The sequence below is a fragment of the Mycoplana sp. 10N416 genome (assembly GCF_056394765.1).
Window position 1 is genome coordinate 842,158 of record NZ_JBFTIM010000001.1, and the last position, 53,901, is coordinate 896,058.

Annotated in this window: 51 protein-coding genes and 5 pseudogenes (1 of these 56 only partly in view); 11 read left to right on the forward strand and 45 right to left on the reverse strand. The window is 62.2% G+C overall.

The window, feature by feature from the left end; all coding sequences use genetic code 11:
- Window positions 1-1,415, reverse strand: partial view of a right-handed parallel beta-helix repeat-containing protein gene (locus tag AC1DDS_RS04005; RefSeq protein ID WP_477477683.1) — the 5' portion only. The gene continues 235 nt to the left of window position 1, outside the view; the window shows 1,415 of its 1,650 coding nt (coding positions 1-1,415); the start codon lies at window positions 1,413-1,415; the stop codon falls past the left edge of the window.
- A 342-nt stretch (window positions 1,416-1,757) separates the two neighbouring features.
- Window positions 1,758-1,982, reverse strand: coding sequence for a hypothetical protein (locus AC1DDS_RS04010; protein WP_477477684.1), 225 nt, complete (start codon window positions 1,980-1,982; stop codon window positions 1,758-1,760).
- 322 nt (window positions 1,983-2,304) lie between these two features.
- Between AC1DDS_RS04010 and AC1DDS_RS04015 the strand changes: the two genes are divergently transcribed.
- A complete protein-coding gene (locus AC1DDS_RS04015) occupies window positions 2,305-2,646 on the forward strand; it encodes an amidohydrolase family protein (protein WP_477477685.1) in 342 nt (113 codons plus the stop codon).
- A gap of 247 nt (window positions 2,647-2,893) precedes the next feature.
- On the opposite strand, the pseudogene AC1DDS_RS04020 reads toward AC1DDS_RS04015, so the two are convergent.
- The 9 genes and pseudogenes from AC1DDS_RS04020 to AC1DDS_RS04060 form a co-directional block, all read right to left on the reverse strand.
- Window positions 2,894-3,286: pseudogene (locus AC1DDS_RS04020) on the reverse strand (FGGY family carbohydrate kinase); the annotation flags it as partial.
- A 12-nt stretch (window positions 3,287-3,298) separates the two neighbouring features.
- A complete protein-coding gene (locus AC1DDS_RS04025; protein ID WP_477477686.1) occupies window positions 3,299-4,570 on the reverse strand; it encodes an NAD(P)/FAD-dependent oxidoreductase in 1,272 nt (423 codons plus the stop codon).
- A gap of 14 nt (window positions 4,571-4,584) precedes the next feature.
- On the reverse strand, window positions 4,585-4,773 hold the full coding sequence (locus AC1DDS_RS04030) for a hypothetical protein (protein WP_477477687.1): 189 nt from the start codon (window positions 4,771-4,773) through the stop codon (window positions 4,585-4,587).
- An 83-nt stretch (window positions 4,774-4,856) separates the two neighbouring features.
- On the reverse strand, window positions 4,857-6,260 hold the full coding sequence (locus AC1DDS_RS04035; protein ID WP_477477688.1) for an amidase: 1,404 nt from the start codon (window positions 6,258-6,260) through the stop codon (window positions 4,857-4,859).
- The gene (locus AC1DDS_RS04040) at window positions 6,253-6,420 is read right to left on the reverse strand and encodes a hypothetical protein (protein WP_477477689.1); all 168 of its coding nucleotides are present in this window, start codon (window positions 6,418-6,420) and stop codon (window positions 6,253-6,255) included. The genes AC1DDS_RS04035 and AC1DDS_RS04040 overlap by 8 nt, the downstream gene beginning before the upstream one ends.
- A 65-nt stretch (window positions 6,421-6,485) precedes the next feature.
- Window positions 6,486-7,325 (reverse strand): transporter substrate-binding domain-containing protein, encoded by an 840-nt coding sequence (locus tag AC1DDS_RS04045; RefSeq protein ID WP_477477690.1) that lies wholly within the window; start codon window positions 7,323-7,325, stop codon window positions 6,486-6,488.
- 114 nt (window positions 7,326-7,439) lie between these two features.
- The gene (locus tag AC1DDS_RS04050) at window positions 7,440-8,213 is read right to left on the reverse strand and encodes an amino acid ABC transporter ATP-binding protein (protein ID WP_477477691.1); all 774 of its coding nucleotides are present in this window, start codon (window positions 8,211-8,213) and stop codon (window positions 7,440-7,442) included.
- 3 nt (window positions 8,214-8,216) lie between these two features.
- Complete coding sequence (locus AC1DDS_RS04055) at window positions 8,217-8,879, reverse strand: amino acid ABC transporter permease (RefSeq protein WP_477477692.1); 663 nt, start codon at window positions 8,877-8,879, stop codon at window positions 8,217-8,219.
- A 25-nt stretch (window positions 8,880-8,904) separates the two neighbouring features.
- Complete coding sequence (locus AC1DDS_RS04060) at window positions 8,905-10,650, reverse strand: thiamine pyrophosphate-binding protein (protein WP_477477693.1); 1,746 nt, start codon at window positions 10,648-10,650, stop codon at window positions 8,905-8,907.
- A 217-nt stretch (window positions 10,651-10,867) separates the two neighbouring features.
- Here AC1DDS_RS04060 and AC1DDS_RS04065 point away from each other — a divergent pair, with 217 nt between their 5' ends.
- On the forward strand, window positions 10,868-11,779 hold the full coding sequence (locus AC1DDS_RS04065) for a LysR family transcriptional regulator (RefSeq protein WP_477477694.1): 912 nt from the start codon (window positions 10,868-10,870) through the stop codon (window positions 11,777-11,779).
- Between the two features lie 621 nt (window positions 11,780-12,400).
- On the opposite strand, the gene AC1DDS_RS04070 is transcribed toward AC1DDS_RS04065, so the two are convergent.
- The 10 genes and pseudogenes from AC1DDS_RS04070 to AC1DDS_RS04115 form a co-directional block, all read right to left on the reverse strand.
- A complete protein-coding gene (locus AC1DDS_RS04070) occupies window positions 12,401-12,538 on the reverse strand; it encodes a winged helix-turn-helix domain-containing protein (protein WP_477477695.1) in 138 nt (45 codons plus the stop codon).
- 32 nt (window positions 12,539-12,570) lie between these two features.
- Window positions 12,571-13,206 (reverse strand): DUF4910 domain-containing protein, encoded by a 636-nt coding sequence (locus AC1DDS_RS04075; protein WP_477477696.1) that lies wholly within the window; start codon window positions 13,204-13,206, stop codon window positions 12,571-12,573.
- Between the two features lie 408 nt (window positions 13,207-13,614).
- Window positions 13,615-14,052, reverse strand: a pseudogene (locus AC1DDS_RS04080) (PIN domain-containing protein).
- Window positions 14,052-14,255 (reverse strand): type II toxin-antitoxin system prevent-host-death family antitoxin, encoded by a 204-nt coding sequence (locus AC1DDS_RS04085; RefSeq protein WP_477477761.1) that lies wholly within the window; start codon window positions 14,253-14,255, stop codon window positions 14,052-14,054. Before AC1DDS_RS04085 ends, AC1DDS_RS04080 begins: the two are co-directional and overlap by 1 nt.
- 76 nt (window positions 14,256-14,331) lie before the next feature.
- Window positions 14,332-15,345, reverse strand: a complete 1,014-nt coding sequence (locus tag AC1DDS_RS04090; protein ID WP_477477697.1) for a ScyD/ScyE family protein — start codon at window positions 15,343-15,345, stop codon at window positions 14,332-14,334.
- Entirely contained in the window at window positions 15,324-16,064 is a 741-nt protein-coding gene (locus tag AC1DDS_RS04095) for a formylglycine-generating enzyme family protein (protein ID WP_477477762.1), read from the reverse strand. Before AC1DDS_RS04095 ends, AC1DDS_RS04090 begins: the two co-directional genes overlap by 22 nt.
- Before the next feature lie 16 nt (window positions 16,065-16,080).
- The gene (locus AC1DDS_RS04100; protein ID WP_477477698.1) at window positions 16,081-17,142 is read right to left on the reverse strand and encodes an ABC transporter ATP-binding protein; all 1,062 of its coding nucleotides are present in this window, start codon (window positions 17,140-17,142) and stop codon (window positions 16,081-16,083) included.
- Window positions 17,143-17,146: 4 nt separating this feature from the next.
- The gene (locus tag AC1DDS_RS04105) at window positions 17,147-18,004 is read right to left on the reverse strand and encodes a carbohydrate ABC transporter permease (RefSeq protein WP_477477699.1); all 858 of its coding nucleotides are present in this window, start codon (window positions 18,002-18,004) and stop codon (window positions 17,147-17,149) included.
- Window positions 18,005-18,015: 11 nt separating this feature from the next.
- Entirely contained in the window at window positions 18,016-18,915 is a 900-nt protein-coding gene (locus AC1DDS_RS04110; RefSeq protein WP_477477700.1) for a carbohydrate ABC transporter permease, read from the reverse strand.
- A gap of 131 nt (window positions 18,916-19,046) precedes the next feature.
- The gene (locus tag AC1DDS_RS04115) at window positions 19,047-20,312 is read right to left on the reverse strand and encodes an ABC transporter substrate-binding protein (protein ID WP_477477701.1); all 1,266 of its coding nucleotides are present in this window, start codon (window positions 20,310-20,312) and stop codon (window positions 19,047-19,049) included.
- Window positions 20,313-20,787: 475 nt separating this feature from the next.
- Here AC1DDS_RS04115 and AC1DDS_RS04120 point away from each other — a divergent pair, with 475 nt between their 5' ends.
- From AC1DDS_RS04120 to AC1DDS_RS04140, 5 genes are all read left to right on the forward strand, one after another.
- Window positions 20,788-21,966, forward strand: a complete 1,179-nt coding sequence (locus tag AC1DDS_RS04120; RefSeq protein ID WP_477477702.1) for a Gfo/Idh/MocA family protein — start codon at window positions 20,788-20,790, stop codon at window positions 21,964-21,966.
- A gap of 25 nt (window positions 21,967-21,991) precedes the next feature.
- Window positions 21,992-22,936, forward strand: coding sequence for a sugar phosphate isomerase/epimerase family protein (locus tag AC1DDS_RS04125; RefSeq protein ID WP_477477703.1), 945 nt, complete (start codon window positions 21,992-21,994; stop codon window positions 22,934-22,936).
- A gap of 147 nt (window positions 22,937-23,083) precedes the next feature.
- A complete protein-coding gene (gene nuoH, locus AC1DDS_RS04130; RefSeq protein ID WP_477477704.1) occupies window positions 23,084-24,070 on the forward strand; it encodes an NADH-quinone oxidoreductase subunit NuoH in 987 nt (328 codons plus the stop codon).
- A gap of 30 nt (window positions 24,071-24,100) precedes the next feature.
- Entirely contained in the window at window positions 24,101-24,667 is a 567-nt protein-coding gene (locus AC1DDS_RS04135) for an NADH-quinone oxidoreductase subunit I (protein ID WP_477477705.1), read from the forward strand.
- Between the two features lie 43 nt (window positions 24,668-24,710).
- Complete coding sequence (locus tag AC1DDS_RS04140) at window positions 24,711-25,151, forward strand: CBS domain-containing protein (protein WP_477477706.1); 441 nt, start codon at window positions 24,711-24,713, stop codon at window positions 25,149-25,151.
- Window positions 25,152-25,166: 15 nt separating this feature from the next.
- On the opposite strand, the gene nuoG is transcribed toward AC1DDS_RS04140, so the two are convergent.
- The 14 genes from nuoG to AC1DDS_RS04210 all read right to left on the reverse strand — a co-directional run bounded on the left by nuoG (window position 25,167) and on the right by AC1DDS_RS04210 (window position 39,635).
- A complete protein-coding gene (nuoG, locus tag AC1DDS_RS04145) occupies window positions 25,167-27,782 on the reverse strand; it encodes an NADH-quinone oxidoreductase subunit NuoG (RefSeq protein ID WP_477477707.1) in 2,616 nt (871 codons plus the stop codon).
- Window positions 27,783-27,877: 95 nt separating this feature from the next.
- Window positions 27,878-29,143, reverse strand: coding sequence for an NADH-quinone oxidoreductase subunit NuoF (gene nuoF, locus AC1DDS_RS04150; RefSeq protein ID WP_477477708.1), 1,266 nt, complete (start codon window positions 29,141-29,143; stop codon window positions 27,878-27,880).
- Window positions 29,144-29,147: 4 nt separating this feature from the next.
- On the reverse strand, window positions 29,148-29,660 hold the full coding sequence (gene nuoE, locus AC1DDS_RS04155; protein WP_477477709.1) for an NADH-quinone oxidoreductase subunit NuoE: 513 nt from the start codon (window positions 29,658-29,660) through the stop codon (window positions 29,148-29,150).
- 16 nt (window positions 29,661-29,676) lie between these two features.
- Window positions 29,677-30,891, reverse strand: coding sequence for an NADH dehydrogenase (quinone) subunit D (gene nuoD / locus AC1DDS_RS04160; protein ID WP_477477710.1), 1,215 nt, complete (start codon window positions 30,889-30,891; stop codon window positions 29,677-29,679).
- A 1-nt stretch (window position 30,892) separates the two neighbouring features.
- Entirely contained in the window at window positions 30,893-31,456 is a 564-nt protein-coding gene (locus AC1DDS_RS04165; protein WP_477477711.1) for an NADH-quinone oxidoreductase subunit C, read from the reverse strand.
- Entirely contained in the window at window positions 31,453-31,956 is a 504-nt protein-coding gene (locus AC1DDS_RS04170; RefSeq protein WP_477477712.1) for a NuoB/complex I 20 kDa subunit family protein, read from the reverse strand. The genes AC1DDS_RS04165 and AC1DDS_RS04170 overlap by 4 nt, the downstream gene beginning before the upstream one ends.
- Window positions 31,944-32,309: an NADH-quinone oxidoreductase subunit A gene (locus AC1DDS_RS04175; RefSeq protein ID WP_477477763.1), complete on the reverse strand. Its 366-nt coding sequence runs from the start codon at window positions 32,307-32,309 to the stop codon at window positions 31,944-31,946. The genes AC1DDS_RS04170 and AC1DDS_RS04175 overlap by 13 nt, the downstream gene beginning before the upstream one ends.
- 131 nt (window positions 32,310-32,440) lie before the next feature.
- A complete protein-coding gene (locus AC1DDS_RS04180; protein WP_477477713.1) occupies window positions 32,441-33,880 on the reverse strand; it encodes an NADH-quinone oxidoreductase subunit N in 1,440 nt (479 codons plus the stop codon).
- Window positions 33,877-35,352, reverse strand: coding sequence for an NADH-quinone oxidoreductase subunit M (locus tag AC1DDS_RS04185; protein ID WP_477477714.1), 1,476 nt, complete (start codon window positions 35,350-35,352; stop codon window positions 33,877-33,879). Before AC1DDS_RS04185 ends, AC1DDS_RS04180 begins: the two co-directional genes overlap by 4 nt.
- A gap of 8 nt (window positions 35,353-35,360) precedes the next feature.
- Window positions 35,361-37,121, reverse strand: a complete 1,761-nt coding sequence (locus tag AC1DDS_RS04190) for a Na(+)/H(+) antiporter subunit D (RefSeq protein WP_477477715.1) — start codon at window positions 37,119-37,121, stop codon at window positions 35,361-35,363.
- On the reverse strand, window positions 37,114-37,368 hold the full coding sequence (locus AC1DDS_RS04195; protein WP_477477716.1) for a hypothetical protein: 255 nt from the start codon (window positions 37,366-37,368) through the stop codon (window positions 37,114-37,116). The genes AC1DDS_RS04190 and AC1DDS_RS04195 overlap by 8 nt, the downstream gene beginning before the upstream one ends.
- A complete protein-coding gene (locus tag AC1DDS_RS04200; RefSeq protein ID WP_477477717.1) occupies window positions 37,365-38,828 on the reverse strand; it encodes a monovalent cation/H+ antiporter subunit D family protein in 1,464 nt (487 codons plus the stop codon). Before AC1DDS_RS04200 ends, AC1DDS_RS04195 begins: the two co-directional genes overlap by 4 nt.
- 4 nt (window positions 38,829-38,832) lie before the next feature.
- The gene (gene nuoK / locus AC1DDS_RS04205) at window positions 38,833-39,135 is read right to left on the reverse strand and encodes an NADH-quinone oxidoreductase subunit NuoK (protein WP_477477764.1); all 303 of its coding nucleotides are present in this window, start codon (window positions 39,133-39,135) and stop codon (window positions 38,833-38,835) included.
- On the reverse strand, window positions 39,135-39,635 hold the full coding sequence (locus tag AC1DDS_RS04210; RefSeq protein WP_477477718.1) for an NADH-quinone oxidoreductase subunit J family protein: 501 nt from the start codon (window positions 39,633-39,635) through the stop codon (window positions 39,135-39,137). Before AC1DDS_RS04210 ends, nuoK begins: the two co-directional genes overlap by 1 nt.
- A 310-nt stretch (window positions 39,636-39,945) precedes the next feature.
- Between AC1DDS_RS04210 and AC1DDS_RS04215 the strand changes: the two are divergent.
- Window positions 39,946-40,263 (forward strand): annotated as a pseudogene (locus tag AC1DDS_RS04215) (tyrosine-type recombinase/integrase); the annotation flags it as partial.
- Window positions 40,264-40,328: 65 nt separating this feature from the next.
- Here the strand turns inward: AC1DDS_RS04215 and AC1DDS_RS04220 are convergent.
- The 9 genes and pseudogenes from AC1DDS_RS04220 to AC1DDS_RS04260 all read right to left on the reverse strand — a co-directional run bounded on the left by AC1DDS_RS04220 (window position 40,329) and on the right by AC1DDS_RS04260 (window position 49,479).
- Window positions 40,329-41,297 carry an ABC transporter permease gene (locus tag AC1DDS_RS04220; RefSeq protein ID WP_477477719.1) on the reverse strand — a complete coding sequence of 323 codons (969 nt, stop codon included), beginning with the start codon at window positions 41,295-41,297 and terminating at the stop codon, window positions 40,329-40,331.
- A gap of 20 nt (window positions 41,298-41,317) precedes the next feature.
- On the reverse strand, window positions 41,318-42,298 hold the full coding sequence (locus tag AC1DDS_RS04225; RefSeq protein WP_477477720.1) for an ABC transporter permease: 981 nt from the start codon (window positions 42,296-42,298) through the stop codon (window positions 41,318-41,320).
- Window positions 42,295-43,839 (reverse strand): sugar ABC transporter ATP-binding protein, encoded by a 1,545-nt coding sequence (locus AC1DDS_RS04230; RefSeq protein WP_477477721.1) that lies wholly within the window; start codon window positions 43,837-43,839, stop codon window positions 42,295-42,297. Before AC1DDS_RS04230 ends, AC1DDS_RS04225 begins: the two co-directional genes overlap by 4 nt.
- A gap of 155 nt (window positions 43,840-43,994) precedes the next feature.
- Window positions 43,995-45,119, reverse strand: coding sequence for a sugar ABC transporter substrate-binding protein (locus AC1DDS_RS04235; protein ID WP_477477722.1), 1,125 nt, complete (start codon window positions 45,117-45,119; stop codon window positions 43,995-43,997).
- Window positions 45,120-45,342: 223 nt separating this feature from the next.
- Window positions 45,343-46,383: an HTH-type transcriptional regulator GntR gene (gene gntR, locus AC1DDS_RS04240; protein WP_477477723.1), complete on the reverse strand. Its 1,041-nt coding sequence runs from the start codon at window positions 46,381-46,383 to the stop codon at window positions 45,343-45,345.
- 675 nt (window positions 46,384-47,058) lie between these two features.
- Window positions 47,059-47,865: a bifunctional hydroxymethylpyrimidine kinase/phosphomethylpyrimidine kinase gene (gene thiD, locus AC1DDS_RS04245; protein ID WP_477477724.1), complete on the reverse strand. Its 807-nt coding sequence runs from the start codon at window positions 47,863-47,865 to the stop codon at window positions 47,059-47,061.
- Window positions 47,866-47,867: 2 nt separating this feature from the next.
- Window positions 47,868-47,936, reverse strand: a pseudogene (locus AC1DDS_RS04250) (thiamine phosphate synthase); the annotation flags it as partial.
- Window positions 47,933-48,154 (reverse strand): annotated as a pseudogene (locus tag AC1DDS_RS04255) (thiazole synthase); the annotation flags it as partial. The pseudogenes AC1DDS_RS04250 and AC1DDS_RS04255, both read right to left, overlap by 4 nt.
- 92 nt (window positions 48,155-48,246) lie before the next feature.
- A complete protein-coding gene (locus AC1DDS_RS04260; protein WP_477477725.1) occupies window positions 48,247-49,479 on the reverse strand; it encodes a benzoate/H(+) symporter BenE family transporter in 1,233 nt (410 codons plus the stop codon).
- Between the two features lie 108 nt (window positions 49,480-49,587).
- Between AC1DDS_RS04260 and pdxR the strand changes: the two genes are divergently transcribed.
- From pdxR to AC1DDS_RS04275, 3 genes are all read left to right on the forward strand, one after another.
- A complete protein-coding gene (pdxR, locus tag AC1DDS_RS04265; protein ID WP_477477726.1) occupies window positions 49,588-51,078 on the forward strand; it encodes a MocR-like pyridoxine biosynthesis transcription factor PdxR in 1,491 nt (496 codons plus the stop codon).
- Between the two features lie 135 nt (window positions 51,079-51,213).
- Complete coding sequence (glyA, locus tag AC1DDS_RS04270) at window positions 51,214-52,518, forward strand: serine hydroxymethyltransferase (RefSeq protein ID WP_477477727.1); 1,305 nt, start codon at window positions 51,214-51,216, stop codon at window positions 52,516-52,518.
- A 15-nt stretch (window positions 52,519-52,533) separates the two neighbouring features.
- Window positions 52,534-53,340 (forward strand): YggS family pyridoxal phosphate-dependent enzyme, encoded by an 807-nt coding sequence (locus AC1DDS_RS04275; RefSeq protein ID WP_477477728.1) that lies wholly within the window; start codon window positions 52,534-52,536, stop codon window positions 53,338-53,340.
- Window positions 53,341-53,421: 81 nt separating this feature from the next.
- On the opposite strand, the gene AC1DDS_RS04280 is transcribed toward AC1DDS_RS04275, so the two are convergent.
- The coding region (locus tag AC1DDS_RS04280) for a type III PLP-dependent enzyme domain-containing protein (RefSeq protein ID WP_477477729.1) at window positions 53,422-53,901 on the reverse strand (480 nt) is incomplete at its 5' end.

A 53,901-nucleotide genomic window follows, 5' to 3' on the forward strand; every position in this document is an offset into this window, starting at 1 on the left:
ACATCGGCACCGTTGCCGCCCTGAAGGAAGTCGTTGCCGGTCCCCCCCTGCAACTGGTCCGCCCCATTGCCACCCTCGAGGATATCATGTCCGCCGAGGCCGAAGAGCTTATCGTTGCCGCCCTTGCCATCGATCAAGTCGGCGCCCGAGGTGCCGTTGATGGTGTTTGCACGCCCATTGCCGTCGATCATCTTGTGCGAGTCGTAGTCGGGTAGGCCGACAGGAGCCGGAACGTCAACGGAAGGCGGCGTAACGCCAGTCGGCGGCGTGACCCCAGTAGGCGGCGTAACCTCGGTGGGCGGCGTACCCGCCTCGAAAGCGCCCAGATTGACCAGATCGCTCCCGTTCACGAGATGAAGGAACTTCGTGGTCGGGAGGGAGCCGTCGGCTGTACGGTCGCCCCGCGCCGTGCTGTCGTTCAACGACTGAAAATCGTTGGAGTCCACCTTTACCGGCAACGTCCACGAGTTGCCTTCGGTCGATCCGGACGCCGCGATTTTACCGGTGCCGGCCGATATGTTGGCCCGGAAGGTATGCTCCGTATCCCAGAATCCATAGTTGTATAGGCCGTTGTTATACGCGGTGTTGTGCTCAAGCTTGATCGGATTGGAGGCGGCATTCTCGTCGAAACCAATCGAACGATTCCCCCACGCAACGTTGTTGGTCACAGTATGGCCACCCGAGGTGGTGTTCGTCCCCGCGCGCGCACCGCCCAGCTTGAAGCCGTTTCCGTCACCGCCCGCGCTGCCGTCATTGGCGTAGCCATTGTCGAAGGCCCAGTTGCCATCCAGAACAACGGGCGCACCCTTCGTGCCGTTTTGCACGTTGAACAAATCAAAGCCATCGTCCGAGTTGGCATAGGCGCGATTGCCGCGCAGGACGTTGCCCGCACCCGTGGTGCTGATCTGAAAACCGTCCGCATTGTCGCCATGCAGATCCTGGTTGTGGTGAGAGTCGTTGTTGAGAAGCAGGTTGTTCGCGCTGGAGCCGAACATCACGATGCCCTTGCCCTCCCACTCCGAATTCCATCCGTTGTGGTGAACGTCCAACTGCTCGATTGTGTTGTTGTTCGAGGCGCCCTGGATCATGAGGCCACCTTCGGGGCCGTTCTTGATCTCAAGACCCTTGATGTGGTTCCACGATGCACTCGACATGTTGACGACATAGCCGCCCTTCATCGAGGATCCGTCCAGGACCGGTACCTCATCCTTGTAGTTTGTCACCGTAATCGGATTGCCGCTCGTGCCATCCTTCGTGAGGTTCACTCCAGATGTGAGCTTATAGACACCTCCGCGCATATAGATCGTATCGCCGGGCTTTGCGATATCGTGCGCATGCTGAAGCGATGCGAACGGTTTATCCAGCAGACCAGAATTACCGTCCGATCCATTGGGAGAAACGTAGTAAGAAGCCATTCTTTAGAATCCTCATAAGACTCAGCCTGCTCACGACCGAGGTATAGCTAAGGTTGTTTTGCTCAAAGATGACCGGTTATCGATTCGAACCTTCGAGAGCGCGGATGATGACTGCACATGTAAATGCGACGAGACTTTGTCGGCCTGTGGAAAACGTCAAAATGACACAGTACAACTATCGCGATGGAGGGATTACCTTAGTAACCGCCACCAAAGGCCGACTTCCTTAATTTGTGAAATGGTTTCAAGTGCATGCTCATGGCATGCGTTTACAACCCCTATCGGCCGGTACGCACGACAACGTCACCAATGTAACTGCCGATTGTCACCGGCGAAGTCCGGTCAGATCGTCACCGGATGGGTACCACGCAACACTTTCTCTAGAGTGTTCGTGTCTCGCACGCCCTGACCATAATAGATCAGAACCGATCGAGCGAGGCTGCTGGCACCGTCGCTGCCTCGCTCGAAACCGCGCTCGTCGCAGAGTTTTTGAAAGACACGCTGGATTTCCTTCAAATCCTCGGGAGGAAATGCATCCATGTCCTCGGGGGTGAGCTTGCTTTTCATCACCTTCTCCACTCGCCATAGAGCTCAAGTGAAGGTTTGTCGTGAAAATCCCGCCCTCGTCTTGGGGCCATAAACGAGCGCGGCGCATAACAGCAAATCAGTGGCCCGCCTTGCTGTGTGGGTCCGAAGCCCGGCAACAGGCGGGCAGGTTCACCGGGCTGTGTCTGAAGTGTAGCACAGGGGGACGACGCCACGGCGAGGAACGATAGTCATGTTGTAGAAATTTCGCGGATAAGACAGCGAAGATCACCAAAGCTAAAGACCTGAGGGCCATGTCGACCGGCGTTCCCCGCGGCAGTCGGCGGACCGCCTATCTTAGATTGTGCAAATTGGCCGCCTAAACCAAGGCGCATATCGCCTGGGGCGGGTTTACACGCCGCAGCCGGCAACGGCCGACGACCTTGTGACACACCAGCAGGTGCTGGGCCTGGGCCGCGTCGTCGTGGTCCAGCCAAGCCCCTACGGTTCCGACAATTCCTGCCTGCTGGACACGTTGTCCCGGCTTGGTCCGGAGGCGCGTGGTGTTGCCGTGCTCTCCCCGGAGACCACGGAGGAGGACCTGCAGAAGCTCCATTTCCAAGGCATTCGCGGCGCCCGGCTGAACCTCGTGGTCGGCGACGCACCGCCCGACCGGCGCGCCCCCTCCGCCTCCATCCGAATCTAGCCGACAGGATTGCCGGTCTCACACCCAGTGAGGTTGCCCATTCAACGGCAGCGCCCGCGTCGTACACGCCGCCATCGACGGCATAGACGATGCCGGTATGAGACCATGCTACGGTTGCGAGAAGACCTTTGCTGGCAGAGCGAACGATTGCATCGCCAGTGACGGCAAGGGCGAAGGCCCCCGTTCCGAATGGGATTTTGGTGTCGCCGGCTTTCCGACACCCGTGGCCATAGAGGGCAGCTTGCTGGTCGACCAGCGATGCAGTAACCGGGGTACCTTCGATCTCACCGAAAAAGCCGATGCTGGATCGGATTTCCGGCAGGCATTCAATTGGAACGCCGAAAAGTGCGTACAGTTCGGGATCCCAACCGCCGGTTTCAAGGTTCATCAACGATGTACGCGATGCCGTGGTCGTATCGGTAGCAAACGTCCCTGCCAATCTGTCGAGAAAGAAGGCATCCGTCGTGCCCAATCTCAGAATGCCACTTTTTTGTGCCGAACGTAAGTTCTCGTTGTTTTCCAAAAGCGCCGACCGGACTGATGCAAATCGCCACAAATCATCTCGTTCACCGCTACCGACCGGCGGTGGAAATGACGCATCGAGCCCGAGCGCAGCCATTGCAACTTGCTGTAGGCGCATGCTCGTTTGTGGCTACCGCCATCTGGCAAAGCGGCCTAGGGCAAAAGGTGCAAGGCTTACGATTGGACTACGCCCGGCCACGAGGTCGGCCACGAGACACGCTGTCATCGGTGCGGATGCCAAGCCTATATGCCCGTGGCCGAAGGCATAGACAATGTCCGCCGACAGAGAAGACAGGTCTATTACGGGCAAGCCGTCCGGGGTCGAGGGACGATGCCCCATCCAGCGTGACACCGTGCGATCCTTGAGATTGTCGCGCACCGACGGATAGGTCGCGGCCGCCTGTTCCAGCAACACGTCGGCGCGACGCCAGTTGGGTGACGCTTCGACCGTGGCGATCTCCACCTGGCCCGCGATCCGCAAGCCTGCGCGAGTTGGCGTGTTGGCGGACTTGCTGTCGCTCGTCATGACTGGGATGGAGGGACCTGCACGCAAGGACTGCGCGACGACATGATAGCCCCGCTCGCTGCGCAAAGGGACATTATCCCCGCAAGCACGTGCCAGCATGCGTGAATGGATGCCGGCACAGACCACCGCTGCATCACACGCGATTGGACCGGCATCGGTTTCTATTGCCTTCAGCCGTCCTCCCAAAACAGTGAAGCCGGTCGCGGCTGCAGGCACGAGTTGCCCGCCCATCGCGAGCATATGATCCTTGATCGCCTCAACATATACGCCAGGGTCGATGCAATGCGCACCACTGGAAACAAAGGCACCGAAACCATACTGGGCGCCGAGCGACGGCTCGAGTTCATGCAGCGCGGCCCCCTCGAGTTCCGTCCACTGCACACCATTTTGTTTCCTCAGGCGCCAAGAAAGCTCATCACGCCCAAACGCATGACGGTCCGGATAAGCATAAAGCAGCCCGCTTGACACGATCATCTCCGGTCGACCGATCTCTTCGGCAAGGCGGCTATGCCGCGACGGTGCATCCGTTAGCAGCGATGCCAATATCCTTGCGGTGCGCTCAACCTTGGCTTCGGTGAATCCGGCCCAGATGAAGCGAAGCAACCATGGCAGCATGGCCGGAAAATGACGCCACCGGATCGTCAACGGGCCGTTCGAATCGAGAAGGTAGCCGGGCACCTTCTTCCAGGTACCGGGCACCGACATGGGAATCACAGAACCCGGACTTATCCACGCACCATTTCCGAAACTTGCCGCTTGCTCACCGCCAACAGGGCCGGGCTCGATCAGGGTGACGCGATGCTTCTCGGCTGCCAGCGCCGCGGCAACACAGGTCCCAACGATTCCGCTGCCAATAACTGCTATATGTTTGGTCATCATCATTCCGCGAATTACAATTCTGAGAGGACACGGGCAGTCTGCCATATCGTGTATTCACTCACCCGAATGCCTAGCCCAGGCCCGTCCGGCGCGACGACATGGCCGTTACGGTTGAGGATCTTCTCCTCCAGCACATCCTCGGTCAGCACATGGTGGTGCATGTAGAAGAACGGCCTCATTCTTTGTATGTGAGCCTTCACTGGCTTCTCCAAAAAATGCGCGCAAATCCGCTACCCGCACGAAGCTGGATGTGCGGGGTTGGTAGACTTGCTAAAGATGTGCTCTAGGCGGTTGCTGCAGATACGCTGCCCGGCCTCATCGAAGCGCAGGGCAGCAGTTCAAAACCGATATGCCGTTCGAGTCCCTCTGCGATATCGAGCAGAGCGGCTTCGCTTCCCCTGCGGCCGAGGATCTGCAACCCGATCGGCAGGCCTTCCTTCGAAAGGCCGCACGGCAGCGTCACCGAAGGAAGCTGCAGGAAATTGGCCAGAATGTTGATGTTCAGGTCTCCCATGAAATAAAAGCGGTCGACTGCCGCCAGCTTGCCCGGCGGGTTCAGGGAAACGGGCAACGCCACGAACTCGACCCGGTCGAAGAGTTTTGTCGTTGCGTGGTAAAGCTCATCGCGCAGGGAGATGGCTGCCAAGTAGTCATCCACCTGGACGGCTTCCCCGGCCAGCGTCCTGGTGCGGAAGACGGTGCCATAGTCTTGGTAGCGCTCACGAACGGCTCCTGAGTGGTTCGCGGCAACCTCGGCCATCATGGCAACGGACGCGGCGGCATGGACGAGCTCCAGCGAAGGTAGGCGGACCTGTTCAACGCGACCGCCGCCGCCCTCGACCAGCGCGCCGACACCGTCGTAAGCCGCACTCACCTCGGCGTTGATACGGCCTTCCAAGCCCCATTCGGCTACGGCCATCCCAAGGCGGACCCCGCCGATGTCGCCTCTTCTGTATCTGACGCTGGCACCTGTGGCATCAAAGGTCTGCTCGGCAACGCATTCATAGACCGCGCGGCAGTCCTGCGCATTTCGGGCCATCGGTCCGACGTGATCCATGGTTATGCTCAGTGGACGAACGCCGCGCTTGGAAATGGCGTCATAACCGGGCTTCAATCCGACGACGCCGCAGTGACCGCTGGGCAAGCGGATAGACCCTGCAGTGTCGGTGCCGATCGAGGCCAAGCAGAGGCCCGCAGCAACTGACACACCGGAACCGCTGGACGACCCGCCGGGAAAGTATTCTGGATTCCAGGGGTTCCGGGCTGGAGGAAAGGGAAGGTCGAAGGAAGGGCCGCCGAACGCGAATTCGTGGCAGTTGGCCTTCCCGACGACAATGGCATCGGAAGCGCGTAGATGGGCGACAACGTCGGCGTCTTGTGCCGGCACTTTTCCGAGAGCGGAATGCGAACCGCTCGTCGTCGCAATTCCCCTGACGTCTATGATATCCTTGACCGACAAAGGTACCCCCGCGAGCGGGCCCAGCAATTCGCCCTTGTTGACCTTGTCGTCGATGGCACGGGCTTGGGCGAGTGCGCCGTCTGTATCGATGGATGTATAGGCGGACAGGGTCGCCTGGCTCGCTTCGATCCGATCAAGGTAGTACCGAGTCGCATCAACGGCCGAAAGGCGACCACCTGATATGGCGCCTCTCAGCTCCGGAATCGTCAGAGTGCCGATGTCATTCATGATGGGTGTCCTCCCCCGACGGCACATCCTGCGCGACGGGACGCGCCGTCTTGACGAGGTCGATCATCACTTCCAAGAGCCTGCGGCCTCGTACGAGCTCGGTCTTCTCTTCATCGGTGACATGCGGGGGCAGTTCTGCCGGCCTATGACGCTCGATCATGCCAAGGGTTCCTACGTTGCGAACGCATCGACGGCCGCAAGGATGCGGCCGCCGACATTGACCGATTAGAGGTCGAGGCCTTCCGGAATGGTCGAGGCGGACACGCCGATCGCTTCCATATTCTTGATGACCATCTCGCGGATCCCACCGATGTTCTTCTGGTAGTTGATCCAGACATTGACGAAGTCGCGCCAGGTTGCTCTGTCTTCACGGCGGAAGCCGCCGTTGGTGGACGCGCCATAGGCGGGTTGCGGAACGGTGAGCGGGCCAAGCTGCGGGTTCTTCTGCACCATCGTCAGCGCAAGGAATACGTCCACGATCTGGCAGTCAGCACGGCCTGCCTGGACAGCGGCCACGCCCTCGTCGACCGACTTGAAACGCATGACATTGGCATTCGGGCAGAGGCGGGTGACGATCTGGTCATGGGACGAACCGACATCGACGGCGATCGTCACTGAGGCATTGTTTAGCTCGGCCCAGTTTGTTCCTTCGAAACCCTTCTTGCGGATCATGGCGAAGGCGCTCATGAATAGCGAACTGCAGAAGTCCACCACGATCGCGCGCTTTGGCGTCGGCGACATGCCGAAGAAGAGGTCGATTTTGTCGGCCTCCAGGTCCAGGACGGCATTGCCCCAGGTCGTCTCCACGATTTTCAGCTGCGCGTCGAAGGTCGCGGCGATGTCCTTGGCGAAGTCGACGCAGAAGCCCCTCCACTCCCCGCTGGAAAGGTCCTTGTAGGTGAACGGCGCACCGCCGGCCACGGCGCCCAGGCGAAGCTCCTTCGTCCGGGCGATGCGGTCCATGACAGCCTCCCTGCCCGTATCCTGGGCAGAGGCGGCGGCAGCCGGAATCGCGATCGCCGACAAGGCAAGCCCTGCCGTCAACAGGTCACGTCGATTGGTCATAGTCATGCTCCTACTTGCTCCCACTTTATTGTTTCGGATGGTGGTGCGGCCGGCAGGCCGCATGCAGACGACCCCACTCCCAGCGGGCAGTCCTGCATTCTGTGATGCACCAGACTATCCAACTTCCTTTCGATGGAAATGGGCCAGGAAGGCGCGTGTCGCGGGGTTCTGCGGCTGGTCGATGACGAGGTTCGCCGGGCCTTCCTCCACTATCACGCCGTCACGCATGAAGATGACCTTGTCCGCAACTTCCCGGGCGAAGGCCATCTCATGGGTAACGATCACCATGGTCATGCCATCGCGCGCCAGCGAGCGCATCACCGACAGCACCTCGCCGACGAGTTCGGGGTCGAGTGCGGAGGTCGCCTCGTCGAAGAGCATGACCTCCGGCTGCATGGCCAGGGCGCGGGCGATCGCAACGCGCTGCTTCTGGCCTCCGGAGAGCCGGCTGGGGAACTCCTTCGCCTTGTCCGGCAATCCCACCTTCGACAGCAGCTCCATGCCGAGGGCGTCCGCCTCCGCCCTAGGCATCTTGCGCACAGTCATCGGGGCTTCGACGACGTTTCCGAGAACAGTCAGATGCGGAAACAGATTGAAGTGCTGGAACACCATCCCAGTATTGGCACGGAAACCTGCCAGCTTGTATTTGGAGGGCTGGGCTGTGCCCGGACTGAACGAAAAACGGTTCTGGCCGATGCGGATGCTGCCCTGGTCGGGCGTCACCAGCAGGTTGAGGCAACGCAGCAGCGTCGACTTGCCCGACCCCGACGGGCCGATCAGGGCGACCACGCCGCCGGACTCAATCGTAAGGTTGATGTCACGCAGGACATGAAGGGGACCGAAACTCTTGCGCAGGCCGCTGACTTCGATCTTTGGTTCGCTGGCCATGGCTCAATCCCTCACTGAAAGCTTTTTCTCGCCGTAGCGCGCCAACGCCGTCAACGGGAAGAGGATCGCCAGATATGCGAGCGCAACGGCGGTGTACACTTCAAGCGGCTTGTAACTGTCATGGGCGATGATCTGACCCTGATAGAGCAAGTCCGGCACGGCGATGATCGAGATCAGGGACGTGTTCTTGAGCTGGATAATCGACTGGTTCAGCATCGGCGGCGCCATACGCTTGAGCGCCTGCGGCAGGACCACCTTCTTCATGATCTGGAGGGGCGTCATACCCAAGGCCATGCCGGCCTCGCTCTGGCCGACATCGATCGATACCACGCCACCGCGGATGATCTCGGCGTAGAACGCGCCGCCGTATAGAGAGAGAGCAAGCAATCCGGCGGATATGCCAGACAGTTCTATCCCCGACAGGATTGGCAGCGCGTAGTAGATCCAGATCAGTTGGACCAGCAACGGTGTGCAGCGGAACAGTTCTACATAGGTGGCTGCAATGAACCGGAGCACCGCGAACCGCGACAGCATCATCAGCCCCATGACCAGGCCGGCGATGATACCTAGGACGACGACAGCGATCGTAAAACCGATCGTGACGCCGATGCCTTCGGCAAGCAGATATCGATAGCTCCAGAGGAACTGGAAATCCCAAGCATACATATTGTTCGATCCGCTGTTGCGCCGGCTATACCGAGGCCATTTCTTCAAGTGCGACGGGGTTCACACCTGTTTTCTTCAACCATGAATAGACGGGGGGTAGGCGATTCGCGATGGATTCGACAACAACATCGATGAAGCATGGGCCGTCATGGTTGAAGGCTTCGACGACAGCGCTATCGAACTCCTCGGGGGTCTCGACCCTGAACGAACGGATGCCATAGACCGCGGCAAGCTTGTCCATACTGTAGGCATTGAAATCGACACTGAATGTGCCGTCATTCGCTTGCCCCGTGCCCGTCACACGCTGCAGCGCCTTGATCCAGCCGAAGCAGGCATTGTTGAAGTGAACCAGCACCGCCGGAATGTTCAGGCGGGACAGGGTCTCCAGTTCGCCGGCCGACATCCCGAGCGAGCCGTCGCCAAACAGGCCGACGGGGCGAACATCCGGCGCAGCGTAGTAGGCACCGATCACAGCCGGAATCGCATAGCCCAGTCCGCCGAAGAAGCGGGGGATGACGAGCCGCGACTGGTTGTCCCGGAACTTCAGGAAGCGGGTGGAATAGGGTGTGGGCGTGCCGGCATCGGAAATGACGTTGCAGGGCGTCGGCAGATGCCGGTTGAGCGTCTCTATGACAAATTCCGGCCGGATGGGTACACTCTCTTGCGCGACCATCGAGGCAACGTGATCCCAGAACTCCTTGCGGCGCTCGTTGATGTCATCAACCCAGGAGGACAGTTGCGGACGATATTGCGGACCAACCGCATTGAGCATGGCCTCGAGCACCGCGCGGGCATCGCCGGAGATGGGGAAGTCGACCTCATAGGTGTTGGCAATGGTTTCGGGGTCCAGATCGATCTGTACAATTTTGCATCGGGTATCCTGGGCCGGGCGCTGCCAGTTCATGGTGGCGACGGAGCCCATGCGGCAGCCGACGTAGACGACGAGATCGGCATTCTCCAGCGCCCACAAGGCGTGCGGGTGGAACCCGTTGTCGCCGATAATGCCGATGCTGAGGTCGTGGTCGTCGCGAACGGCACCTTGACCTGTGATCGTTGTAACGACCGGAATATGCATGCGTTCGGCAAAGGCTGTCAGCGCGAGGGAGGCGCCGGAGCGGTTCAGGCCCCCGCCGGCAACGATCAGCGGTTTGCGCGCGCCCAGCAGCGCGGTCATCGCCTCCGCCATGGCGTCGGGCTGCGGCTGAACGCGATAGGAAGGTGCAACGCGGCACTGCGGTTCGACATGCAGGGAAACGTTCGCCTCCGGCATCTCCTCGTAGAGTATGTCCTCGGGCAAGGCGAGCACGGCTGCACCAGGGCAGCCCGCGGTGGCGTGACGGAAAGCGCGCCGGACGATTTCGGGCAGCTTGGCGACGGACGGGAGGGTCTCGACATGCTTGGCGACGGGACGGAAGAGCTCCGCGATCGGCAGTTCCGTCAGGGTGCCCCTCCCCACGCCGGCGCGGGGAATGTCGTTGACCAGCAGGATCACCGGTACGGACGACTTGTTGGCCTCCGCCACGCCAGGCAGCGCATACATGGCCCCAGCACCGCTCGGTACTTCCGCGACAGCCGGCTTGCCCGAAATCCGCGCATAGCAATCGGCCATGAAAAGGGCCGAGCGCTCGTCGCGGCACAGCACATGGCGCGGCGCGCCTTCCACGGACTTGAGCGCGCCGTAGAGGGCGACGTTCGTATCTCCGGGAACGCCGAAAATAACCTCGACGCCATAGTCAGAGAGCATTTTTACGAGGGCTGCCGCACCATTCATTTCAAAACCCGTATCCGCGATTGCACAGTGAGGTTAAAGCTGGCATAGGCGTCGCGGGCATGTCGATACAAGAAACTGGAACACGCTTCTGCGAAATTTTGTAGTCTGCAGAGGCGGTAAGCGAGTATCCATCCTCGGGCAGGCAGCTCTTCGGTTGCACCGGCGCGGCATCCAGTAACCGTGCAGGTGGCCCAGTACATATGCGGATAGGAGCAAAATGGCTAAGCCAAGCCTGACACTGGTCCAGACCTTCTATCACCTCGCGAAACACGGTTCTTTCTCGGCGGCTTCGCGCGAACTGAACCTGAGCTACCAGTCGGTAGCAAATCATATCCGCAGGCTTGAACAAATACTTGAGAGTAAGCTTATTGTTTCCGAACAAGGCGCGAAGCGAATTACACTAACACCGAAGGGAACTATATTATTTAATATATTGAATCCGGAGCTCGATGTCATGCTCGAGCGGATCAAGACCTTGATCGACAAGCAACGCGCAGTCATCCGGATTGGTGTACCCCAAGGATTCTTCCTCCATATGTTTCCGAACATAATTTCGCAGTTCCGGACAAAATACCCGGACTACGAACTGGCGTTTTACGAGCGTGATACCGCCCTCTCCGACCTCGTCAGAAACGGCGATGTCGACGTGCTCATCTCCGAGCGGTACTTCGGCGATCCCATCCTGTCTCAGCGGCTTCTCGGCAGCTACAAGCTCAGCCTAGTCTACCCGGCGTCTTGGGGTGCTCCAGCATCGCGGGAAGATGTCGTCGAATGGATCAGGGGGCGCCCTTTTGTAACGCATGAGCCCGGGCAGACCCTACGTAACCTTGCCCTTGATTTTCTCAAGCTCAAAGGCATAGATATTGCCTCACCCATTTCGGTTTCCAGCAGCACGAGCGTGAAGCGCTGCATCGAAGAGGAGTTCGGTTTCGGCATCCTCCCTGCATGGAGCGTGCACCCCGGAGACACCCGCGCCCGCAGCATTGACCTCGACGATCTGGCATCGGTGCAAGTTTATTTCGGGATGGCAAACTTCATGCAAGACAATCCAGCCGTTCTGCACTTGTACGAAGCCTGTCAGCATGAGTTCATGACAGCAACAAAATCTCCAATTCTCGAATATTATTGAAGGTGATGCCAAACTGCCTGCGCTTATGACTGCGCACGTGCCTGCATTCGAGCGGTGGCGTTTGCAACTAACTGCAGTCGAATCATGACTGCCGATTACCAGCCAACAGATCCAGTTAATCTGGCATCAATCAACGTCACATAAGCGCGGACCAACACCACCAGCCACGTAGCAGATCTGAATGAACGAGGTCTTGCGTGCATCTAGCCAATGCAGATTTTGAGATATCCCCTTTCGGCAGCATCAATGCCGAGACCAACACTCGATAAGACCAGCCGGAAGTCCGTTGTTGTCTCGTTGATGTCGGCCTACCGAAGCCACTGCGATCGGTCGCTCTCAGCTTGCTCGCAGCGCCGATGATGAAACGCCCAAGTTGCGCCGCCTGGAACGTTCTAATTACCTGACTTCCCGAGATAAATGCCTGATTTCTGTGCCGAGCAAAGGTTCGTTGCGAAGAGCTTTGGGAAGCTGACAGCCTACCATTACATCATACCCGCGAATGGTGCGCAGCCACCGGCGAGTTTGGCCAGTGTGTCAAGCCGCGTTCAGGCCAAGAAGCCTCTCGATTTCCATTGCAGCCCTAAATCGGCTCGCAACGATCCTGGCACCTACGAATTGCGGTCAAGATTGCGCTACCAGCAAGCCACTATCGATCAACGGCTTCGCAATTTTGACGGCATCCCACATCGGCACTCCGATGATGTCCGCGATTTCCAGCAATGAACGTGCGCCATCACAATAAGAAATGAGATTCATCATGCTTCGCACCGCGTCGGCACTGCCCCGGGCGCTCACCGTGGGATAAAGGCCCACGGCGCCCCAACTGAGGCTCGCCAAAGACAGAAACCTTCAGGGTGACGTTGTGCTCGATACCCTCGATCGCCCTTTTTCAGGGCCTCGAAGCCTCCGGCCAATCCCGTCGGCGTCACCAGCGTCAGATCGTCCAGCGAGGTATGATATTCCGGATATGCACCATACTTGCTGCGCGCGATTGTCGCCACCGGCAAATCAATACCGGGCGCACAGTACTGACGTTCGTCACTCCCACGATCAAGCCGAGTATAACTGACAAAATGCGCGTAGGGGCCTTGATAGGGACCCTGTCTTACCAACGGTTCTCCGCCAGCCGTTTCCAGCACCACGACAGGCTTCAGGGTTCCATCTCGAATCTCGGCCCAGGGAACGTCCTTCAGTGCCCACACCAGTACGCTTCCCGCAATCAGGAGGCAGGCAAGAAAGGTCAATCCCAAAGTGGCTTTCGGCCAACCTGCATTAAGCCATGCGTGCCGGCCGCTCGTGATGATCTTCGTCAGAAGACCACGAATGCCACCTCCTGTCTTGGCCAGAGCAGTCGCGAACCACTTGCCGAGATCGTGGACAATTGATGTGGCTCCCGGCTGGGTTAATTCCTTGAATTTCGCCCTCAAACAGGAAGCGGTCGTCTTGGCGCGAGCCCGTAGCACCCTGGAAGTCGCTTGCAGATCATGGCCGAGAGCAATCAGTAAATTGTGCGCTGCCTGTCTGCTCTGGTCGAACGGTCTGCGAGATTGCTGCGGCTGGTCGGCTTGGGGGCTTGAGCCCTCGGTGGATGCGTGCGCCTCAACGTCGTCGGCCGTGGGGTCAGGGCTTATTGGAGGTTTGGCGGCTCTACCTGAGCCACGGCACATCGGGTCGAGGATTCGGGAGGGCGTGGCATCGGTTACCGCTTAAAAGGCTCTTCCCGGATATAGCGCGACTTTGTGGGGTGGCAACGCCGCGACCAGAGCCGGCGGGATCGGTTTCGCGCCGATCTCACCAATCTGACCGGGCTGTGAGCGACCTCTCCGATGTCGGCGTCAGGGCAGCTGGGGCAGCGTGTCGAGGCGATCGATCACCGGCACACCGAGCGGCTCGAAATGGCGTGTGTTCCTTGTCAGAACGGTGAGCCCGTGCAACTGCGCCGTTGCCGCGATAGCGATTTCTTCGAAACCAGGGTTGTGCGCACGGGCATGATCAAGATTGGCGCCGGCCACATTCGCGCATTTCAGGTCAAATGCCAGCAACCTCTCCGAATAGAGATACTCGATGGCGCTCCACCAGTCGTGAAGGGCGCGCGCTTTCGTCGTCGCACCTTAGTGTTGTGCCTTTGCGATGCCCGCCGCAACCTCTGCCGCCGAAACGACGGAGAGAAACAGATATGGACTGGCGCGGTCCAGCCAATTGACCAGGGCGCCCTTCCTTCCCCGCTTCGACGGCGCGGGCGCCGAAATGACGTTGGTGTCGACGAGGAACATCAGAAGTCGACGGCGCGGTGCGGCTTACTGGTCCGCGTCGGAATATCGATTTCGTCGCCGGGAAAAGCGCCCAGCAACCGGCCGAAGCTCGGCACATGCGACAGCTTCTCGTATTCCCGATAGGACACGACGGCTTCCTTCCTACCGTGCCGGGTAATCACGGCTGGATTGCCACGAAGCGCTTGATCGACGACGGCCGACAGCGTCGCTTTGCGGCTACAGCGCTTGCTCGCGTAGTTTCAATTTAGAACTCAACAAATGCTGAATTCCGTTAGAGCATCAGCGAGCCAATAGGCGTGTCAGAAAGTAAAGGTTGCCGCCGAGCTCGGAAATCACAAGCCGCCGCGCGTCCCAGGCGAGGACGGACACCGGACGCGTCAGACCGTCGAGGATGACCTCCCGGGAGAGCGGCGTCTTTCCGAGCTTGAGCAATCGCCCGCTACCCTTCTGGAATCCCTCTTTCTGGTCATAGATCCCGTGTTCGAGAACAAGCATCCCTCCATCACTATCGAAAGTAATGCTCACGGGTGCATTGAGTCCTTCGACTGCAAGCTGCGGCTTTGACGTCCCGCCGGCCTCGGGTGTCGACACGACCTTCCCGGCGCCCGCAAGGAATGGAAAGCCGCCGAACAGTGTCACATATAGGCGGCCGTCGCGACGGGCAATTCCGGTCGGAACGGCGTCGACTTCATAGCTTTCGTCCTTGGAAAACTCGGTCGGTGAAAGGCTGCGCAGCGTCGTAGCCGCCGCTTCCATGCGTTGGAACGATAAGAGCGTTTCTTTCCGGCCATCCGCCGACACGCGTTCGACGCTGTTTTTTGCGGAGTCGATTACGTAGTAGGTTTCACCGACCACCACGAGGTCGAACGGATTCCAGAAATCGCTACTGATGACACGGGCTTGATCCGCTGCGTCGATCGCGATGAGTGCATGGTCAAACGGGCTCTCGCCGGAATTGACCGGCGTCCACCCCTGGGCAACGATGAGAGAACGGCCGGCGCGGACGACACGGTAGGGACCGGTCGGGTCACCGATGACGTCGAGGCCATGGGGCAGGACCGGTCCGAATGCGACAAGCCTGCCGTCCGGGCCACGCCGGTAGAGCCGGCCGCTGGCGAGATCGGTCAAGAGCAATGCATCGCCGTCGCGCGACAGGCCGCCGAAGACGGCGCCTGGCACGGTGACCGTCTCGAGCCGATAGCCGGGAGCGACCGAAGGATCGGCGCCAGCACCAGCACCAGCGATCAGAAGCAAAAAACCTGTGACGATTGTCAGGGCGCGGAGCGAACGCATCGGAAACCACCATTGGCGGAAAAACGGAATTCCGGATCATAGGCCAGGCGATAGGTCGTCGTCAGGTGTTTCGGATCGCTGTTCCAGGAGCCGCCGCGCAGCACGCGATAGGTCCCGGCGCTGGTCGCTGTTGCCTCTGCTCCATATGGCGCATAGACACCGCTGGTCCATTCCCAGACATTGCCGACAAGATTGAGCACCCCCTCCTCACTTGCGCCCTCGGCAAAGGAGTCTGCTGGCGCTGTCATCTGATAGCCGTCGCTTTCGTCGCCCGAGCAGCAGATTTTCGCACCCGCGTTTGCCTTCTTATCGTCCGGCGCGGCTGCGCCCCACGGGAACGCGGCACCTGCCGGTCCCCGCGCAGCCCTCTCATATTGCTGCTCCGACGGCAGCACCAATCCATAGTAGCGGCAGAAAGCGTCCGCATCCATCCAACTCACGCCGACGACGGGGCGGTTGTCCAGTCCCAGGAGCGGGTGGCTTGCGTAGAAGGCCGGGCGGTGGCCAGTCGCATCGACGAAGCGTCGATATTGCCCATTGGTAATCTCGGTGCGGTTGATCGCAAACCCCTGCGCTTCGATCCGTTGGCGCGGGTGTTCGTTTTCAGGGCCATCGTCACGCCCAAAGACAAATGCACCGGCGGGAATTTCGATCAACGGATTGCCGGCGATCGGACCGACATCGGCAGTTGTCGCGCCGAAGCCGACCATGACCACCATCGCTGCCGTCCACATGTCAGAAGTCAACACGATCCTGCGTCTCTCCATCGAACAGAAATACGCGATTGGTCGCGACCTTGACCCCGATCTGCTGGTCAATCTGGCCGGGGAAGTTCTTGTCGGCGCGCAAGGTCATGAGTTGGCCGCCCAACCGCACGCTGACAAGCGTGTTCTCGCCGGTGAGTTCGACCGCAAAGATCGGCGCAACCAGATTGACGTCGGCTTCGTCGGCCTCGACCGCATGGGCATCCTCCGGACGGACCCCGAGCACGGCGGGGGAGAGGTTTGCGCGCCCGACACCCGCCACCTGCAAGCCGCCACTGGAGAATACCCCGTCCCTCACCTCTCCCGGTATGAGGTTCATCGGCGGTGAACCGATGAAGCCGGCGACAAAAAGCGTACGCGGATCGTTGTAGATTTCCCTCGGCGTTCCCAGTTGCTCGATCATTCCCTTGTTCATCACGGCGACGCGGTGGGCCAGCGTCATCGCCTCGATCTGGTCATGGGTGACATAGATGGTCGTGACCTGCAGTTCATGTTGAAGGTGCTTCAGTTCCGCGCGCATCTGGGTGCGGAGCTTGGCATCGAGGTTGGACAGCGGCTCGTCCATGAGAAACACGCGCGGGGTGCGGACGATGGCGCGGGCCAGCGCCACGCGCTGGCGCTGGCCGCCGGAGAGCTCCTTCGGCAGGCGGGACAACATCGACTCGAGTTCCACCCGTCGCGCTACCTCGGCTATGCGTCGCTTGCGCTCAGCCAGTGGTATTTTGCGGATCTTGAGCGGATAGCCAATGTTGTCCTCTACAGTCAGATGCGGATACAAGGCGTAGGACTGGAAGACCATCGCGACGTCGCGATACTTGGGCAGGATGCCGTTGATGCGGTCCGCGCCGATGTAGATGTCGCCCGAGGTGGCTTCCTCTAGGCCGGCGACCATCCGCATCGTCGTCGTCTTGCCGCAACCGGAGGGTCCGAGCAACACGAGAAATTCCTTGTCCCTGATGTCGAGGTTGAAGTCAGCCACCGCGACGAACTCACCGAATTTCTTGTAGACGTTCTTGAAGGTGACGGACGCCATGATGTCACCCCTTCACCGCGCCGAGGGACAGCCCCCGGACGAGGTGCTTCTGGACGATCAGCGCGAAGACGATGATCGGGACGCTGGCGAGGAAGCCGGCGGCGCTGATCTCGCCCCAATGGGTGGTGTATTGGGTCACCCGGCCGGATATGCCGACCGGCAGCGTCATCGACCGCTCCGTCTGGGTCAGGATCAGCGCCAGCAAAAACTCGTTCCAGGAAAGGATCAGGCTGAAGATCGCCGTCGCAGCTATGCCCGGCCGCGCCAGCGGAAGGGCAATCCGAAGAAAGGCGCCCCAGCGCGTGTCTCCATCAACCATCGCGGCCTCCTCCAGCTCCGGTGGAAGATCCTGAAAATAGCTCTTCATCATCCAGGTCACGAAAGGAAGGTTGAAGGCAGTGTAGGCCACGACGACGGCGAGCTTGGTGTTCAATAAGTTGAAAAAATTGAAAAAAATGAACAGCGGGATGATCGTCACGATCGGCGGCATCATGCGTGTCGACAGGATCCAGAACGAGATCTGGTAGCGCCAGCGCCCAGGATACTGGAAGCGAGCCAGGGCGTAGCCGGCCATGGTGCCGAAGATCAGCGAGACGATCGTCGTCGCCATCGCGATGATCAGGCTGTTGAATGCATAAATCAGAAATGGCTGCCCTATGAAGGCCGCCTCATAGTGCTTGAGGGTCGGTGAAAAATTGAACCACACCGGAGGCACGGCGAAGATGTCGATATCGAGCTTGATCGAGTTCTGGGCGAGCCAATAGACGGGGAACACGGTGATGAACAGCGCCAAGGCCATCGTCAGATAGGCCAGCGTAGGGAGTATCCAGCCAATGGGGCGATGCCGTGGTCGCGTTTCCATCCAGTGCCTCCTCAGTCGACCAGTCGTAGTCGCTTGATGAACCAGGTGCTGAATCCGACCGTCACGAACAGCACCACCAGCGACACCGCTGCGGCATAGCCGATGTCGACGAATGTGAAGGCGATCTTGAAGATGTAGAGGCTGAGTGTTTCGGTCGCGCCCGCCGGCCCGCCGACGGTGAGAATGAACACCAGATCGAACAGCCGGAGCGCATCCATGATGCGGAGAAGCAACGCGATGGCGATAACCGGCTTCAGGAAGGGAATGGTCAGGTCCCAGAACTGCCGCCAGGCGGATGCGCCATCGACCTGTGCCGCCTCATAGGGTTCGCTCGGCAGGCTTGCCAGGCCGGCCAACATCAGCAGAAAGATGAATGGCGTCCACTCCCAAACGTCTGCCGCGATGATCGTTGCCATGGCGAGGTTGACGTCTCCGGCCCAGGCCTGGGAAGGCAGCCCCAGGCGGAACATCAGTTCGTTGAGGACGCCGAATTGCGGCTGATATATGAGCTTCCACGTCAGCGCGACGGCGATCGGCGGGATCATCATAGGGACCAGCAGGATGGTCTTGAGGAAGGTCAGCCGGCGGATGTATCTGTCGAAAAGCAGGGCAAGTCCAAGGCCGAGCAAGAATTCCAGCGTCACTGCCACGCTGGTGAAGACCACGGTGTTCTTGATCGCCAGGTGGAGTTCCGGGTCGGAGAGCATGCGCGTGAAATTGCCAAGCCCGATGAACTCGCGCGGCACATCCGGATCCGGACTGACCTTCTGTACCGCGGCGGTAAACATGTAGACGGTCGGAAAGAGCGTCAGCCCGGCGAGGATCAGGAGCGTCGGCGCCAGCATGAGAATGCGCAAGTGTCGCTCGCGCCAGCGCTCAAGGGCCGCACCAACGCTGGGCGTTCTGGTCATCCTCAGATCATTCCTCCCGTCTCGCATGTCGGGCCATACCCTCTGTGAGCACAGCGACGCCTCGACGCGTCGCCATCAACCGGGAAGCGGGAGCAACCCGCTTCCCGGTTGATCGGGAACCTGACAGCGCTCTATTGGCCGATGCCGGTGATCTTCTGAATCGCTGTCTGGGCGTTGGCGAGCGCCTGGTCCGGGCTCTCTGTCCCGGCGACCGCCTTGGAAAGTTCGATGCCGAGAGCGTTCTCGATCTCGGGCCACTTGGGATGGCGCGGCCGCGGCGTCGAGAAGTTGATCGCCTGCATCAGCGTCGGATAGTGCCGGAACTGCGGCTGCGACGTGAGTTCGGGATCGGTGAACACGGAGAAACGGACCGGCGGATTGCCGCGCGTGGCGGAAATCTTGATCTGCTCCGGCGATGTCGCCCAGACCATGAAATCGAAGGCTTCCTGCTTGTTCTTCGAAGCCGACATCACGCCCATCGTCCAGTGGCCAATCTCCGATGAGCCGGCATGCGTGCCGGCTGGCATCGGCGCGTAGGAGACCTTGCCGACCACCTGGCTCTGGCTTGGGTCTTCGAACGTGGCAACCCAGTTTGGCCAGTTGATCGATGAGGCGGCAATGCCCGACGTCATGGCGCGACCGACGTCCTCGGGGCCGAAGCTCTCGACGCCCTTCGGGGAGATCCCCTTGAGTGTCATGAACATCGTCATCGCGTCCTTGGCTTCCTTGGTGTCAAGCGTCACCTTGCTACGGTCGGCATTGAAGAGATTGGCGCCGTACGACCAAAGGATCGGCATGAAATCGGCAACCACATTGTTGCCCTGCCCGCCGCGGAACACGTAGCCGTAGTACCGTCCTCCGCCGGCGTCGGTGATCGCCTTGGCTGCCTTGTAGACATCGTCCCACGTTGCGGGCGCGCCGGAGACGCCGGCCTCGGCGAACTTGGCGCCGTCATAGAAGAACATCTGTGCATTGCCGACATAGGGAATGCACACGAATGGCCCAGTGTTGTACGGGTTGCGGCAGACCGCCAGCGACTTCGCCAGGAAGTCGTTGTCGGGACCAGGCACACCGAGCTTGGCGAAATATGGACTGAGATCCTCGAGATGGCCGTTTTCGGCGAAGAACGGGATCCACGGATCGTCCATCAGCACGATGTCGAACGCGCCCGATTTTGTCTGGCCGGCATTCGCTGCCTTCTCGAAAACGTTGGCGTAGGGCGCCTGTACGATTTCGACCTTCGAGCCCTTCATCTTCGAGTAGTCGGTGGCGGCAGCTCTAAGCCCGTCGCCCTCGCTGCCCGACGGCACGAGGATTGTGATGTCCGCCCACGCCGTGCCGCCGATTGCCATGGCGGATGCCGTTATGGCCAAGGTGAGAAGCAGTCTGCGAACCATTGCACACCTCCCGTTCCGAGCTGTTGTCCAATGGCCTTTTCGTAGAGGGCCTTACCCTATCCGGCATGGCGGAGGCGCCACCTCGACACCGATGCGACCCAATCTGCGACAAGTCGAAACGTTTTCCGGCATCTCCTCGATCCGGCCTAGCTCGTAAAAATAATCTTACCACAACGGGAGGGTTATACAGAGTGGTTGTATTAGTTTGGATAGACGGTGGACGGCGCTCCATTCAAAAGAAACTCCATCGAAAACGACCCTCACCGCGACGACCCAATTTCGTTTACCGCCGAGAATAGGATCGCCTGGCGGCAGCGAAGAGCCCCTCAACGTCCTCAACGCGCCCTCTGATCGAGCCTCTGTGACGATCAGGGAGGTCGAACCCAAAAGATGGCGTAATATCGCCAGCTGCGCAGCATCTCAGCACAGCGCCGGCTTCAGCCTGCGAGTGCGCGAGCGGCTTATGGAGGGTTTCATGAAGCAGCACGGGATCGGGATCGCTGGTGCGGGCATGATCGGCGCAGCACACGCCTTCGGCTACCGCACTCATTGCCCCCGGTTTGCGGATCGGCTGCGGGGTCTGCGTCTTGCCATCGTGGCGGACCCCAACGAGCAACTTGCCCAGACTCTTGCCTCAACCTACGGGTTTGAGGGAACCGCCACCGACTGGAAGACCGTCATGGACAACCCGGAGATTGGCATCGTCAGCATAGCCCTTCCAAACTTTCTTCATGTCAATGCAGTGGAAGCCGCGCTGCAGGCCGAAAAGCACGTTCTTTGCGAAAAGCCGCTGGCTTTGAATGCCGCCGACGCACGTCGTCTTTATGAAGCGGCAAAGGGAACAGATGTCTGCGCTGCAACGGTCTTCAACTACCGCCGCATTCCCGCCGTGACCGAGATCCGCGACAGGATTGCCGCCGGAGAGATGGGCGAGATCGTCAACATCCTCGTGCAGTTCCAGTGCGAATATGCCGCCGATCCACATCTGCCTCATTCCTGGCGCTACGAAAGGGATCGGGCCGGTTCGGGCGCTCTTGTCGACATTGGAACCCACGCGATCGACACGGCACGCTACCTCTGCGGCGAAGTCGACGAAATCGTCGGCGCGATCTCGAACATCTCGATCAAGGAGCGCTTCGTCGCCGCCGGCCCGACGGTCGGGCATGACAGGGTGGAACTGAGCACCGAGAAAAAGACCGTCGACAACGACGATGTGATGTCCGCCCTTCTGCGCTTTCGCAGCGGCGCGCAGGGCCTGTTTTCCTCAAGCCGTGTGGCCATCGGCATGGGCAACACGCTTTCATTCGAGGTCTTCGGGACGAAGGCAAGCGCAAAGTTCTCGACGAAACTCCTCAACCAGTATGAGATTGCGCGCTTCGACGGCTCGGGACAGACGCCATTCGCTATCGTCGCAAACCGGCCGTCCTCGCCAAATCTCAGACGCATGCTTCCCGTCCCCTATGACGGCGTCGGCGTGGGATACGCCGAAATCTTCGGTTTCATGATCAACGACTTCCTGACCGCAATCGCGGAACGCAAGCCGATCGCAAGCGGTACGCTGCTCGACGGGTTGCGCGTGGCGGAGATTCTCGACGCGATCCAACGGTCGGCCGACACGGGTACAGCGACGCGCGTCGAGCACGCGCCAGCCTGAGCAGCTTCCCATACGGAGGAACAAGATGAAAATCGGTTTCAATACGGACGGATTCGGACACGTTCCGACCGAAAAATGCCTCGACCAGGCCGCAGAGCTTGGCATTACGAATGTCGAGTTCGGCATGGGCGGATGGTCGAGCGCGCCACACGTCAACATTGCCGAACTGCTCGTCAGTTCTGCAGCGCGCGATCAACTGCTCGGCAAGGTGAGGGATCGCAGCCTCGAAATCTCGGCGTTGAACTGTTCGGGAAACCAGTTGCATCCCGGAGAAACCGGTTCGAGCGACAGCCAACTGGCCTACCACACGGTGGAACTTGCGGCACTGCTCGGCGTCGGGCGCGTAGTGATGATGTCGGGCCTCCCCGCTGCTCCCGGCGATAACCATCCCAACTGGATCACATCATCATGGCCGTTAGAGGCGATGGATATCCTGGAATGGCAATGGAAGGAGCGAATCCTGCCATGGTGGCGGGCGTTTGCATCCGCGGCCGAGAAAAAGGGTATACGCATCTGCGTCGAACAACATGGGCGGCAGGCCGTTTACAATTCGGAGAGTTTTTTTCGATTGAGCGAGGTCGTGGGGCCTACAGTCGGCGTCAACTTCGACCCGTCGCACCTCATCTGGATGGGTGGCGATCCGGTTTCCGCCATCCATGAACTGGGTTCCAGCATCTACCATGTGCACGGCAAGGATGCGCGGGTAGAGCCCCAGTCACGCATCAACGGATTGCTGGACACCAAGCCTGTCGTGCCTGTCCGCGGCCGTTTCTGGAACTATGTTTCGCTCGGTCACGGCACTCCCGTCAGGGCCTGGCTTGAAATCGTTCGAGCGCTGCGCGCTGTCGGTTACGACGATGTCATCTCGATCGAGAATGAGGACTATTCTCTTGATGCGATGGAAGCGGTCTCGACCTCGGTTTCCGCACTCAAATTCTGCATCGCTGAGAGCGCGAAGGACACGCCCTGAAGCCGAAAGCCTCGACGCAACGTGGGTGAAGCAGGCCCCATCGAGCGAGACATGGTTGTGATGGCATTTGCATGTGCTGCACCGCCGTTGTACCGTGCAGTACTGATAGGTCTCACATTTTAACCCGTTGCACGAGTAGCCGGGATCATGGACCTTGCCCTCGCCCTTGGCCTGATCGCCTTCAAGGTCGCGCTGCTGATCGCGATCCTGCTGTTGCTGCCCTTGCCGCTGACCTGGCTGGAACGCAAGATCGCCGGGCGTATCCAACAGCGGATGGGGCCGATGCGCGTGGGCTGGCACGGGCTGCTGCAGCCGGTGGCGGACGGCATCAAGCTCTTGACCAAGGAGGACCACATCCCGGCCGAGGCGGACCGCTTCCTGTTCAAGCTCGCGCCGATCCTGGCGCTCGCTCCGCCCTTCGTGGTGTTCGTCGCCATTCCCTTCGGCGAGGACATCTCGGTCCTCGGCCACGACATCTCGCTCTATGCCTCGAACATGAACGTGGCGCTCCTCTTCGTCTTCGCGGTGATCGGCATCGAGGTCTATGGCGTGATCTTCGGCGGCTGGGCAGCCAACAGCAAATACGCCGTCCTCGGCAGCTTAAGGACCTGCGCGCAGATGATCAGCTACGAGATCCCGATGGGGTTTGCGGTGATTGGCGTGGTGATGATGGCGCAGTCCATGAGCCTGCTCGAGATCGTGCGGGCGCAGGCCGACGTCTGGAACATCGTCTACCAGCCAGTCGGTTTCCTCGTGTTCTTCGTCGCCGGGCTGGCCGAAGCACAGCGCATCCCCTTTGACCTGGCGGAAGCGGAAGGCGACCTAGGAGCCGGCTTCCATACCGAATACAGCGGCATCCGTTTCGCCTTCTTCATGGTCAGCGAATACGTCATCATGGTGCTGGTATCGGTCCTGGTGGTGATCCTGTTCTTCGGCGGCTGGAATGGCGTGCTGATCCCGCTGCCGCCGCTCCTCTGGTTCATGCTGAAAGTTGCGTTCTTCGTCTACCTGTTCATGTTGTTTCGCTTCACCTTTCCCCGCTACCGCTACGACCAGTTGATGGCGATCGGCTGGAAAGTCTTGCTTCCCCTGTCGTTGGCGAACATAATTATCACTGGTGTTGTCATCTCTTAGGAGCCGCAGCGGCTCCGCAGCGGGGCGGCGATGTCGCGTGCACTGAACAGGGCCGGAACTTGGATCGGCTGGGCGTTTTTCGCTGATCTGGCGAGCGGCCTCGCGCTGACCTTCGGCTATATGTTCTCCCGGCCCGTGACCATGCAGTATCCGGACAAGGAGAAATGGCTACCCTACTCGCGTTACCGCGGCCATCACTTTCTGAAGCGTGACGAAGAAGGCGAGATCAAGTGCGTGGCCTGCGAACTTTGCGCGAAGATCTGTCCCTGCGACTGTATCGAAGTCGTCCCCTACGAGGATGAGAACGGCCAGCGCCATCCGGCAAAGTTTGAGATCGACACGGCCCGCTGCCTGTTCTGCGGGCTCTGCGAGGATGCCTGCCCGGCGGATGCGATTGCGCTCGGCCAGCAGTACGAATTCTCCACCTTCTCCTCGCGCGACCTCGTCATCGGGCGCGACGACCTGCTCGCCAAGCCGGGCAAGGCGATGACCGGTGGCGGGGTGGTCGCCGCACGCCTGAACACTGAGCAGGAGGTCCGGGTCGAGGCGAGCGAGCCACGCGGCTACAACTGGTGGCGGAATATCAGACGTACGTGAACGCGCGCCAGTCTCGAGCCGGGCGCGCAGACAGGAGGCTCAGATGCTGGTCTACCAGATCTTGAAGGGCAAATCGCCCGAGGTCATCTCGGTCACGCCGAATCACACGATGCTGGAGGTACTGCGGCTGTTTCGGGACAACAACATCGGCTTCGTGATCGTCGGCCGTTCCCCGGGAGAATGCCTGGGAACGGTATCAGAACGTGACTGCTGCAATGCCGTCGCCAAATACGGAACCGAGGCGCCCTTGATGCGGGTTGCCGACATCATGAACCTCAGCGTACCGACCTGTTCGGCACATGATGTGCTGCCGGTGGCGATGGCCATCATGACCGAGCGGCGCACGCGTCACGTGCTGGTCATGGATGGTGACGCCCTTGCCGGAATTGTCAGCGTCGGCGACGTCGTCAAGCACAGGCTCGAGGAAGCCATGCGCACCGAGCAGGACCTGCACGATTACATCTCCGGCACCCACTACCACTGACGAGCGCCGCACCGCTCAAGGCGAGCCGGCGGCCGTGCCCTGGCCGAAACTCTCGGACTCCCCTCCGATGCCTGTGGCCGGGGCAGTTCCCACGGCGAGGGACGCAGCCCTGTCGACCTCCACCGGGCATGGATACTCGCCTCGCCGCATCAGGCTGTTGAGCCGCAGCGCCCGGTAGTTTTCCGGAATGAACACGAGGCCGTCCGGAAAGCGCCTGTTGACCCTGAGCTTCGCCGTCAGTTCTCCCTGGGCGGAGCGGACAACCACCTGATCGCCGTCCGACAGACCCCGGTGCGCGGCGTCTTGCGCAGCCATCTCGACATAAGGGTCGTCGGCGACGGTGTTCAGGATTTCCGAGTGCTCGGTAAGATAGCCGTTGTGGAACAGGCCGTTGCCGGTGATCAGCATCGGCCGGTCGGCTGCGATGGCCGCAGGCGGAGGGGCGAAGAACGCATCGACCCGCGCCGCCGGGGTCGCTCTCGTAAACGCGCCGTCGAGCCCAAGTTCGTCTCCCGTCAGGTCCCGATAGGCTGGAACCAGCCGGGCAATCTCGTCGAAGATCCCGCCCGTCGCTGATGGCCGCAGCGTTTGGCCGCGGGCCGCCGCGACGAGGTCGAAGATCGCCAGATTGTCCCGCGCCGCGAAGGGCAGTTCGCGGAATTTGCGCACCGTTTGAATCCGGCCCTCGTTGTTGGTGAACGTGCCCGCCTCCTCGCCGTAGCCCGCCGCCGGCAGGACGACATCGGCCAAGCCGGTCGTCTCCGTAAGGAAGGCGTCCTGCACGATGAGCAGATCGGCGGACCCGAGCGCCCGCTGCACGAACGCCCGGTCGGGATAGGACATCAGCGGGTCGCTGCCGACGATGTAGAGCGCGCCCATTTGCCCCCTGTCGCAGAGGTCCAGCATCGCGCCGAAATCGGCTCCCGGTTCGGACGAGATGTCGCCGCCCCAGACCACGCAGAAGGGCGCGCGCACCGCATCATCGGCGACCGGCCGCAGCCCCGGCAGCGCCGCAGGCAGAACCCCCATGTCCCAGGCGCCGAGCTGGTTGGCGCGGTCGAAGAGGAACTGCATCGCAACTTGCTTGCCGAGCGTGCGCAGGATCTGCAGGAGGTTGCTGAGCTGTTGCAACGTCACCCGCGCTTCCGGCGACCTCAGGAGATCGACGCCGACAAGCAGGGTAGCGCTCGCGCTTTCCATTAGCGCGGTGGCCAGCCGGCCCATGTCGTCACTGCCGGTGGCCGCCGTTTCGCCGGCTGTCGCGCCGACGGCCATAAGAAAATCGCCCGGCAATGCCTGACTGGCCGTCGCCACGAGGCCGGCCACCACCGCGCCGATGCCCGCCGCTTCGCCGCCCGGAGACGCACGAACCACCGCCCGGGCGTCGGCGTCGAGGCGGGATGGCCGCACCGAGAGCATCAGCAGCCGGGTTCCCCGCCGTCGCGCGGCATCGCGCAGCAGGTATTCGGTGACCGGGTTCTCCTCGGTCACGTTGCCGCCGACGACAAGCACACAGTCGTTGCCGAGCACCTCTTCGAGTGGCGCGCGGCTGTAGTAACCGGCCAGTAGCGGTGCCAACGTGTCGACCGGCGTCGACCAGCGCGACGAGCAGTCGATGCTGTTGGTGGAAAACACCGTCCGCATCAGCTTCTGGAACTGATAGAGCACCTCGTTGGGCAGGCGCGGCGAGGCGAGGCCGCCTGCGGACTTGCCCTCGGCGGCAGATAGCCGCTGGCGCAGATAATCGCCCGCCTCCTCCCAGGAGACCGGCACCAGCGCGCCGTCACGCCGGATCATCGGCCGCTTGATGCGATCCGAGCTCTCGATGAAGTCGAGGCCGAAGCGGCCGCGCACGCAGAGCGTTTCGCGGTTGACGCCATACTCCTGCTTGGAGCGGACCCGCATGAACTCGCCCTTGCGCGCGCCCACGGTCAGCTGGCAGCCGGTACCGCAATGCGGGCAGATCGTGTCGGTCTCGGCCAGGTCCCAGGGGCGCGCCTTGTAGCGATAGGGGAAGCTCATCAGCGCGCCGACCGGGCAGACCTCGACGCAATTGCCGCACTGGTCGCAGCTGGCAAGGCTGCCCTCGAAGCCGGTGACGGCGGTATCCATGCCCTTCTCGACCGTGCCGAGCGCGACCGCGCCGACGACCTCTTCGCACATCCGTACGCAGCGCTGACACTGGATGCAGCGGTTGACGTTCATGATGATGACCGGGCTGAGGCGGATGTCCTTGGAGTGGAAGACCCGCTTCTCATCGCGGAACCGGCTTTCGCGCGGCCCGTAGGCCATCACCATGTCCTGAAGCTCGCACTCGCCGCCCTTGTCGCAGATCGGGCAGTCGAGCGGGTGGTTGGCGAGCAGCATGTCGAGCATGGACGAGCGCGTCTCCTCGATCAGCGGCGTGTTCGTCCGCACGACCATGCCGTCCATGACGACCGTTGCGCAGGATGGCTGCAGCCGCCGCTGCCCCTCGATCTCCACCAGGCACATGCGGCACGAGGCCAGCGCCGGCAGCCGCTTCATGTAGCAGAAGGTCGGGATGGCGATGCCCAGGCGCTCGGCGGCCTGCAACACCGTGGAGCCGGCCTCGACGTCCAGCGTCTGCCCATCGATCGTGATGCTAGCCATGGTTCCTCGCAGTCATCTGCTTCAAGCTTTTGTTTTATGCGTGTCCTTGTCCCGAAACGGCTGCACACTTTCGGGAGACATGCGTCAGCACTCCTTCAGTGGAACGGGCAGCGCCGTTCCTCGATATGGGCGACGAATTCGTCGCGGAAATGTTTCAGCGCCGCCCGCAATCCCATCGCCGCACCATCGCCGAGAGCGCAGAAGGTGTTGCCGAAAATGCCCTTGCAGAGCATGTCCAACTGCTCCAGGTCGCCCGGCGCGCCGTCCCCGGCCTCGATCCGGCGCATCACTTTCACGGCCCAGTTCAATCCTTCCCGGCACGGCGTGCACTTGCCGCAGGACTCATGGTGGAAGAACTCGACGATCCTGGTGGCGACCTTGACCATGCAGGTCGTGTCGTCGATCACGACGACGCCGGCCGAGCCGAGCATGGAGCCGGCGGCAGCCAGCGAGTCGAAGTCCATCCCGACCTCCAGCCCGCTCGCCGGGATCACCGGCGCCGAGACCCCGCCCGGTATCACCGCCTTGATTCTGCGCCCCGGCAGCGGGCCGCCGGCGTGCTCCTCCACCAGTTCGCGCAAGGGGATGCCCATCGGCAGTTCGTAGAGGCCGGGTCTGCGCACCTGGCCGCTGACACAGTAGAGTTTCGGGCCGGGGCTCTTGTCCGGACCGATGTCGCGGAACCACTCCGCTCCCCGCATCACGATATGCGGTACGCAGGCGATCGTCTCGACATTGTTGATCACCGTCGGGCTGGCGTAGAGGCCGGCGACGGCCGGGAACGGCGGCTTCAGGCGCGGCTGCGCCCGCCTGCCCTCCAGCGACTCCAGCATCGCCGTCTCCTCGCCGCAGATATAGGCGCCGGCGCCGCAATGGATGTGGATCGTGAAATCGAAGTCCGTGCCGAGAATACCGGTTCCCAGATAACCCTTCGCGTGCGCCTCGGCGATCGCCTGCTCGAGGCGGCGGATCGCGGTCACATATTCGCCGCGGACATAGACATAGGCGGTCCTGGCCCCGATCGCATAGGCGCTGACCGCCAGCCCTTCGACAAGCTGGTGCGGATCGCGCTCCATGATGATCCGGTCCTTGAAGGTGCCGGGCTCACCCTCGTCGGCGTTGCAGCACAGATATTTTTCCTTGTCGGCCCGCTTCGGCACAAAACTCCACTTCATGCCCGTCGGGAAGCCGGCGCCGCCGCGGCCGCGCAGGTTGGATTGCTTGACGACCTCGACGACCGCGTCCGGCGTGTGCTCGCGCAGCACCTTCGCCAGCGCCTGGTAACCGCCGCCGGCCTCGTAGGTCGACAGCAGGTGACCGTCCGGCAGGTCGATGTTCTTGAGGAGAACCGGCTCGAACATGGCGCTATTCTCCCGGCGATGGCGCAGATGCGGGCTCTAGGCTCTCGACCCGCCGCGCCGAAGCCCGCAGGCTGTCCAGCAGCGCGTCCAGCCGCGTGACATCGAGATTGCCGTGATAGTCGTCGCCGACCTGCATCACCGGCGCCATCTCGCAGGCCCCGAGGCACTCGACGGTGGCAAGCGTGAACAGCCCGTCGGGAGTGGTCTCGCCCGTCCTAATCCCCAGCACCGTTTCCATGTGCTTGAGCAGCCGCTCGGCCCCGCACAGCATGCACGAAAGATTGTCACAGAGCTGCAGGTGGAACCGGCCGACCGGCTCGGTGTGGAAGAGCGTGTAGAAGGTCGCCAGCTCGTAGACCCAGATCCGCTCGACCCCGAGGATGTCGGCGACCTCTTCCAGCACCGGGCCGGGCAGATGGCCATGCTCCTTCTGCGCGATCAGCAGCGCCGGCATGATCGCCGAGCGCCGGTCGGGATACCGCGCCGCGGCCGTCTCGATCTGTTCGCGCATGCCCATCGAGTCCGAACCTCCTCTACTTGTCCACCTCCGCCATCACCGGGTCGAGGCTGCCGAGCACGGCGATCATGTCGGCCAGGTAGCGGGCGTTGCTCACCCCGAACAGCCCCTGCAGATTGACGAAGGACGGGGCCCGCACCTTCATGCGGAACGGCTTCGGCGAGCCGTCGCTGATGATGTAGAAGCCGAGTTCGCCCTTCGGCGCCTCGATCGCCGAATAGACCTCGCCCTTGGGCACCTTGAAGCCGTAGGCCGACAGGTCGAAATGCTGGATCAGCGCCTCCATCGAGCAGTGCACGCGTTCCTTGTCCACCGGGAAGGCGATCGTCGGCATGTCGACCAGGAAAGGCCCTTCGGGCATCTGGTCGAGGCATTGCTCGATGAGCCGGATGCTTTCGCGCATCTCGTCGACCCGGCAGCGCCAGCGCGCATAGCAATCGCCCTCAGTTCGGGTGACGACCTTGAAATCGAGCCGGCCGTAGATCTCGTAGGGCTCGTCGCGCCGGATGTCCCAGTCGACTCCGGAGGCGCGCAGGTTCGGGCCGCTCAGGCCGAGATCGATGGCGTCCTCGCCGGTGATGATGCCGACCCCTTGCGTGCGCTTCAGGAACACCCGGTTGGTTTCGAGCAATTTCTCATAGTCGCGGATCCGGTTCGGGAAGATGTCGCAGAACTCCCGGATCTTGGGCAGGAAGCCGTCGGGCAGGTCCTCGCGCACGCCGCCGACCCTGCAGAAGGACGTGTGCATGCGCGCGCCGGTAATCATTTCCAGAAGGTCCATGATCATTTCGCGCTCACGCATGACATAGAGCAGCGCGGTCATGGCGCCGAGGTCCATCGGCAGGGCGCCGGTGATCAGCAGGTGACCGGAAATCCGCGCCAGCTCGGCCATCAGCACGCGGATGTATTGCGCGCGGATCGGCGCCTCGATTCCGAGGAGCTTCTCCACCGCCAGCGCAAACGCCAGGTTGTTCGAAGGCGGGCACAGATAGTCGAGCCGGTCCGTCAGCGGGAAAATCTGGGTATAGGTGAAGCTCTCCGCCAGCTTCTCGGTGCCGCGGTGGAGGTAGCCGATATGCGGGTCGACGCGCTCGACATACTCGCCGTCCAGTTCGAGCACGAGCCGGAGCACCCCATGGGTGCTGGGGTGCTGCGGGCCGAGGTTGAGAAGCACTTCCTTGGTATTGAGCGCTTCGCCCTCCGGCCTGTCGAGTTCGGTGACTTCGGTCATTTCAATGCTCCGGCGTCAAACGGCCTCCTTGCGGAATGTCCCTGGTGGCGAGATCGGGCTGCGTCGGTGGCGGCCCCTCGGCGCCGAAGGGGTTCAGCTTGTCCCTGTAGCCGCGCAGGGGGAAATCCTTGCGCTGCGGAAAGCCCTCAAAACCCTCCCACATGTAGATGCGGCGCAGGTCGGGATGGCCCTCGAAGAGGATCCCGTACATGTCCCAGGCCTCGCGCTCGTGCCAGTTGGCGGTGCGCCAGACACAAGTGACCGAGGGGACCTGCGGGGGATCGCCGAGCCGGCACTTGATGCGGACCCGCCACTTGTTCGGAAGCGAATAGAGATGGTAGACCGCCTCGAACCGCGGCGTCTCTGGATAGTGATCGACCCCGCAGATGTCCGAGAGGAAATTGAATTGCAGGGCCGGATGCTCCTTCAGGAACCGGCAGAACTCGACGAGCGTCTCAGGGGGAACGGCAAAGACATCAATGCCGTGCGCGGCGCCGAGATCCTCGATCGCTGCCCCGAAGCGCTCCATGATCGGGGCGCGGTCAAGAGGCGGCCCCCCGCTCATGACGCCACCATTCGATCCAGAGGCGTCCCGGCCAAGGCGCGGGACCTCTTGATCTTTTCTTGAAGCAGCAGGAAGCCGTGCATCAGCGCCTCGGGCCGCGGCGGACAGCCGGGCACGTGCACGTCGACGGGGACGAAGGTTTCCGACCCCTGCACCACCGCATAGGTGTTGTAGACGCCGCCGGAAATCGCGCAGGTGCCCATGGCGATCACCCAGCGCGGTTCCGGCATCTGGTCATAGAGCCGGCGCACGACGGGGGCGAACTTGCGGGTCACGGTGCCGGCGATAATCATCACGTCGGACTGTCGGGGCGAGGGGCGGAACACCACGCCGAAGCGGTCGAGATCGTAGCGCGCGCAGCCGGCGGAGATCATCTCGATGGCGCAGCAGGCAATGCCGAAGGTCTCGGGCCACAAGGCCGAACTCCGGCTCCAGTTGATGACGCTTTCGGCCGTGGTGAACAGGACGCTGTCCTGGATGGCGTTGCCTACTCCTCCCATTCCAGCGCTCCCTTCAGCCAGGCGTAGGCGAAGCCCACGAGCAGCAGCAGCATGAAGACGAACATCTCGACATAGCCGACCGGTCCGATCTCCTTCAGGACGACGGCCCAGGGGAAGAGGAACATCGCCTCGACGTCGAAGACCACCAGCAGGATGGCGAGGATGAAGAACGGCACCCGGAAGCGGCCGCCGGCGGCCTCACCCGCAGCATCCATGCCGCATTCGTAGGGCGCGTTCTTTTCCCGGTAGGGATTGGACGGGCGCAGCAGCGAGGAGACGAACATGGTCCCCCCGGCCACCAGCACGATTCCGGCGACCATGAAAAGAACCGGCAGGAACTCCATCGCAGTCATATCGGCCACCCACGAAAGGGGCTTGCTCAAGCCGAACGCCACCGGGGCCATAACGCCGTCGCCCCGAAGAGCGACTTGGGTAATCCTTTGAACTGGCAGTCTATTCCGTCGCGCGAATCATTGCAAACCCGTCAGCCGCCGAACACCGATTGTTGAGCGAGCCGCAGGAACCAGGCCGGAAACAGGCCGATGCCGATGGTGCCGGCGGCAGTGATCGCGAGCGTGGCGCCGACCATCGGCGTTATCGCCGGTTCGAACGCCCGCTTCGGCTCGTGCATGTAGATCAGCATGACGATGCGAATGTAGAAGTAGGCGGCGGCGGCGCTCAGGAGCACGGCGATGACCGCCAGCAGGACAAAGCCCCGCTCGACGAGGGCGACCAGCACGTAGAACTTGGCGAAGAACCCGGCCGTCGGCGGGATGCCCGCCAGCGAAAACAGATAAAGCAGCATCAAGAGCGCCAGCACCGGATGTGGCCTGGCGAAGCCGGCATAGTCCTCGATGACCTCGCCCGAGAAATCGCCGCTGCGCATCATGATGACGGCGCCGAAAATGCCGAGATTCATGAAGGCGTAGATCAGCAGGTAGAGCATCACGCTGGCGATCCCGTCCGCGCCGCCGGCGACGACGCCGAACAGGGCGAAGCCGGCATGGGCGATGCTGGAATAGGCCAGCAGGCGCTTGAAGTTGTCCTGTACCAGCGCCACGAAACTACCGAGCGCCATCGTCGCCACGGCAATGACCGCGACGACGATCCAGGCGTTGGAGGTCGCGACCAGCGGGTTGAGGAACACCCGCAGGATCACCGCGAAGCCGGCGGCCTTGGGGCCTACCGACATGAAGGCGGTGATCGTCGTCGGCGCGCCTTCGTAGACATCCGGCAGCCACATGTGGAACGGCACCGCGCCGACCTTGAAGACCAGGCCGGCGACGATGAAGACCACTGCCAGCAGCAAGCCGGGGTCGACCGGCTCGCCGGTCACCGCCGCGGCCATGGCATCCAGTTGGGTGGTGCCGGTGAGCCCGTAGACCAGCGACACGCCGTAAAGGAAGATCGCTGTCGAGACGGCGCCGAGGATCACATATTTCAGCGCCGCCTCGTTCGAACGCCGCTTCCGCCGCAAAAAGCCGGTCAGCACATAGGTGCAGAGCACCGTCAGCTCAAGGCCGACATAGATCGACAGCAGGTCGGTCGCCGAAGCCATGATCATCATGCCCGAGAGGGTGAAGAGCAGCAGCACGTAGTATTCGCTGCTGCCGATCCCCTCGATGTCGGCATATTTGCGCGACAGCAGGAACGTCAGGAGGGTGGCCAGGTAGAAAATGAGCTTGAAGTAGACCGAGAAACGGTCGGCGATGAACATGCCGGCATAGGCCGGCCCGGCCTCGCCCGCCGGCATCAGCGTCAACAGGGCGGCGAGCGCCACCACCGCGACGGAAGCCCAGAGCAGGAAATCCTCCCGGCCCTTTCGTACCAGCTCGCCGAGGATCAGCAGGATGCAGGCCCCGGTGACCACGACGATCTCGGGGAGGCTCGCGAGCGCCGACTGGTAGAGCGCAGCGGCGTTCATTGGCCGCCCCCCTCACCGTGCACCTGCACGAGCAGGTGCCTCACCGAGGCGTCGATGATGGCGAGAAAGGGCTTCGGATAGAGCCCGACCCACAGCACGAAGACGGCCAGCGGCAGGATCGCAGCCATCTCGCGGGCGTTGACGTCGCGGATCTTGTATCTTGCGCCGGCGGTCGCCGGGCCGAGCGCGACCCTGCCATACATGCCGAGCAGATAGGCTGCGCCCAGCAGCGCACCCAAAACAGCGACGGCGCCGAGTGCCAGGTTGGCGGCGAATCCGCCGGAAAGCACCAGCAGTTCGCCGACGAATGCGTTCGTCCCCGGCAATGCCATCGACGACAGCGTGAACAGCGCCAGAAACGAGGTGTAGACCGGCGCCAGCTTCATCAGCCCGCCATAGTCGGCGATGCTGCGCGTATGCGTCCGCTCGTAGATCAGGCCGACGAACAAAAACAGCGCCCCGGTCGTCACGCCATGATTGAACATCTGCAGGATGCCGCCCTGGAGCCCACGGAGGTTCAGCGAGAAGATCCCCAGCGTCACGAAGCCCATGTGGCTGATGCTGGAATAGGCCACCAGCTTCTTCAGGTCGTCCTGCGCCAGCGCCAGCAACCCGCCATAGACGATTGCAAGCACCGACAGCGCCAGCATCAGCGTCGCGTGATGCAGTGTCGCCTCCGGCAGCATCGGCAGCGAGAAGCGCAGGAACCCGTAGGCGCCCATCTTCAGGAGCACGCCGGCGAGGATGATGCTGCCAGCCGTCGGCGCTTGCACATGGGCGTCCGGCAGCCAGGTATGGACCGGGACCATCGGCACCTTGACGGCAAAGGCGATCAGGAAGGCGAAGAACAGCCAGGACTGGACAGAGAACGGCAGGTGCTGCGCCGTCAGGGCGAGGATGTCGAAGGTCTTGCCGCCCTGCAAATAGAGGACGATGACACCGACTAGGAACAGCAGGCTGCCCGCCAGCGTGTAGAGGAAGAACTTGAAGGCCGCATAGACCCGTCCCTCGCCGCCCCAGACGCCGATGATCAGGTACATCGGAATCAGCATCGCCTCCCAGCAGACGTAGAACAGGAACAGGTCGAGGGCGCAGAACACCCCGAGCATCAGCGCCTGCATGGCAAGCAGGCTGACCATGAATGCCTTCACTCTGCGGTCGATCGCGGCCCAGGAGGCGAGCACGCAGACCGTGCCCAACAGCGCCGTCAGGAACACGAAGAGCGCGCTGATGCCGTCGACACCCAGCGAAAAGGTGATCCCGAGCGCCGGCACCCACGGGCGCCTCTCGACGAACTGCATCTCATGCGTGGTGGTGTCGAAGCCGGCGAGCATGGCGATGCAGAACGCGAGATCGAGGACCGTGACGGCGAGCGCCGTCCATCGCACCGCATCGTCGCTGCGAAGAAACATCAGGACCGCTGCCCCGGCGATGGGCACGAAGACGATGAGGCTGAGCAGCGGCAATCCCATCGCGCCCCCTACTGCCACACCACGGCGAAGACGACGACGGCGGCGATGACGCCGGCGATCATCGCCAGCGCGTATTGGGTGACGACACCGGTCTGGAGCCGCCGCAGCGCCCCGCCGCCGCGCAGAATCGAGCGGGCGACGCCGTTCACGACGCCGTCCACGCCGGAGAGGTCGATCCGCAGCCCCGTGCGTGCCGCCCCGTGCAGGAAGGGCAGCGCCACCGTCTCCGACACGCTGCTCACCGCCTGCTCGTAGCGCGCCAGCGGCCGCTCGGCGAGCCACATGAAGGCGCGCGCGCCCTTGCGGTAGAACCAGTCGGTGTCGAGGCTGATGGTGTTCTCGGGGTCGAGCGCCTTGAGGAACAGCACGAACCCGAGGGCCGTGAACATCAGCAGGCCGAGGCTCTCCGTGACGTGCTGGCCGGTATAGGGCTCGAAGTCGACGGGATAGGGCAGAAGCGCATAGAGCGGCTGCGGGAACACGCCGATCGCAATGCAGAGCACCGCCGCCATGCCCATCGCCACCAGCATGTTGCGCGGCGGCTCGCGCGCCTGAATGTTCCGGTCGGTGCCGAAGAACATGTAATAGGGGAGCTTGAGCCCGGTGTGCAGGAACGTCCCCGACGATGCCATCGTCAGCGCCAGCATCACCAGCGCTCGATGATCCTCCCCGGCAGCGGCGATCACCATCGACTTGGTGACGAAGCCGGAGAAGAACGGAAAGGCCGAGATCGCAAACGCGCCGACCATATAGAGCGCCACCGTCAGCGGCATCGCCTTGTAGAGCCCGCCAAGCTCGGTCAGCTTGCGACGGCCGGTGACGTAGATCACCGCCCCCGCCCCCATGAACAACAGCGCCTTGTAGAGTATGTGCGCAAAGGCGTGGCTGGCGGCCCCGTTCACCGCCATCTCGGTGCCGATGCCGATGCCGGCCACCATGTAGCCGACCTGGCTGACGATATGATAGGCGAGCAGTCGCCGGCAGTCGTTTTCCAGCACCGCATAGATGACCCCGTAGATCGCCATGACCGTTCCGAGCCAGACCAGCAGGTCAGTGCCCGAAAACGCCCGCGCAAGCACGTAGACGGCGGTCTTGGTGGTAAACGCGCTCATGAACACTGCGCCTGTGACGGTCGCCTCCGGATAAGCGTCGGTCAGCCAGGCGTTGAGCGGCGGCACCGCCGCATTCAGCAGGAAGCCGGCCAGAATCAGATAGGCTCCGACGCCCATCGGCGCTTCGATCGGACCGAACAGCATCGATCCGGTGCCGAGTCCGTGCAGGATGATGCCGCCGAACAGGACGAGCCCGCCGGTGATATGGACCAGCAGGTAACGGAACCCGGCGCGGATCGCCGGCCCGCCGCCCTGCGCGAAGACCAGGTAGGCTGAGGCGAAGGCCATACCTTCCCAGAACAGGTAGAGGGTCAGGTAATCGCCGGCAAAGACCACGCCGAGCGCGCTGCCGACATAGACGAATGCCGCCACGTGCTGGCCGGCCTCCGTCACGTGCAGCGCATAGACCATGCCGATCAGCGCCATGAGGGTGAAGACGGTGGCGAAGACGATGCTCAGCTTGTCGACCTTGGCGATCAGGATGTCCTGCGCGAGGAAGTTCGCCGCGCCGTAGCTGCCCGGCTGCATGGCCAGCACGGCGAGGATCGCCAGCGCCGGGACCAGCAGCAGATAGGCCTTGCGGATCGATCCCTTCAGAAACGGGATCGGGAGGGCGCCGGCGATGAGGAGCAGGCCGGGATGGACAAACTCAGTCATAGTAATCCTCGCGCCGCATCAGCCCGACCCGATGGCCGAGGAACTTGGAAACGAAGATGAGAGCGACGCAGGAAAAAAAGCCGTAGGCGGCCGACCAGCCCGGCAGCCGCTCCCACAGGTATTCGGCGTGTTCCCGCGGTACGATGAAGTCGGCGAGGACGATCAGGACGAGCACCAGGTAGAACAGCCTCCGGCGCTGCCGCGCATAGGCCGCGTCCCCGAAGAAATCGACGACGCGCCGGATCATCGCACCACTCCGTCCGCCAGGGTAAGGAAATAGCCGGGGAAGATGCCCATCAGCACCGACAGGGCGGCGGTGGCGACCAGCGGGACCGTGACCAGGGGGATCTCGCGGACCGGCGGCCGGCCGTCGTCGGCCTCAGGCTCGAAGAAGGCGATATAGCTGACCGGCAGGAAATAGGCGGCGTTCAGGACCGAGCTCACCAGCAGCACCGTCAGGAATGCCACCTGTCCCGCGTCTGCCGACCCCTGCACCAGATACCATTTGCTCACGAAGCCCGCGGTCGGGGGAATGCCGATCATGCTCAGCGAGGCGACGAAAAAGGCGCCCATCGTCCAGGGCAGCCGGCGGCCGATGCCGGCCATGTCGCTGATGTTCCGCTTTCCGGAGGCGCAATAGATCGACCCGGCGCAGAAGAACAGCGTGATCTTGGAGAAGGCGTGCGCCGCTATGTGGATGATGCCGCCGACCATCGCCACCGGCGACAGCAGCACCGCGCCGAGCACGATGTAGGAGAGCTGGCTGACCGTCGAATAGGCAAGCCGGGCCTTCAGGTCGTCCCGGGTCAGGGCATAGACCGACGCCATCAGGATCGTGAACGACACCAGGTAGGCCGTGGCGATGCCCAGTCCCAGTTGCGCGATAAGCCCGACGCCGAAGACATCGAACACCATCCGCAGCACGCAGAACACGCCCATCTTGACGACGGCCACGGCATGCAGCAGCGCGCTGACCGGCGTCGGCGCCACCATCGCGGCCGGCAGCCAGGCGTGCATCGGCATCACCGCAGCCTTGGCAAAGCCGAACAGGTAGCAGAAATAGACGACCGTCAGCAGCGCCGGCGCGGCGTCGGCATTCGCCAGAAGCCCGCCCGCCACGAAGTCGAGCGATCCCGCGATCTGGTACGTCAGCGCCAATGCCGCGAGAAGCACGCTCTTCGAGGCGCCCATCAGATAGACGAGGTACTTGCGGCTGCCGCGCCACGCCTCCTCGTCCTCGTGATGATAGACGAGCGGATAAGTGACGAGGCTCAGCACCTCGTAGAAGATCACCAGCGTGAACAGATTGGCGGAAAAGGCGCCCCCGACGGCGGCCGCGAGGCTGGTGGCGAAGCAGGCAAAGAAGCGGGTCTGCGCGTGCTCGTTGAGGTGCCGCATGTAGCCGATCGAATAGATCGCAGCGAGAATCCACAGCAGCGAGGAGACGGTGGCGAACACCATGCCGAGCGCATCAGCCCGGAAGGCGAAATCGACGCCCGGCAGGATCTCGAACAGGCGCAGTTCGACGCTGCCGCCGGAAAGCACCGTGGGCGCCATCGAGACGACGATCGCAAACAGCACGACGGCAGCGAGCGGCGAGACGAGATCGCGCAGCCGCTCGCGGTCGTGCAGAAGGAGAACGGCGAGAGCCGCCAGACCGGGGACGGCGACGGCAAGCAGCGGCCGGATCGAGATCGCCGGGTCCAAGCCGCTATCCTTTCATGATGGTCACGTCGTCGACCTTGAGGGTGGGCTTGTTCCTCACGAGGGCGACCAGGATGCCGAGGGCGACGGCGACTTCCGCGGCGGTGATGGCGATGACAAAGATCGCAAAAATCTGCCCGCGGAAGTCGTCGTATTGACGACCGAACGCGATGAAGTTGATGTTGACGGAATTGAGCATAAGCTCCAGCGACATCAACACGACCAGGATGTTGCGCCTGAGCAACACCCCTGCCGCGCCGATCACGAACAGGACCACCCCAAGCAAGACATACCAGGAGAGCGGAACCATCATCCCGGCTCCTTCCGTGCCAGCACGATGGCACCGACCAGCGCCACCAGCAGAATGACGGAGGCCGCCTCGAACGGCAGGAGATAGTCGGCGAAAAGCGTCGTGCTGAGCCGTCTGATCTGGTCGCCGCCGCTCGCGACGACCGGTTCGGTGACCGAAAAGCGCTCGCTCCAGAACACCAGCACGGCCATCTCGACGCCGAGCAGGACGAGCAGCACCAGCGCCGGCAGGTTTCCGCCCGGCAGGAACCGCTGCAACACCGCCTCGCGCACGTCGACCATCATGATCACGAACAGGAACAGGACCATGATCGCGCCGACATAGACGAAGATCTGGATGACCGCGAGCAGCGGCGCCTCGAGCAGGACGAAGATCGCGGAGACCTGCAGAAAGCACGCCATCAGCGCGAGCGCGCTATGGACCGGATTGCGCGCCAGAACAACCGTCAGGGCCGTGATCACGGCCACCGCAGCGAACAGAAGAAAAAACCCCTGATCCATCGACGCCGGCCCTCCCACGCGAACTGTCACTCGGCGCGAGATGGCCGGATTAGCGATAGTTCCGCACTTCAGGGTGCATGCACAAATTGTGCCTTACTACGGGATCTTTCACAAGATTATTGTCACCACCGGCATAAGATCAGAGCATCCGGATGGCTCTACGGTCGCATCAACAGGTCGCGACACGACCTAGATTTCAATAGCTACGAAGGCGACAGTATCGATCTGGCGGCGATCGTCGCGAATTGGCAGCTCTCAGGAGATCAGGCATGCAAGTCCATCGGGACGCAGGCGTTCCACAAGACGGCGGATCCGCTTCGCCAGGCTCGCCAGTGGCCCGCTGTTCCGTCGTGTCACGGGCCAGGGCAAGAATGTCGGCCGCGACCGTTTGCATGACCAGGAGGTGGCCCGCCTCGTCAAGAAAACGGCGCTGACCGCCGGCGTCCGCGGCGAGCTGTCCGAGGCGGAACGCAGCCAGAAATTTGCCGGCCATTCGCTGCGCGCCGGCCTCGCCTCCGCGGCGGAGGTCGATGAGCGCCACGTCCAGAAGCAGCTCGGCCATGCCTCGGCGGAGATGACCCGCCGCTACCAGCGCCGCCGCGATCGCTTCCGCGTCAACCTCACCAAGGGACGGCGGGGCCCGGGCGGCGTCAGTGGGCAACATCGATTAATGGGCACCGATGCTACGGCCTGTCACTGGTTTGCCGGACCGCGGCCATAGAGCAGCAGCATGGCGACGATGACGATGCCATAGACGATTTGGCGCCCGGCTTCTGGCATCTGCATCACGGACAGGATCGATTGCAGCAACGTGATCAGGATGACGCCGGCTACGGTGCCGAGGTAGGAGCCCCGGCCACCCAGGATCGAGGTGCCGCCGAGCACCACGGCTGCGATCGAGGGCAGCAGGTAGGCATCGCCCATGGCCTGTGCGGCCTTGGAGGCGTAACCCGCTAGGAGAACGCCGCCGAATGCGCTCAGTGCGCCGGAAATCGCAAAGGCGATCATGATGACGCGGCGGGTATCGATCCCGGAGAGGTAGGCGGCCCGCTCGCTATTGCCGATGCCGTAGACGGAGCGTCCGAAGGTCGTGCGCGTCAGCAGGAACACCATCGCGGCGCTGACCGCCGCCCAGACGAGGATGGCGTTCGGCACACCCGGAATGATGAAGCCGGTTGCGAGCCAACGCATTGCCGTCGGCGCCGAGTCCTGAGGCGAGAAGCCGCCGGTGTAGAGGACCATCAGCCCCTGGGCGACGACGTTTGTCGCGAGCGTGACGATCATCGAGGGGATGCGCATGTAGGCGACGCCGAAGCCGTTGAGCAGGCCGAAGACCATCCCGCAGAAAATTCCGAAGGGAATGGCGAGGATCGTGCCGCTGGTGCCGAACCCTGCGGCCGCACAGGCCATCATTGCACCCATCGTCATCACCCAAGGTACAGAAAGGTCGATCTGGCCGAGCAGGATCACCAACATCATGCCGGCTGCGATCACGCCGAGGAATGAGGCGACCTTCAATTGCTGCAGCAGGTATTCAAGGGAGAGGAAATTGCTCGAATAGAGGCTGCCGAGAAGGAGCAGGAGTAGGATGCAGCCGAAGGCGGTGAGTACCGGCGGATCGACATGGCGGAACGGGGCGGTAAGCCGGGTGCGGAAGGACATTCTGTTTTCCGTTGCATCTGTCATTGGAACCAGTCCAGTCGGTTGCGTACGCGCAGAAGCCCAAGGGCACCGATGCTGATCGCGATCAGCAGCACCATCCCCTGCAAGAGCGGTTGCCAGAGCGGGTCGACGTCGAAGACGAACAGCATGTCGCCGGTGGTGCGCGCTGCAAACGCGCCGAAGATCGCGCCGACCGCGCTGCCGCGCCCACCATAGAGCGAGACGCCGCCCAGAACGACGGCAGCGATCGACCAGAGCGTGTAACCGCTGCCGCTCGCATAGGCCGCTTCTCCCGTGTAGGTGAAAAAGGTCAGGAACAGCCCGCCCATGCCTGCAAGCAGGCCGGCGAGCGTGTAGGCTACAAGCTTCGCGCACCGAATGGGGACGCCCGACATGAATGCGGCCGCCTCGGAAGAGCCCGCGGCATAGGCGGCACGTCCAATCTCGGAACGCCGGAAGGGCAGCCAGACGAGCAGGACGACGCCAAGGAGCGTAACGAGGCTGGAGGGGATTGTGCCGAACAGCCGCCCGGTCAGCGCGTCGGCCAGGTCCTCGTTCACCGAGCCGCCTGGGAAGGGCCGCAGCAGCAGCGCCAGGCCGAAATAGACCGCGCCAGTCGCGATCGTCGCCACGATCGGCTGCAGTCGGCCATAGACGACGAGCAAGCCATTGATCGCGCCGCAGATCGCCCCGGCGAGCAGCACGCCGGCAACGCCAAGCGTCGTCTGCATCGGCGTGCCGACGACGATCCACGAGGCGATGCAGTTCGTCAGCACGAAGATCATGCCGACGGACAGGTCGATTCCGGCTGTGATCACCACCATAGCCTGGGCCATGGCGATGAAGGCGAGCAGGACGCCCTTGTTGGCGGCCGTCTGCGCGACATTGACGGACAGGCCCGCCGGGTGGTTGGTGATGTAGACGCCGAACATCAGGAGAAAGATGGCGAGGCCCATCAAAGTGCCACGCTGCTCGTTCAGCCAATAGCGCCATTCGCTCATGCCACGGCCTCCGGCTGCGCGTCGACGTGGAGCGCACTTGCGACAAGGGCGCGCTCGGTGACGCCTGCGCCTTCGAGTTCGCGCACGATGCGTCCGTCGTAAAACACCAGAACCCGATCGCAGCAGCCAACCAGCTCGTCATAGTCGGTCGAATAGAAGAGGATGGCCGCTTCCGCGTCCGCGAGCCGGCGCAGCAACTGATACATCTCCTGCTTGGTGCCGACGTCGATGCCGCGCGTCGGATCGTTCAGCAGGATGATCCGCGGCCGGCGCATCAGCCACTTGGCGATGACGACCTTCTGCTGGTTGCCACCGGACAGCGAGCCGACGGGGATGTCGAGGCCAGCGGTCTTGATGGCCAGCAGCCGGACCATCTCGTCAATGTTACGCTCCTCCTTGTCGCGATCGATGACGCCGCGCACCGACAGCCGGTCGAGCGCCGCGAAGGAGAGATTCTCGCGCACCGTCATCGGCTGCATGAGCCCCTCTGTTTTGCGATCCTCCGGGATCAAGGCCATCCCGATCCTGCCCGCGCGCGCGGTCCCGGGACCTGCGATCGATGCCGCCACGCCATCGATGCTGACTGTGCCCGTCGTGCCCCTGAGGACGCCGAACAGTCCGAGCAGCAATTCGCGCTGACCCTGGCCGTCCAGCCCGCCGAGCCCGACGACCTCACCTGGGCAGACCTCGAGGGTGATGTCATGCAATCGGTCGGACCAGCTGAACATGTTGCAGGCGAGCACCGGGCGGGCCTCGCGGCGCCGTTGCGGCTTGGGCGGAAAAACGCTGCTGACCTCGCGGCCGATCATCATTTCAACCACCTCGTTGCCAGAGCGGGTTCCGGCAGCAAAGCTTGCGACGTTGCGGCCGTTGCGAAACACGGTGCATTCGTCGGCAATCTCGGTGATCTCGTGCATGCGATGGGAGATGTAGAGCAGCGCCAGCCCCTCGGAACGCAGGCGCCTGAGCACGGCGAACACCTTGGCCACGTCGCCGGCCGTCAGCGCCGACGTGGCCTCGTCGAGGATCAGTATGCGCGGCTTCCAGGCGAGCGCCTTGGCGATCTCCACCATCTGGCGGCGCGACAAAGGCAGGTCGCGCACGAGCGCGCGGGGGTGAATGTCTTCGGCGCCGGCCCGCGCAAGCGCCTCTTCCGTCAGCCGCCTTTGCGCGGCGCGGTCGATCAGTCCAAACCGATGCGGCGGGTTGGAAATCGAGATGTTGTCGGCGACGCTGAGGTCGGGGATCAGCGACAGTTCCTGGAACACGCAGGCGATCCCGGCGCCGGCCGCCTGGGCGGGCGACCGAAACGCCACCGCGCGATCCTCAAGAAGCATGCGGCCTTCGTCCGGAGCGACGACGCCGGCCATGATCTTGATCAGTGTCGACTTTCCCGCCCCGTTTTCGCCGAGGATCGCGTGAATGCGACCGGCCTCGACCGCAAGCGATGCGTCCTCCAGGGCGCGGACCCCGCCGTAGCGCTTGCAGATGCCCTCCATCCGGAAAAGCGGACTCGCGGCCTGTAACTGCGTTGCCGTCATGTATCCCTCGATCCGCGCTCTCGCCGCCAAGCCGGCAGCTTCACGCGGGAGTGTTTCGAGGACCGTGGCCGATACCGCTCACGGTCCCGGCGCCGTGCTTTTCGGGATGCCGCGGGCACTGGCCGCGACATCGCCCAGGGAGAGCATGGACCGCCTTACTGGTTTTCCTTCGTCTGCCCCATGATTTCCTGCGCGTTGAAGTTGATCCCGCAGGAGGGGAAGGAATTGCCGACGAAGAAGTTATCGGACTGGTCGGGATAGAAGTCCTGGCCTGCCTTGAAGTTCGGGTCCTCGACAATGGCGAGCGGCAGCTTGATCGATTGCGGCACCACCTGGCCCTCAAGGGCTGCAATCGCCGTCTTGATCGCGACCGCCACCTGGGCGGGGCCGGTGCCGGCGGATGAGCATTTCAGGCCTTCGCCCGCATACTTGGCGCAGAACTTGCGGAAGCCGTTTTCCGTCTCACCGCCGAAGGGCACGAAGGGATGGCCCGCGTCGATCATCGCCTGCACGACGCCGGTGTCGCCGCCCTGCGCGGTGATGCCGTCGAACTTCTTGTGCACGGCAATCGCATCGGCCGTTGCCTTCTGTGCCGTCGGGTCGTCCCACTTGCCGACGGCTTCGACGACGTCCCATTTCTTGCCGGTGGCATCAAGCGTTTCATGAAGGCCGTTGTGACGGTCGGTGTCGACAGATGTGCCAGCGACGCCGCGGACCTCGAGGAGCTTGCCGCCATCCGGCAGGTGCTTTTCCAGCCAGTTGGCCCAGAGGATGCCGAGACCCTTCTGGTCGACGTTGACGTTGATGGCGTCCTCGGTGTTGAGAATGTTGTCGAAGGCGACGAGCACGACGCCGGCCTCCTTGGCGCGCTTGATCACCGGGCCGAAGGCTGTGGGGTTTTGTGCGTTGACAACGATCGCGTCAAAGCCGGAATCGATGAAGTTGTTGATGGCGGATATTTGCGCCGGGACATCTTCGCCGGTTGAGACGACCTTGAATTCCTTGAGCTTGGCGGCGACGTCAGGCTGTGCCGCATAGGCCTTCGCCGTCTGGACCATCTGGATGCGCCAGGTGTTGGCGATGAAGCCGTTCGCAAGGGCGATCCGATAAGGACCTTCCTTTTTCGGGAATTTGAAGAACTTCGTCTCCGCAGTCCATGGCGCGAAGCACTCCGGTTCGGCAGCGGGGCCGCTGACGACTTCCGGATCGGCGAGTGCGGTCGTGGAAGCGAGGACAATCGCAGCAGTGGCGAGAAGGCCACCGAGGAAAGACTTTTGCATCGAATTCCCTCCCAGTAGTTGCGGTGCGGGATGCGGAATCGAAATGGACAAACCGGAGAAGATCGAGCGTGCTCAGCAGTCAATGGCCTGCTTCCAGAACCATCCCGACAGTTCATCGCGATGCGCTATTCCGGTGGCGCTCGGAGCTCCTCCCTCGACGCCACCAAATGATGGTAGCGCTACCAATTTGAGTTGTAAAGCGGGCGTGATGCATCGCCTCCGGTCACTTCGTCGCTCGTGCCCGGGTCGTGCTTTCGCGGATTTTCAGTTCGAATCCAAGGTCGACAACGGAGGGCTCGGGACGCTCGCCGTCAAGGGCTGCGCGGACCATGGCGATCGCCCGCCGTCCGATTTCATAACGTGGCGTACGAACGCTAGTGATCGACGGATAGGCAACGGCCATCATCTCAAGATCATTGAATCCGGCGATGCACATGCGTTCGGGTACGGGGATTTTTGTCCGGTGGCACTCAAACAACACGCCGAGCGCCAGGTCATCGTTATTGCAAACGATCGCATCCAGGTCCGGCGTCTTGCTCAACGCCTGGCGAAACAGATAAGCACCCATCGACACGCTTGACGGCGAGGGTGTGATCGTCACGAGCGCCTCGTCGTATACATCATTTGCCTGTAACAGCGCCCGATAGCCCGCCAGGCGCCGTTTCGTACGCGGATCCATGCGCGCGCCGAGAAAGCCGATGCGTCGGCATCCGGCCCCAAGCAGGTGGTCCGTCACTGCGCGGCCGCCTTCGAAGTGCGAAAAGCCGACCATCATATCGATCGGGTTGGGGCCGGTTTCCATGATCTGAACGATAGGGCAGCCTGCGGTTTCGAGAAGGCGTCGGGCGGCGGGCGACTGGTCGATGCCGGAAACGATGAGGGCGGAGGGGTGTTGCCCGATAAAAACCTTCAGCAGCCGTTCCTCTTCGTCCGCCGAATAGTGTGTGTTGCCGAACTGGATCTGCATGGTGCTGTCGCCCAGTCCGTCATGGATACCACGCAGCACCTCGGCAAAGACGCTGTTGGTGAGCGAGGGAATGAGGACACCGATGACGTCGGCGCCAGCGGAGGCAAGGGCGCGCGCATTCGGATTGAGAACGTAGCCGAGGGCGTCGATCGCGGCGTCGATCCGCTCGCGCAGCGCGCTGGAGACGCGCTCCGGCTCGCGCAATGCGCGGGACACCGTGATCGTGCCCACGCCGGCACGGCTCGCGACATCCGCAAGCGTCGGTCGGCCGCTACCTCGCCTGGATCGGCTTACCACAGGCTCCCCCTGGTTGAGCATTGCCTTCAAGTTGCTCGGTCATCAAGCATAGTCGAACCGCGGCATCTTGCAAAAGTACGGCGATAGCGGCGCTCGGTCGGGACTATCTTTCGCAGCGACGATAACGGTTGCCAGGTGAGGTCGGTGGCGCTCAGACGATATCGTCCACGGCCAGCAAGGCAAAATGCTCGAGTGCAACGCGGTTCCGGCCCGACTTTGGCTTCCGCTAGCCGGAGCTCAGACCACCTCTCCGCCCCCGATAAGTCATAACGAAATTCAATTTTCCATCCCCAAAGCCAGCCAATAGGGTCCGCGGGCTGGCGCTATTCCGATTTTTTCACATCGCGACCGCGCCTGATTTTGGGAAGGTGAAAGCATCATGAAATCGTCACGGACGCGCTCCCGGATTTTGGCGTCGGGGCTCGCGATTTTGCCTTTCCCGAGCACATGCAGGCTGAGGAAAGCCTGTCCATCTGTGTCCTCAGGTAGTTGCGCCGGTCACGACTTTCCATTGCGCCATTGCGCGGGATAAGCATCTTTCCAAGATCGTGGCCGCGCCAGCAAGAATTGCAGCTTGTCCTCTAGGCGTCAGCTTAGAGTGAGGAATTCTGAACTTGCGAGCAAGATTTTGCGATGTCCCCCGGGCACGCCATATGTCAAATGAAACCTGACGTATCATCGTTCGCACCACTGCGAAAAGAAATGATGGACCGGTCCGCGGCCCTGCCCTATCCGGAGATCGCTCCCACCCGTCAGCGCCGCGTGCAGATAAGTTTTTGCGGCCGTAACTCCGGCCAAAATATCATATCCAGTCGCGAAGTGGGCCGCGATGGCGGACGACAGTGTGCAACCTGTCCCGTGGTCATTGAAAGTCTGAAGTCGGGGGTAGCAGAACTGGTGGCTATCCCCGTCCTTGGTTAGCAAGACATCGACGCACTCAATACCTACACCGTGACCGCCCTTAATCAGGACACCAGGCGCCCCGTTGCTCTGCAAACTGCGGCCCTGGGCGACAACCTCGTCGTGCGTTTCCGCGATCGGCATCCCCGTCAGGATGGCTGCCTCCAAGAGATTGGGTGTAATGAGGTCGACCCGAGGCATCAGTATCGACTTGAGCGCCGCTACAGCGTCATCCCGCAACAGCCTGTCACCCGTCGTTGCCACCATGACCGGATCAAGCACGATTGGCCCAGTATATTTCTGCAGGCTGTCACCAACTGCGCGGATTGTTTCAGCGCGCGACAGCATGCCGATCTTGATGGCGTTGACGGGAAGGTCACTTAGCACTGCCCGCATCTGTGCTTCGATCATCGGGACTGAAACGTCTTCGACCGCGGAGACGCCAAGCGTGTTTTGCGCGGTTATCGCTGTAAGTACACTAGCTCCGTAGACGCCGAGCGCCGAAAACGTCTTGAGATCCGCCTGGATGCCGGCGCCGCCACCACTGTCGGACCCGGCGATCGTGAGTGCGATCGCCGTCATGTGCCCAGCGGCACCAGTCGTTCGATCCAATCAGCGCTGTCAACGATGAGGTAAAAAAGATCGAGCTTCATGAAAAAACCGCCTTGCCAATTACCGGAGTGGATGGGACTGCCATGTCGCGCGGCTCTAGCGGCACGGCATGATGCGCCATCCCCGCCGGATCGCCCGCCCCCGCGACAGCAGTGTTGAGCAGCACCGCGTCGAAGCCGAGTTCCATGACAGTCGCCGCGTGCGACGGACGGCCGATGCCGGCATCGACGATTAGTGGAATTCCTCGCCCTCGCCGCCGGGACATCGGCGCAGGACTTCCTGCTCTATCGGAGATCGGCTGGTCCGCTGTTCAGGCATCAAGGCCGAGCCCGCGCGGTGTAGCTTGCGCCCTCATCTCGCGGCTCCCTTGTTCACGGACAGGTCGGTACGCTTACGACGCGGCAAACGACCGTAAAGAACGATGTAGGCAACGAGGCCGATCATTAGTCCCCAGAACGCCCCACCAATGCCGAGCAGCTTGATGTTGGCGGCAGATGCAAGGAAGGTGATCAACGCCGCCTCACGGGAAGTCGGGTCGGCCATCGCCGCTGCAAGGCTGCCACCGATAGTGCCAAGGAGCGCCAAACCAGCGAGCGTGGTGATGAAGGTCGCGGGAAACGCCATGAAGACGGCGGCCAGTGTCACACCGAACACGCCCACCAGCACATAGAAGCAGCCTGCCGCGATTCCAGCGGCCCAGCGTTTTGACGGGTGTTCGTGCGCTTCCTTGCCCGTGGCGATTGCTGCGGTGATAGCTGCGATGTTGAAGGCATGGGAGCCGAACGGAGCCATAATGAGCGAGCCAAAACCCGTCACCGTCAAAATGGGATTGGCGCTCGTCTTGAACCCATCGTTCCGCAAGACCAGCATTCCCGGCATATATTGGCCGGTCAGCGTAATCAGAAACAGCGGCAGCGCGACCGAAAGCAGCGCGCTCAACGAGAACGCCGGCGTGGTGAAGACCGGTGTTGCGAATTCCAGCTTCAGGCCGGACAGATCGACACGACCCTGCGCGAGCAGGAAGGCCAGCCCGACAACCAGAATGCCGACCACGGCGTAGCCTGCGGAGAGGCGCTTCAAGGCGACATAGGCGACGATCAGCAGGCCGACCAGCAGCGGATCGACGCTCGCGCCGCCGAATGCCCCGATGCCGAACTGGAGCAGGATACCCGCGAGCAGGCCCGAGGCGATGCCGGGCGGGATCAAACGGATAACCCTCTCGAAATAGCCCGACATACCGAGCGCGACGAAGGCCGCCGCCGAGATCATGTAGGCACCGACCGCCTCGGCATAGGGCGTCGTCGCAAGTGCGGTGACGAGAAACGCCGCAGCCGGCGTCGACCAGGCCGTGATGATCGGCTCCCGATAGCGCCAGCTCAGGAAGAGGCCTGTTAACCCCTCACCAATGGACACCGACCAGACCCAGGAGGCCGTGAGGTCAGGGCTGAGGCCCGCGACCTTCGCCGCCTGAAAGACCAGAATGAAGGTGCCGCCGTAGTTGACGATGACGGAGATCAGACCAGCGACGATGGGATGGGCAAGGTCATTGAGGCGGATGGGCGAAGGCGAGGAACGCGACGACATATTTCTGAAAGCTCTCCTGAAGTTCGGCATGGGACCGACAAGATGCGTTGACATAGCCAATCAATGGCCTGAAATACCCATCCACTTCGTCCGAGAGGCCCAGACCATTTGTTCAAGCATTCCCAACTCGAATCGGTAAGAGCGTGGGTCGCCCACCCCGCCCATGCGGCGATGCCGCTTCACGCTCGGATTCAGCGGGCGATCCGCCAACTGATCGTCGACGGTGCGCTTGGGCCGGGTAAACCGCTACCGGCCTCTCGCGCGCTCGCCAAATCGCTCGGCGTTTCGCGCGATACGATCGAGGCGTCCTATGCCCAGCTTCACGCCGAAGGTTTCATCGACCGGCGCGTGGGCAGCGGCAGCTTCGTCGCGGAGATCACGGAGTTCACGCCCGGTCATCGTCTCTCACAGCGGGATGCGCTCTTGCGCAGCCAGACCCCAAACCTCAGCAAGCGCGGCGCTGCGATGTTCCGCAGCGGCGGCGTGCGCGAAATGCTTTCTCCCCGGCCATTTGCGCATGGCGTACCGGAAACGCGCGCCTTTCCGCTTCAGCTCTGGGAGCGCCTGGAGCGGCAGGTGCGTAAAGAAGTCGGCGCGCAGACTCTGCTTCACGGCGATCCGCAGGGCACCGAGCCGCTTCGCCGCGCCATCGCCGACTATGTGAACCTTGAACGGGGTGCGCGCGCCACAGCTGACCGCGTGGTGGTGCTGACCAGTTCGCAGCAGGCCGTGTCGCTTTGCGCGAATATGCTGCTCGATCCCGGTGATCGGATTTTCATCGAAGATCCTGCCTATTACGGCGCGCGCAAGGCGTTCGATGCGACGGGGCTGGAATGCGTCCCCATTCGAGTGGATCGGCAGGGTATCGTCGTGGATCAGATCACGGCAGGGCCGCGCCGGGCCAATGCAGTCTTTCTGACGCCTTCCCACCAGTTCCCGACCGGTGCGACCCTCACATTGGATCGCCGCCTAGCACTGATCGAATGGGCCGTGCGGAACCAGGCATGGATTATCGAAGACGACTATGACAGCGAGTTTCACTATGCGGGCAAGCCTACGGCCTGCGTGCAAGGCCTCGACCCGCACGATCGGACCATCTACATCGGCACCTTCACCAAATCGCTCTTTCCGGGCTTGCGGATTGGCTACGTCGTGTTGCCGCCCCAACTCGTAAAGCCGATGACGGTCGCCCGTACGCTGCTGGATGGCCATACGGCCCCCATGGCGCAACTAACACTGGCCCGGTTCATGGAGGGCGGACATTTCGGCGCGCATGTACGCACCATGCGCGGCGTCTATGCTGAACGGCTCGACGTGCTGGCTGGCCTCGTCAGCAAACACCTATCGGAATTCGTTGAGCCCCGCGTTCCGATCGGCGGGCTGCAGATGCCCTGTATTCTGACCTGCGATATCCCGGAGCACACAGCAATCGACGCGGCGCAACGTGTCGGGATCGAGCTTCTTGGCTTATCAGCGCTGCACGCTGCCAGCGACGGCAAAGCAGGGTTCCTCATGGGCTTTGCGGCCTACACACCTCTCGAAATCGAACTTGCAGTCAAGAAGCTGGCGAATGCGTTCCGGGCGGTGACCATTCCGTAGACTGACTCGGCAAAATGGTCTGCGCAACTCGTTGAAAGTGGAAGGGAACAGCAGGCCACACTCATGATAGATGCTGAAAGATACCGCCGCGCAATGGTGGCAGAGCAACTGTCAGCATCTTGAAGGAGATCAGCGATGGGCATATTGGCCACGCCGCACGCAATTCAGGAATCCGAAAATGCAGGCGTCAACGCTGCCGGCCTGTCCATCGCCGATGGTGCTGTCGCCGCCGCGATCGCCAGCGAGAAAGCCCGTCAGCGCGAGTCCATCGAACTGATCGCCTCGGAAAACTTCGTCAGCCAGGCGGTGCTTGATGCACAAGGCTCGGTTCTCACCAACAAATATGCTGAGGGCTATCCTCATCGCCGCTATTATGGCGGCTGCGCAAATGTGGATGTCGTCGAGGAGCTGGCGATTGCGCGTGTGAACGAGCTCTTCGGCAGTTCTCACGCCAACGTCCAGCCACACTCGGGCAGCCAGGCCAATCAATCTGTGTTTCTCGCGCTTCTCACGCCTGGCGACACGGTTCTGGGTCTTGATCTGAAGGCAGGCGGACATCTGACCCATGGAGCGCCAATCAACATGTCCGGCCGCTGGTTCAATGTCGTCAGCTATGGCGTCGATCCGGAGACCCATCTCATCGACATGGAGCAGGTGGCAGCGCTTGCGCGCCAACACCAGCCGAAGCTCCTGATTGCCGGTGGCTCGGCTTATCCGCGCATCATGGACTTCGCGCGCTTTCGCCAGATCGCCGACGAGGTGGGGGCGACGCTGCTCGTCGACATGGCACATTTCGCAGGGCTGGTTGCCGGCGGCGTCTATCCGTCACCAGTGCCTTTCGCGCATGTCGTCACCTCTACCACGCATAAAACGCTGCGCGGGCCTCGCGGTGGGTTCGTTCTGACGAATGACGCCGAGGTCGCCAAGAAGATCAATTCTGCCACATTCCCCGGTCTTCAGGGCGGCCCGCTCATGCATGTCATCGCCGCGAAGGCGGTGGCGTTCGGCGAGGCACTGCGACCGTCGTTCAAGAGGTACACGCAATCTGTCGTCGAGAATTGCCGCGTGCTGGCGCAGGCTCTTGCCGATGGCGGATTGAGGATCACGTCCGGTGGCACGGATTGCCACCTGGCCGTCGTCGATCTCCGACCTTTCGGCGTCACCGGCAGTATCGCGGAAAAGGCGCTGGAGTCCGTGGGTATCACGCTCAACAAGAACGCGATTCCCAACGACCCGGAAAAGCCAATGGTGACGTCGGGCATCCGCGTCGGGACGGCCGCCAGCACATCCCGCGGATTCGGCACGGACGAATATTGTGAGATCGCCGTGCTCATTCTGGAGACGCTCCATGCCGTCCGGGCCGGAACTCTCGATGCGGGCGGCCCAAAGATCAACGCGCGCGTGCGCGGGCTCGCTGCGCGTTTTCCGCTGCCTTACTGATCGGAGGCGGGCGCGATGAAGATGCCTCCCACCGTCGAACTCTCGCCGGACGAAATCGCCCGCTTCGGCCGCGATCCCGTCACGGCCTTTGCCGCGAACCTGAGAACCGTTGAGGAACGCATCGCCGCCGCCTGCCGTCGCTGCGGGCGGAGCGCCGATGATGTGCGCCTTCTGCCGGTGACCAAGACGGTCCCGGCCCAAGTCCTTCGGCTGGCATACGCGGCCGGCATTTGCGATTTCGGGGAAAACAAGCTTCAGGAGGCTCGCGACAAGCGGACCATACTTACCGATCTACCGATCCGGTGGAGCATCATCGGTCACCTCCAGAAGAACAAGGTGAAGTATCTCGTCCGGCTGGCGTCAGAGTTTCACGCGCTCGACAGCCTCCGGCTTGCCCAGGAACTGAACCGCCGGCTTGACGGCGAAGAGCGCGATCTTGACGTGTTCGTCCAGGTCAACACTTCAGGTGAGGAAAGCAAGTACGGCCTGCACCCCGGCGATTTGATGCCTTTCGTCGAGCGCCTATCGGAATTTCCGCGGCTGAGGCCTCGCGGCCTGATGACGCTGGCCATCTTCAGCACCGATACCGAGCGGGTGCGAACCTGCTTTCGCTTGCTGCGCGAGCTGCGAGATCGCGCCGTCGCCACTCACCCCGGTCTGACGCAGCTTTCCATGGGCATGTCTGGCGATTTCGAGGTTGCCATCGAGGAAGGTTCGAACGTCGTGCGGGTTGGACAGGCAATCTTTGGCGCACGCCCGACCAGCGATGCGTTTTACTGGCCCGCTCCGATGACCTCAAACGATTCCGCCGCAAACACGTAGGCTGCCTCGCCAAGTGGGGCGTGGACGGCCGTCCATGAGCCAACGGAAAGCTGCGCACCGTCGTCCGGGAATGTAGTGGGATTAGAAGACCTTACCACGCGCGGTCACGGGCCACAGTGCTTCTACTTTCGTCCCACGGACACAGACATACCAATCATGCAAATTGCAGGTTGGGTCGCAGTGTCCGGGAACCAGCTTGAGCTTCGCATTGATTGACAGCGTATTCTCCGGATCGTCGATCGTCCCGTGCTCGTCGGAAGCATCCACGAAGGTGAGATCTGGACGGCCGAAGACCGTCGGCAGGCCACTGTCGACGGAATGCGCCTTCAAACCAGCATCGCAAACCGCTCTTCTGGGCTCTGCTCGGCTTATGATCGACGTAAGCACGAAAAGTGCGTTTTCGAACCCACCAATGCGCCCACCGTCGTCGGCGCGGATCATATCGTAATGCGCGTCCATGAAGATGTAGGAGCCACATTGGAGTTCGTTGTAGATGCCGGACATGCCTTCGAGATCGAACGTTCCCGTACCTGCCCCACCGACGATCGTGCACTTTAGGCC

Bases quoted from the DNA above. Each gene is read 5' to 3' on its own strand.
- AC1DDS_RS04275 (WP_477477728.1), top strand. From the start codon at position 52,534: ATGAAGATGCCTCCCACCGTCGAACTCTCGCCGGACGAAATCGCCCGC.
- AC1DDS_RS04110 (WP_477477700.1), bottom strand. From the start codon at position 18,915: ATGACCAGAACGCCCAGCGTTGGTGCGGCCCTTGAGCGCTGGCGCGAG.
- AC1DDS_RS04120 (WP_477477702.1), top strand. From the start codon at position 20,788: ATGAAGCAGCACGGGATCGGGATCGCTGGTGCGGGCATGATCGGCGCA.
- AC1DDS_RS04180 (WP_477477713.1), bottom strand. From the start codon at position 33,880: ATGAACGCCGCTGCGCTCTACCAGTCGGCGCTCGCGAGCCTCCCCGAG.
- AC1DDS_RS04140 (WP_477477706.1), top strand. From the start codon at position 24,711: ATGCTGGTCTACCAGATCTTGAAGGGCAAATCGCCCGAGGTCATCTCG.
- thiD (WP_477477724.1), bottom strand. From the start codon at position 47,865: ATGACGGCGATCGCACTCACGATCGCCGGGTCCGACAGTGGTGGCGGC.
- AC1DDS_RS04125 (WP_477477703.1), top strand. From the start codon at position 21,992: ATGAAAATCGGTTTCAATACGGACGGATTCGGACACGTTCCGACCGAA.
- AC1DDS_RS04095 (WP_477477762.1), bottom strand. From the start codon at position 16,064: ATGGTGGTCATGGTCGGCTTCGGCGCGACAACTGCCGATGTCGGTCCG.
- nuoG (WP_477477707.1), bottom strand. From the start codon at position 27,782: ATGGCTAGCATCACGATCGATGGGCAGACGCTGGACGTCGAGGCCGGC.
- AC1DDS_RS04230 (WP_477477721.1), bottom strand. From the start codon at position 43,839: ATGACGGCAACGCAGTTACAGGCCGCGAGTCCGCTTTTCCGGATGGAG.
- AC1DDS_RS04115 (WP_477477701.1), bottom strand. From the start codon at position 20,312: ATGGTTCGCAGACTGCTTCTCACCTTGGCCATAACGGCATCCGCCATG.
- nuoE (WP_477477709.1), bottom strand. From the start codon at position 29,660: ATGGGCATGCGCGAACAGATCGAGACGGCCGCGGCGCGGTATCCCGAC.
- AC1DDS_RS04010 (WP_477477684.1), bottom strand. From the start codon at position 1,982: ATGAAAAGCAAGCTCACCCCCGAGGACATGGATGCATTTCCTCCCGAG.
- AC1DDS_RS04035 (WP_477477688.1), bottom strand. From the start codon at position 6,260: ATGAATGACATCGGCACTCTGACGATTCCGGAGCTGAGAGGCGCCATA.
- AC1DDS_RS04045 (WP_477477690.1), bottom strand. From the start codon at position 7,325: ATGACCAATCGACGTGACCTGTTGACGGCAGGGCTTGCCTTGTCGGCG.
- AC1DDS_RS04185 (WP_477477714.1), bottom strand. From the start codon at position 35,352: ATGGGATTGCCGCTGCTCAGCCTCATCGTCTTCGTGCCCATCGCCGGG.
- glyA (WP_477477727.1), top strand. From the start codon at position 51,214: ATGGGCATATTGGCCACGCCGCACGCAATTCAGGAATCCGAAAATGCA.
- AC1DDS_RS04135 (WP_477477705.1), top strand. From the start codon at position 24,101: ATGTCGCGTGCACTGAACAGGGCCGGAACTTGGATCGGCTGGGCGTTT.
- AC1DDS_RS04050 (WP_477477691.1), bottom strand. From the start codon at position 8,213: ATGGCCAGCGAACCAAAGATCGAAGTCAGCGGCCTGCGCAAGAGTTTC.
- AC1DDS_RS04190 (WP_477477715.1), bottom strand. From the start codon at position 37,121: ATGACTGAGTTTGTCCATCCCGGCCTGCTCCTCATCGCCGGCGCCCTC.
- AC1DDS_RS04235 (WP_477477722.1), bottom strand. From the start codon at position 45,119: ATGCAAAAGTCTTTCCTCGGTGGCCTTCTCGCCACTGCTGCGATTGTC.
- nuoK (WP_477477764.1), bottom strand. From the start codon at position 39,135: ATGGTTCCGCTCTCCTGGTATGTCTTGCTTGGGGTGGTCCTGTTCGTG.
- AC1DDS_RS04260 (WP_477477725.1), bottom strand. From the start codon at position 49,479: ATGTCGTCGCGTTCCTCGCCTTCGCCCATCCGCCTCAATGACCTTGCC.
- AC1DDS_RS04225 (WP_477477720.1), bottom strand. From the start codon at position 42,298: ATGAGCGAATGGCGCTATTGGCTGAACGAGCAGCGTGGCACTTTGATG.
- AC1DDS_RS04040 (WP_477477689.1), bottom strand. From the start codon at position 6,420: ATGATCGAGCGTCATAGGCCGGCAGAACTGCCCCCGCATGTCACCGAT.
- AC1DDS_RS04195 (WP_477477716.1), bottom strand. From the start codon at position 37,368: ATGATCCGGCGCGTCGTCGATTTCTTCGGGGACGCGGCCTATGCGCGG.
- nuoD (WP_477477710.1), bottom strand. From the start codon at position 30,891: ATGACCGAAGTCACCGAACTCGACAGGCCGGAGGGCGAAGCGCTCAAT.
- nuoF (WP_477477708.1), bottom strand. From the start codon at position 29,143: ATGTTCGAGCCGGTTCTCCTCAAGAACATCGACCTGCCGGACGGTCAC.
- AC1DDS_RS04165 (WP_477477711.1), bottom strand. From the start codon at position 31,456: ATGAGCGGGGGGCCGCCTCTTGACCGCGCCCCGATCATGGAGCGCTTC.
- AC1DDS_RS04220 (WP_477477719.1), bottom strand. From the start codon at position 41,297: ATGTCCTTCCGCACCCGGCTTACCGCCCCGTTCCGCCATGTCGATCCG.
- AC1DDS_RS04170 (WP_477477712.1), bottom strand. From the start codon at position 31,956: ATGGGAGGAGTAGGCAACGCCATCCAGGACAGCGTCCTGTTCACCACG.
- AC1DDS_RS04175 (WP_477477763.1), bottom strand. From the start codon at position 32,309: ATGACTGCGATGGAGTTCCTGCCGGTTCTTTTCATGGTCGCCGGAATC.
- AC1DDS_RS04025 (WP_477477686.1), bottom strand. From the start codon at position 4,570: ATGACCAAACATATAGCAGTTATTGGCAGCGGAATCGTTGGGACCTGT.
- nuoH (WP_477477704.1), top strand. From the start codon at position 23,084: ATGGACCTTGCCCTCGCCCTTGGCCTGATCGCCTTCAAGGTCGCGCTG.
- AC1DDS_RS04070 (WP_477477695.1), bottom strand. From the start codon at position 12,538: ATGATGAATCTCATTTCTTATTGTGATGGCGCACGTTCATTGCTGGAA.
- AC1DDS_RS04090 (WP_477477697.1), bottom strand. From the start codon at position 15,345: ATGCGTTCGCTCCGCGCCCTGACAATCGTCACAGGTTTTTTGCTTCTG.
- AC1DDS_RS04060 (WP_477477693.1), bottom strand. From the start codon at position 10,650: ATGAATGGTGCGGCAGCCCTCGTAAAAATGCTCTCTGACTATGGCGTC.
- AC1DDS_RS04065 (WP_477477694.1), top strand. From the start codon at position 10,868: ATGGCTAAGCCAAGCCTGACACTGGTCCAGACCTTCTATCACCTCGCG.
- AC1DDS_RS04055 (WP_477477692.1), bottom strand. From the start codon at position 8,879: ATGTATGCTTGGGATTTCCAGTTCCTCTGGAGCTATCGATATCTGCTT.
- AC1DDS_RS04210 (WP_477477718.1), bottom strand. From the start codon at position 39,635: ATGGATCAGGGGTTTTTTCTTCTGTTCGCTGCGGTGGCCGTGATCACG.
- AC1DDS_RS04105 (WP_477477699.1), bottom strand. From the start codon at position 18,004: ATGGAAACGCGACCACGGCATCGCCCCATTGGCTGGATACTCCCTACG.
- AC1DDS_RS04100 (WP_477477698.1), bottom strand. From the start codon at position 17,142: ATGGCGTCCGTCACCTTCAAGAACGTCTACAAGAAATTCGGTGAGTTC.